Genomic DNA, 57,671 nt, shown 5'->3' on the forward strand with positions numbered 1-57,671 from the left:
GGCTTCAGCTTCCTGAATAACCTGAAGCTTAAATTCAGGGCTAAATACTCTTTTTTTACCAGACACTTGCTGCCTCCTTACATAGATAGTGTCTTATTTTTTTGTCCTATGCAAGGGGTGCACTCCCCAGTGATTTTAGGATATGATTTAAAGAAAGATTCTGAAGAAGATGTAAAAAAACCTTTTAAGATAGATCAATCAAGGATATACCCTTCAATTGAAAACATATTCTCCCAAAAGGATAAACTCATCATATTCACCCAGATAAAGAAAAAAGAAGGTTATGAGGAGAATGTAAAATTAGTGCTTAAGATAGAAAACTCTGAGAAGATCCTGTGGAGAAAAGATGTAGACATCTCGGATACACCTTCTCTTTTAAACATATTTGAATCACTCTCCCTTGAGAAATTCTCACCCGGAAAATACAAATTAAGTGTTTCTCTTCTTAAAGGCAAGAATCAGATTGATTCAAAGGAAAAAGAGTTTTCAATTCAAAAAGAACCTGTTCCAAGACAGTGGATTCTTTCAAAGATATGGAAATAAATCTTCAGTCTTTAAATCTTTGATTAATTTAAAAGCCTCCTCCTGATTTTTCCCACCCAGGCTGATGTGCTTTTCAAGGAAGAATATAGCTTTATCATTTTCATCTCTATCATAGTAAATCTTACCTAAATCAAAGTAAGCTTCAGGGTTGTTAGGCTCAAGTTCAATTGCTTCCTCAAGCTCTTCTATAGCCTTAGATATTTTGTCTTTTTTTATGTAGAGGGAGGAAAGGGAAATATGGGCTCTGTAGGATATAGATTCTTTGTGGACAATCAAAGATACACTCAGTCCTTCCTCTATGAATTTTTCTTTCATTTCTTTTTTTGAGATTTTGGGTAAATCATACTCTATCGCTTTTCTCCATTCCTCCTCTGATTTATCAAACTCATTTAGAGCAAAGTATGCACATCCTAAGTTATAATGGGCCAGGGGATCTTTCTCAGAGATCTCAACTGTTTTTCTATACTCCTCTTCTGATTTAGAGAAATTTCCCTCTCTAAAGTATATGTTTCCTAAAAGGTCATGGGCCTCAAAGAAATCCTTTTTAGTTTCAATTGCAATTAAAGCATAATTTTTAGCTTTGAGGAGTTGATTCTTCATAAAATGCAACTGACCTAGGTTGTAGTTTATGTAAAAACATCCTCTATCAATTTGAGTTGAATAGGTTAAAATCTTTATAGCCTCATCTATTTTTCCCTCTCTTACTTTAAGTATTGCTCTTTCATTTAGTAAAGGGAGGAGCATAGAAGGTTTGATGTTGTAGTGTTTTAAGTTATCTAAATCTATTCCATGCTGTAGAAGTCTTTCAAAGTCTATCTCATAAATTGTTCCAAATTTTATTTTTGACTCTAAACCAATGAAAAAAAGAGGAATTTTTTTAGGGGAGTAATCTTTTGGAGAAATCTTTATTCCTAATTTCTCAAACTCCTCTTTTGCTCTATCTACTTTTCCAAGGTGAAAGTATGCTCTTCCCATGTTTCTCTTTGAATCTAAATCATCTGGAGAAATCTTTAGAGCTTCTTCCCATGTATTTATAGATTTTTCATAATCACCTTTGTTATAAAGTATACATCCTTCATTTTTCTTTGCTTCTAAAAAATTAGGGTTTATCTTCAAAGCATCATGGAGAGAATCCAATGCTTCTTTTTCTTTTTCTGAGTAATAAAGAAGATAGCCTTCTATAAAATAATCTATTTCGTCCTTTTCTTTTTTAATTGAAGAAATTCTTTTAAAGTTTTCATAAGCTTTTTTATAATCCTTGATATATACATATATATCAAGAAGAAGATACCTTGTATCCAATTCATTGTATCCAGCTTTTAATGCTGATAAGAGTTTTTTCTCTGCTGTTTTGTAATCTCCTTTCTTCCTTAGTGTTAATCCTCTTCCCATGTAGAGAAGAGAAATATTTTTATCAGATAAATGAAATCTTCTCTTTCTTAATTGAGGAAAACTTTCTACCCAGGATCTTCCTTCTTTATCAACATATATAGGACCTCTTAATCTTTTCTCAAGCTCAATTTCATCTTCAATCTTAAGAAACTCTTTAAAAGCTGATTCGAAATCTTTTTTCAGATAAAATGAAATTCCTAAAAAAAGGTCAATATCATAATTCATTGGAAAAGAATCTTTTAATTTTTTTAAAATATCTATTGCTTCATCGACCATTCCAAGGTTTAGATATCCATTCACAAGGTCTAAAAGGAAATCGACATTACCTGATTCATATTTAATTCTTTGGGCACTTACAAAATCACTTATTATAATAATTAAAAAGATGATAAAAAATAATCTTTTAATCACTTTCAAATTTTCCCTTTTTATTTTAATTATAAAAATTTTTTATATAAATTAAAAATTTTTTATTATTGATTCTCTTCAAGAAAAAAATATTCCTTTTTAAAATTATCAAGAATAAATTTGAACTAGCTTTTCCATCAATTTTATTAATTTAACCTGATCTTCTTGGATACTATGAGGACCATCAATAAACAATATGACTCCTTTAGGATCAATAAAAAATTTTAAAGGACTCCTTCTTATCTTAAATTGTTTAAATAAATCAGGTTTTTTAATAATAGGAAAGTCTATTTTAAATTCTTGCTTAAAAAGTTTCAGTTCTTCCATATTATCAGTATGTGAAATCCCAATAACTTTTATAAATTTGTATTTCCTGTGGATTTTCTCCCATACTGAGGCTTCTTCCAAACAGGCTGGACAATCTTTTAATGTGAAAAAAATTACAAAGAGAAATTTTGAATTGGATGAGTTTGAATTTTCTTCTAATGTATCTTTTGGAAAAGATGTGCCAAGAAATTCAATTGTACTGATATCAATAGAAAATGAGTTAAATATATCATGAGAAATTATAATCACATTATAGAGAATGGAGTATTTTTTTATATTATTCCTAAGTTCTTTATTTTTTATTAAAAGATTTATGTTTAAAATTATAAAAATTACTGAAAGAAAATAAATTATTTTTTTGAAGCTTGGGTATTTCAATTTGTTCTCTTTTATTTTTTTAACAAAATTTTATATTTTCCAATTTCATATTTTCTCTCATCCCTATTTGAAAATTGGTTTGAATGAAAATATAAGTTATCTTCTGTATCCTTACTCATAAGCCTATGGGAAGTCAGAATATTCTGTGCAATAAGTTTTCCATCTTTGTCAAAAATATCGATTGAATATTTTCTTTTATCATAGAGAATAAAAGAGATTATTAATATTTTGTTTTTCAGTACTAAAATATTGTCTATGTAGCTCCATTTTTTATACCACTCTCTCATTATTGATGGAAATCTTGAATACTCAGGAAGTTTATCTGGAGGAAAAATATATTTACTGTTAGGATTTTTTATTACATTTTGTAATTTCCCATCAGCATTGAATTTATAAATTTCATAAGTTATCGCTAACGCCGCGAATATATTTTCTTCTTTATCAAAATCAAAAAATGCATCTGCCAGTCTCATATTAAGTTTATAAAATTTTTCATTAGGGGATAAGAATGAGTTTATTAATATTCCATTATGATTGAATTTTCTTATGAAAAAACCTTCTTTTTCTTTTATATAGTGAAACCCCGCAATAAAAATTTCATTCTTAGAATTTACCTTTATATCTCTACAACTTCCTATATAAAAGCTTCTTATAAGTTTTTTATTGTTTCGGTTAAATTTTTTAACAACCCTAAGACCTAAATCGCACACATATACATAATTCTTATCTACATAAATTCCTATAGGAAATTCAAATTCTTCAGGACCTTTTCCTCTTCTACCGAATGAGTCAGTTAAATTTCCTTTCTTGTCAAATTTTTTTATGTTTCTATTTCTAGCATCTATTATCCAAATATTATCAGATTCATCTATTCTCAATTTTACTATTGAACTTAATTGAATTTCTCTATTCTGTTGTAAATTTATAATTTCAACTTTTTTAAAAAAATTCTTAAATAATTTATTATTGCTTTTTATATCTTTGATATTTAGAAATAATAAAAATAATAAAGAAATTAGAACTTTTATCACTTTCATATTTTGAAAAAAATAAGGTGGCCTACTAACTTTTGAATTTAACACTCAAGAGCTGGATCGTAATCCGGACAACAATCGTTTCCTCCTTCAAAACAATAACACCAGCAGGTGAGCTGGTCAGGCGGACCATAATAATAACATTCCCAATGTCCTGTAGGTTGTAAATTTGGGTCTCCTCCGCACGGCATCAGAGGAACAACTTGAGCAGAAGCTGATTTTGAACTGTTAGTGTTAAATAAAATAGAAAGATTCAATATCATCAAAGAAAAAATTGTAATCATTATTAATTGTTTTAAAAGTTTTGTCATTTTCTTCCCTCCTTTCAATTCTTAATTTTTCTTGGCCACCTTATTTTTCATATTTATTTTTTTAGCATTAAAAAAAGATAAAGTCAAGTCATCTAAGGCTCTATGTCAAATTTTGTGATATACATAATAAGGAGACAATTGGTAGAAAAGAAACGGGAAATTATCTTTTCTTAACAGAAATCTTGTGTTATATAAAATAACATATCATCATGGAGAGGAAAGGATGGGGAAGAAAATAGAGAATAATTACAATCAAGTTGAATTTGTAAAAGGATTGGGAGTGGTGGATGCTACAAACATTGTTATAGGGTCAATGATTGGCTCTGGAATATTTATCGCTCCATCTTTAATGGCAGGGTACATACAAACACCAGGAATTCTTATTTTCTTGTGGTTGATCGGAGGTATCCTTACTGTATTTGGTGCCTTAAGCTATGGCGAACTGGCATCATCATTTCCAAGAGCTGGAGGCCAGTATGTATTTTTAAAAGAGGCATATTCTCCTATATGGGGGTTTCTTTATGGATGGACCCTTTTTCTTGTAATACAGAGCGGATTTATAGCAGCTGTTGCAATTGCTTTTTCAAAATTTCTTGGAGTATTTTTACCTTTTATCGGTGAAGAAAAAGCTATTTTTACTTTATCTCTTTTTGGTCAGAATTTTATTTTTTCTTCTGCCCAATTAGCCTCAATAATCTGTATTGGAATATTAACTTATTTAAATATTCTTGGAGTTAAATCTGGAGCTTTGATTCAGAATGTTTTTACATTCTCAAAAGTTGGAGCAATATTACTCCTAATTTTATCAGCTTTTTTAATAGGAAAAGGTTCTTTTCAGAACTTTATTCCATTGGTGAAACCTGTTCTGCCAGGTTCAATTTCAATGGGACTTTTTGCAGCATTAGCAGTCGCCATGAGCAAAGCTCTTTTTGCCTATGATGCCTGGTATACTGTTACCTTTGTTGCTGAGGAAGTCAGGAATCCTCATAAAAATATACCACTTTCCATGTTCTTTGGTACTGGAGCAGTTACTTTAATATATACACTCACAACAATGGCATATCTTTTTATCATCCCGATAGATAAAATGGCTATCGTTCCTGAGAACAGAATAGGAGCATCTGTAGCAGAATCAATTTTGGCTCAACCTGGCCTTGTGTTTATAACAATTGCTATCCTTATATCTACTTTTGGATGTGTGAATGGACTTATACTTGCTGGGCCGAGATTATACTACGCAATGGCCAGGGATGGATTATTTTTTAAAAAAGCTTCATTCCTCCATAGAGAGTATAAAACTCCTCATGTATCATTAATTTATCAGGGGATATGGTCTTCCATTCTTTCCATTTCAGGCACATACAACGACCTTCTTACTTATACAGCATTCGCCTCCCTTCTTTTTAATTCCATGACAGTGGGAGGGCTCATAATCCTGAGATATAGAAGACCAGATCTCCAGAGACCATACAAAGTATTATTCTACCCATTCCTCCCTCTTATTTATATTGCAATTGCCCTATTTTTTATTGTGTATATAATCATTGGCGATCCTCTAAACTCTATAAAAGGACTTCTACTAATAGGAATTGGAATCCCGGCTTATCTCTATTGGAGGACTCGAGGAATTAAAAACCTAAAGGGAAATTATAGACAAATATAAATAATAAGGATTAAGTCTCCTTCTCCCTTCTCTTCCATACCTTCCAGACGAGGATAGAAACGACAATAATAAATATCGCAATCATCCCCCTGGCTCCCCAGAGATAGGACTTTCTTAAAGGATCCTCACCAATCATAAAGAATTTTTTATAGGCCTCTTGATAGGTCCATGCTCCCAAGAGAATAAGAAGATAGAGGGGTGTAATATATTTCATTATAAAGTAGAAAAATCTGGGAATGCGGATATCTGCTCCTTTGTGAATCTCATTCCATGCCTTATCCATTCCAAAGATCCAGGCAAAGATGATGATCTCTGTAACAGAAAATACCACTAAACCAAAGGTTCCTGCCCAGAAGTCCAGCTCATCTAAGAATCCATATTTGAAAAAGAAGATAACGCAAAGGGTGGAAACAAATAATACAGACATGGCTACAATCACAGCCTTGGATCTTTTCCATTTTAGCTCATCCTGGAGAAAGGCTATGGCAGGTTGGGTCAAAGCCACTGAGGAGGTGATTCCAGCAATGAAAAGGAGAAAGAACCAGAGAGCACCAAAGAGTTGGCCCAAGGGGATCTTCTGGAATATGACAGGAAGGGATTGGAATCCAAGATCAAAGGCTCCACCCTGGGCGATGATCTGGGTCTCTGCTAGTCCAAAAAAGGCTACTGCTGCAGGAATGGCAATGGTTCCTCCACAGACTATCTCTGCAAATTCATTGGTGGAGGATGTGGCCAATCCTGAAAGCACAATATCATCCTGCTCTCTGATATAACTGGCATAGGTATGGATGAGCCCCGCACCAAGACTTAAGGTGAAGAATATCTGACCTGCTGCCACTAACCATATATTGGCCTCTGTCAGTCTGGAAAAACCAGGGTTCCAGATGAATCCCATTCCATTGGCAATGTTCCAGTCAGGGTGCTCAGGATTGGGGGTTCCTAAGGTAAGAACCCTTATAACAAGGATAAGAGCTAAAATGAACAATAAGGGCATCCCTATCTTGGCCAAAACCTCAATACCTTTGGAAATTCCTCTGTAGAGGAAGTAGAAATTTATGGCAAAGGTGATAATGAAAAATATCAGAGCAGGAAAAAGACTTGTAAAAAATTGATTCTGCTCAATACCCTGATATCCTCTTAGAAACTGGCCCATGAGTTCTCTGGTTTGATTTCCGAAGTATTTTCCAGTGGCTGAAAAATATGCAAAGCCTAAGGTCCAGGATTCAATGAAGACATAATAGATTACAATAGTAAAAGGAAGAATCACACCCAAGACGCCCAGATATTTGGAGATGGGGTTTCTCCATAGAACATGGAACATTCCTGGAGCTGTTCCATGGCCATGCTTTCCGCCATAACGGCCAATCCCCCATTCAACCCACATAAGGGGAATACCTAAAAGAAGGAAGGCTGTAAAGTAGGGGATCATGAAGGCTCCTCCACCATTGGCTGCTGCCTTTACAGGAAATCTCAAGAAATTTCCCAGTCCTATGGCATTTCCAGCCATGGCCAGTATCAATCCAATCCTCGTTCCCCACCTTTCTCTTTCCATTGTTCTCTCCTTTCTATTTGACTTTTTTGCCTTTTCTCAGGACATTGAAAAATGAATAGATAGATAGGAAGATTGCAATCCCCCACCCAAAGATTAAGAATATCCATCCTCCAGCAGTAAGTCCCTTCTCCATACATCCTCCTTTCTGTCTTTAAGATTATAAGAATTTAATTAACCCAGCTAAGATGATCTTCTTTTTTTCCCTCTATTCTCATTCTCCCTTTAGCTACGAGCATAAAAGTGTAATCTCAAATATCCATGTTGTCAATATTTCGATTTTCTTCAAAAATAATCTACCCGAAAGAAGATAGTTTGAAGTGCAGCTTTACTTTGATCAGCAGCAATAGTAAATATAATGTTTGACTCTAAACATTCAAGGAGAAATATTACCCTACCTGAATTCATCATAGAGAGATAAACCGTTTTCAGCCAAATAAGCAACCATGGGTATATATCCTCTAAATCCATGATAGGTTCTCTCTGCTTCTTACTTTTCTGCTTCAATTGCAACAGACGGAGTTCTCTTTTGTTTAGAGAATTTCTCTCGCGGGAATAGGGAGCCAGGTGTACCTTGACAATTAAAAAAATAAATATTATATTATAAATGATATTTTCACTATTAAATGGATTTAATCGAAAAAATTAAAGCGATATCCGATATAGTTGAAATAGCATCTAATTACACAACCCTAAAAAGAAGTGGAAGGAGATATGTAGGTCTTTGTCCATTTCACTCAGAAAAAACTCCTTCTTTTACAGTAGATCAGGAAAAATCTCTTTACCATTGCTTTGGATGCGGAGCAGGAGGAGATGTTTTTACTCTTATCGTTGAAAAGGAAAAACTAAGCTTTACTGAAGCTGTAGAATTTCTTGCAAAAAAATACAATATTCCATTAGAAAAAAAAGCTGGATATTCGGGTTTGAAAAAATTAGAAGATGATATCTTAAAAATAAATTCTCAGGCACTGAAACTTTTCCAAAATACCCTTTTCAACTCAGCTGAAGGAAAAGAAGCCCTTAAATATCTTGAAAAAAGAGGTATATCAAAAAACACTATAGAAGAATTTCAGATTGGATACGCTTCAAAGAATCCTTATTTCCTGGTAAATATCTTCAAAAAAATGTCCACTCCTATGGATCTCCTTCTAAAATCAGGACTTATAGTTCCTGCGTCTAATGATTATATGGATAGGTTCAAAGGGAGGATAATATTCCCGATTAAAAATGAAATAGGAAATGTAGTAGGATTCGGAGGAAGGGCAATCTCTGAAGAAAATCCAAAATACCTTAACTCTCCAGAAACACCTCTTTACTCAAAAAGAAGAAACCTTTTCAGGTTGGATTTAGCAAAAAAAGCTATAAAAGAGAAGGAATATGTAATATTGGTGGAAGGATATTTTGATTTAATATCGATTTACAGTAATGGATTTAAAAATGCCCTTGCATCTCTTGGAACAAGTCTTACACCTGAACAGGTTTCCTTGATAAAAAGGTTTACAGATAAGATTTATGTATGCTATGATAGGGATGAAGCCGGGGTTCAGGCGACGATAAGGGCCCTTCCGATAATATTTGAAATTGGTTTAATCCCAAGAATAATCCTAATAGAGGAAGGCACAGACCCAGATAAATTTATAAATAAATACGGAGCTGGAGAATTTAAAAAAGCCATCGAGAATTCAGTTTCATCCATAGAATTTCTGATGAAGCATTCCTTTAATTATAAAAATTCAGATTCTCTCGAAAAAAGAATTTCAATAATAAGGAAAGTCTTAGAGATAATAGAAAAAATCCCGGATTGGTTATTGAGGGGAGAGTACATTAAAGAGCTTAGTTCTTATTCCTCAATAGATGAAGAAACGCTTATGATGTATTTCAAGGAAAAAAGAAATCGAGATTCTGTATTAAAAAAGCAGGATGAAATTACTTACGCGGAAAAAATAATTATTTCCACAGCTATTTTGAATAAGGATAATTCAGGCGAGATTATCAAGAAAATTTCTGAAATGAACTTAGACAATTTCAAAAGTAAAGAAATATTAAAAGCAATAATTTCTGTGTTTGAGAAAAATCGGACTTTGGATATTTCTCAAATCAACGAGTTGTTGGACAAAGATAGCAAAGATATTCTTTATAACCTTCTTCTTTCAGAGGACAAAATCGAACAGTCTGAAAATATAAATGAATGTTTTTTAATTCTCCAAAGAATGATTTTAGAAAACAATCTAAAAGAAATCCAGCGAAAAATCAAAGAATGCGAGCTGAGAAAAGATAAAAATTCATTGCTTAGCTTATTAAATTTGAAACAAGAAATAACTAAAAAAATTATAAACCTATCAAATAAAAAAGAGGTGAATCATTAATACATGGAACATAAGTATGAAGATGAAATAAAACAGCTGATAGAATTAGGCAAAGAAAAAGGCTATCTTCTCTATGATGATATGAGCCATATACTTCCTTCAGAGTTCGATTCTCAGGAAGATATAGATAGCTTAATAAGCATGATAGATTCTTACGGGATCAAGGTTTATGAAACTGAAGAGAAGTTCAGAGAATTAGAGCAGGAATCAACCGAAGAAATCCAGGAAGAACATCCAAAAGAATTTAAAAAAACTGGAGAACCTGAAGCATTGGAAAAAGTAAGTGATCCTGTAAGGCTTTATCTTAAGGAAATGGGTGGAGTTCCTTTATTAACAAGGGAGGGAGAAGTAGAAATCGCAAAAAAAATTGAAAAGGGAGAAAAGTCAGTAATAAAAGCTCTCTCAAGGACCCCGATAATTCTAAAGGAAGTCATTAATCTTCTTGAGAAAATTACTTTAAAAAACTCACCAATAGATGAAGTAATCGATTTAAATGGAGAAGAAATTACAGAATACAAGTTGAATCAAATAAAGAATGATATTCGATCTAAACTTAAACGGTTGAAACACCTATGGAAAGGAATCCAGGCTTTAAAGGGCAAAAAAAAGAAATTTACAGTTGGAAGACTTCTTGTTACCATTACAGATATAATAAAAGAGATTGATTTTCTGCCAGAATACAAAGATTTATTCATTGAAAAATTAAGAGATGTGGAACGAGATTTTAAAAAGATTGAAGAAAAAAAACAAAAATTAATTGAAAAAGCAGATGCTACCAGAAATAGAACAGAAAAAGATAAATTAAAAAAAGAAATAAAAAAAATAGAAAACCAGATTAAGAAAAAAGAGAAAGAAATCGGGTTGAAAGCCAATGAACTTCGAAAAGTTATAAGAGATATAGAAAGGGGGAAGCATGTAGTAGATGAGTCAAAGAAACAATTGGTCGAATCCAACTTAAGACTTGTGGTATCAATAGCAAAAAAATACACAAATAGAGGACTCCAATTTCTTGATTTAATTCAGGAAGGAAACTTCGGATTGATGAAAGCAGTGGAAAAATTTGAATACAAAAGAGGGTACAAATTCTCAACCTATGCAACCTGGTGGATCAGACAGGCAATAACAAGAGCTATCGCTGACCAAGCAAGAACTATTAGAATACCAGTCCATATGATAGAGACAATAAATAAACTTGTGAGAGTTTCAAGGAACCTTGTTCAGGAATTAGGAAGGGAACCCTCCTGTGAAGAAATTGCAAAAAAAATGGATCTGCCCGTTAGCAAGGTAAGAAAAATTTTAAAAATTGCCCAGGAGCCCATATCTTTAGAGACTCCAATTGGAGAGGAGGAGGACAGTCATTTAAGTGATTTTATAGAAGATCAGGCCATTCCTTCTCCTCCAGAGGCAGTAATCCAGATGAGCTTAAAAGAGCAAATAGAGCATGTTTTAAAAACTCTAACTCCAAGAGAGGCAACGGTTTTAAAAATGAGGTTTGGATTGGGAGATGGAAACGAGCACACCTTAGAAGAAGTTGGTCAAATATTTAAAGTTACGAGAGAAAGAATAAGACAGATTGAAGCAAAGGCTCTTAGAAAAATAAGACATCCTGCCAGGGCAAAAAAACTTATTTCATTCTTAGAGAGTTCAAAAGAGTAGTGAGAGAATATAAAATGAAAATAACAAGGAGGTCTTTTTTTAAATTAGTCGCCGGAGGGATAACAGCCACTTATTCCAGTCCTTTAATGATAAATAACAATATTTCTTTCTTCTTTCCCCCAAAATCTTCGTCGATTAAAAAATTTGAGAATATACCCCATCTTAAATTTGGCTTTTATCCCACCCCAATTGAAGAATTAAAAAACTTAAGAGAAGAGCTTAAATCTCCAGTAAAATTGTTCATAAAAAGGGATGATTATACTGGGATGACGATAAGTGGAAATAAAGTAAGAAAGTTAGAATACTTAATGTACGATGTCTTAAAGAAAAAAGCTGATACTGTAATTACCATAGGTCCTTTGCAATCAAATCATGCAAGAGCCACTGCTATGTTCTGTGCTAAACTCGGGTTGAAATGTATTTTGGTATTAAATGGAAAGCCCCAGGAAAAACCAACTGCAAATGCATTATTAAATAATATGCTGGGAGCTGAAATTCATTATGTAGATACAAGGCCTGAAAGACCAGTAAAAATGAAAGAAATTGCAGAAGAACTCCAGAGCAGAGGTAAAAATGTATATCAAATTCCCCTCGGGGGATCGATTCCTGTTGGATCATTGGGATATGTAAAAGCAATGGGAGAGTTGGCTCACCAATTAAGAAAAATGGATTTAAAAATAGACTATATATTTTTTTCCTCCTCCTCTGGAGGGACCCATGCAGGAATGGAAGTTGGAAAATGTCTTTATAAGCTAAATAACATAAAACTGATTGGAGTTAGCCCGGATGACCCTGCAGATGAAATCAAAAGATATATAATAGATGTGGCAAATCCACTTTTTGAAGAGCTCAACATGAAACAAAAAATTTCCTCTGAAGATATTACAATTCTTGAGGAATACATAGGAGAGGGGTACGAAATTCCGACACCTGAATCAAACGAAGCTCTTTCGCTTCTTGCAAAAAAAGAAGGAATATTTCTTGACCCGGTATACACGAGCAAGGCAATGGCTGCTGTAATAGACTTGATAAGAAAAGGAAAATTTAAATCAAACGAAAACATCCTCTTCTGGCATACTGGAGGCACTATTGCATTGTTTGCTTGAGATTTAAGGAAGATTGGCCTTAACCTTAAAATATTCGTTGACGATTTTTTCTATAACCTCCGAAACAGAGAGAATGCTGTCTATCATCCCAGCTGCCTGACCTGCTTCTATCTCATCCCCCTTTAATTATCGGGAATCTAATGCCAAAAAGCCCAGTTATTCGAGTCAGAATAGTAATTTCACTCACAGTTAAAGATTATACCACACCTCCTTGACACATTCTTTAAAAGAATTAAAATATTAAGAGACCAAAAGATGGAAAACTTTTATAAGTATAAAAATAAATTGATGTTTCCACTTGTTTATTCAGAAAAATATTGGGCAGACATCGGCTCCCATGTTTTTCCTGTTCAAAAATTTAAAATGATAAAAGAGAGGCTTATCAAAGAAGATTTAGTAAAAATCGATAATTTTATTGAGCCAGATCTGCCTTTTGATGAAGATATTCTTTTAGCTCATACTTCAGAATGGCTGAATAAATTAAAAAATGGACTGTTAACTGTAAATGATATCATAAGATTAGAACTTCCATATGATAAATCTCTATCCGATTGGTTCTTATATACATCTGGAGGCACGATTTTAACATCAAAATTAGCTTTAAAAAATAGAGTTGGTTTTCATATAGGAGGAGGATTCCACCATGCTTTTGCTGACCACGGTGAAGGTTTTTGTGCTTTAAATGACATTGCAATTGCTCTTCTTAAATTAAAAAAAGAAGGGTTAATCAAAAAAGGAATGGTTGTTGATTGCGATGTTCATCAGGGAAATGGAACTGCAGCCATTTTTAAAAAAGACGTAGACATTTTCACTTTTTCAATCCATCAGGGTGACAACTACCCAGCCATCAAAGAAAAAAGCGACATCGATGTTGAACTATATTCAGGGGAAGGTGATGAAAAATATTTAAACATACTCAGAAATTATTTTCCAAAACTTTATAAAGAATTAATGCCAGAAATAATAATCTATGTTGCAGGTGCAGATCCTTACAAAGAAGATCAGCTGGGCGGATTGGAACTCACAAAGGAAGGGCTCATGGAAAGAGACAGGCTTGTAATAGGAGAGGCTTTAAAATTGAATATTCCTGTTGCTGTAGTTCTGGGAGGTGGATATGCTTTCAAAGTTGAAGATACTGTTGAAATCCATATAAATACTATAAAAATCTGTAATGAATCGATGGAAAAATTAAAAAACTAAATCACCTCATCAATCCATTTTAAATAATCTTTATTCCCTTTTTCTATTTTAAAAGAAATTATTTCCGGGATACTGTAAGTGTGAAGTTGTTTTATTTTGTTTTCGAGCTTTTCATACAATGAATTCTTTGTTTTAATGAAAAGAATGAATTCTTCATCTTCAGTGATATTTTTCTCCCACCAGTAAAAAGACTTGCATGATGAGGAAATTGTTACACAAGCAGCTAATTTACTTTCCACTATTGCTTTACTTAACCTCTCTCCCAGCTCTCTATCAGGAACAGTAGTAATTACAAATATGTATTCCATCAAATTTACTCCTGAAGAAAAAGGTGGGCATAGACCTTTGAATCTCCGACCATATTATCTAAAATACAATATTCATTCGGCTGATGGGCCATCTCTTCCATCTTTGACCATACAGCAACATAATGCCCTGCTTTTCTAAAATAGGCAGCAACAGTTCCACCTCCTATACCTACAGGAAATGCATCCTTTCCATACACATCTTTTATAGCTTTTTTTAGGGCCTGAACCACAGGAGCATCTAAAGGAGTTGGTGGAGCAGATGGCAATCTATGGACGCTGGAAAAGCTTATCTTTACTCCAAACTTTTTCTCGATTTCCTCACAATATTCCTGGACTTTCTTTTCAACATCCTCAAGGCTGAACTCAGGTAGAATTCTACAATCAAAATAAAATGCATCTTCACCAGGAATGGTGTTTACGTTAGGAACATTGGGCTCTTTCTTTGTGGGCTCAAATGTTGATACAGGTGGATCAAAAATTGGATTATTGAGTCCGAATTCTCCGTACAAATTATCCAATTTAACGATCAGGTTGGCTCCTGCTTTAAAACTGTTTATTCCAGTATGGGGTCTGCTACCATGAGTTTGTTTTCCAATTACTTTGAATTTCAACCATAAAATACTTTTTTCAGCCACTTCAATCATTGTTCCATCTGGGTTTCCAGCATCAGGAACTATTATCAGATCATCTCTTTTGAATATATCGGGAGAAGTTTTAAGCACATATATGATTCCCTTCTCGCTACCGGTTTCTTCATCGGAAACCAAAACTGCTCCCACATTACAATTTGGAGTAATTTTTTCTTCCTTAAGAGCTTTTATTGCAAAAAGGGAAGCTATCATTTCTTGTTGATTATCCTCCACTCCCCTCCCAAATATCTTACCATTCTCTATCCATGCTTTATAAGGATTCTGTGTCCATAAAGAAAGCTCTCCAGGAGGAACGATATCCATGTGCGTCATAATCCATATGGTTTTTTTGCTGCTTTTTCCCCTATACAAAGCAACGAGGTTTGGCCTTATCCCTCCATAAGCCTCAGGATCAGGAGCATTTATTTCTTTAATTTCATCAAACCCTATTTCTTTCAGGAAATTTTTTAAAAATTCTGCCTTCCTATACTCTCCTTCTCCTCCATTTGATGGAGAAAGAGCAGGAATAGCTGTTAATTTTATTTGCATATCAATCATCAATTCTTTGAATGAATCAATTCTTTTTTTTAATTTTTCAAAATCATTCATTTTGTCCTCCAGATGTTAAATTATTTTAATATTCATAGTCTTCTTGAAAATTCGGGATTTTCTTTTTTTCCTTTTCTCTTCCCATCCAGAAACCTAAAAAAAATGTCGAAGAGACAAGTAGAAAAAGTAACAAAGATTTGCCGATGTTTTTCATGTGTTTTAGCCTCCTATTTATCTATTTTATAACCATACAAAAGTCAATCATTTATAAGAATTAATTATATCAAATATTATAATTAGAGATAAAATTATTTCCTGTAGAATTTTTTGCTTTTTTAAGAGTACGTATTGACAGGGAAGAATTTTTATAATATCTTTTACAAAAAATGATTAGCAAACATCGATGGAGAGATAACAATGAATAATGAAGAAAATTTATATTACAAGTCTATAAGGATTGAAAATAAGAAATTTATCTTTAATCTAAAAGAAAATCATCGGGGAAAATTTTTAAAAATAATAGAATTTTCAGGAGGAAAATCTTCAATAATAATCCCATTAAGCGGGATTGAAATGTTTCAATTAGCCCTCAATGAAATAGCTCAAAAGTTAAGTTAACCCTTCATACATAAATGTATCAAGACATTATAAATTACCTAAAAAATGAGGATTTATCTTTTTCAAAACTGATAAAAAAAATTGAAAAAAATAGAAAATTTAAGGAACTTTCATACAAAAGAAAACGCGTCTTATTACGAAAAACCTTAAGGGAGATGATAAAAAATAAGGTAGTCTCTGTTTCAAGAAAAAACATTAGATTAACTGGAAAACAGAAAACTCAAAAGGGGATTTTCCTGAGTACAAACCATGGATATGGCTTTGTATCAATTGAAGACTCAAAAGAAGAAGTTTTTATTCCCAGAAAACATACAGGAAATGCTATCCATGGAGACCTGGTGGAAATATCTGTTACTAAAGGAAAAAATGGTAGTTTTGAAGGAAAAGTCATCAAGACAATTAAAAGGAAGAAAACTTCAATCCATGGGTATGTAGAAAAAATGGCTGATTCTTTCTATCTTTTTCCCATCGATAAAAAATTCCCCCCTCTCAAACTTGTTAATAAATCCATAAAAGATAATTCCTCGTTAGTTGAAGCTGAAATCATTTCAAATGAATCAGCTAAAATTAAAAGAATTATAAACATTGAAGAAAAGCAAAAAGATGTTGAAGTTGTTGTAAATGAATTTAATTTACATAAAGAGCTCAGTGAATCTGCTCTTAAAGAGCTCGATGGCATTAATTGTGAAATAAGCGATGAAGACAAGAGACAAAGGGTTGACCTGAGGGAAAAAATTATATTTACAATTGATGGGGATGATGCCAAGGATTTTGATGATGCAGTCTCTTTGGAAAAACTTAAGGATGGAAATTATCTCCTGGGCGTTCATATTGCTGATGTTTCTCATTATGTAAAAAAAGGAACTTTTTTAGACAAAGAAGCTTTAGAGCGAGGCGTGAGCGTCTATTTCCCGGAAAAGGTGATACCCATGTTACCACCAAAACTATCCGAAAATGTCTGTAGCTTAAATCCAAATGAAGATAAATTAGCTCTATCCATTTTTTTAGAATTTAATGAAGAAGGCAAACTCCTGAAAACGAAGTTTTTCCAATCAATTATAAAAAGTAAATTCCGAATGACCTATAAAAATGTTGAAAAAATTTTGCAGGGTGATAAAAATCTCATAAAAAAATATTCAAAAATTTATAAAACAATCATATGGATGCATGAATTGGCTGAAAAATTATGGAACAGGAGAAAGGAAGATGGGAGTCTTGATTTTGACCTTCCTGAGCCGGGCTTTTACTTAGACAATGCTGGAAAAATATTTAAAATTGACATAAATTATAGGTTGAGCAGTGAAAGAATAATTGAAGAATTTATGCTTACTGCAAATGCAACAGTTGCAACTCATCTTTCAAAAATGCAAGTCCCGATGATATATAGAATCCATGAGGAACCAGATGCTAAAAAATTAGAAAATTTGAATAATTATCTAAAGCATTTTGGAATTCCTATCATAAAAAACGGAAAACAAAGTTATGAGTTCCAGAAAGCCCTTAAAAAAGTTACTGAATGTGAGAACAGCTTGTTTTTACAATTGATGATTTTGAAGTCTTTAAAGCTTGCAAAATATTCCCATGAAAATTACGGGCACTATGGACTTGCAAAACAATATTACACGCATTTCACCTCTCCCATAAGAAGATATCCGGATTTAATAATGCACAGGGTTTTAAAAAATTTCTTAATTTCAGAACAACAGGAATACACGCCTGAGGAATTAAAATCTATTTCCAACCTGTCTTCTTTTAACGAAAGAAATGGGGATGATGCAGAAAATTTTCTTACTAAGTGGAGAATCTTAAGATATTTAAAATCTAAACTCGGGGAAAGATTTTCTGGAACTATTTCCAAGTTTAATTCAAGGGGAATTGAGGTTATACTTGATGAAAATTTTATTGAGGGTAAAATACCCTATTCTGATATTGATAGAGACTATTACATAATTTCAAAAAGCAAACTTACTATAAAAGGAAAGAGGAGTGGTAGAACTTTCAAAGTGGGGCAGAAGCTGGATTTAACATTATCTTCCGTAGATCTTAAAAAAATGGAAATTCTTTTATCTTTGAATTAAAAATGGAAGAAAAAATAAACATAGACATAAAATTCTGCCTTACAAACCACATAGGAAATTCAGGCTTATCCATTAATGAAATAAAAGAAAAATATAATGTTCATAGAAAAAAAATAAAAAACCTTATAAAAAATATAGAAGAAATTAAGTTTTTAGATTTCTCTTTCCTGGAGAATGAGGCAAAAAAAATCTGGGATTTTTCTCAGAGAAAAGCAAAAAAATACAACGACTTTGTTTTAGTGGGAATTGGAGGTTCTTCTTTAGGAACGGAAACAATCTTTCATGCCTTAAAACCTGCTTTCTACAACCTTCTTTCCAAAAAAGAAAGAAACCGCTATCCTCGATTCTTTATTCTTGATAATCCAGATCCAGATTATTTAAATTCTCTTTTAGATACAATAGATATCAAAAATACATTCTTCAATTTTGTGTCAAAATCAGGAAAAACTTTAGAGACAATTTCTAACTTTCTGGTTTTAATGGAGAAAATTATTAAAAAGTTTCCAGGCAAAAGCTATAGTAAAAATATTTCAATAACCTCCTGTCCCTCAGACGGGGTTCTTTTAAAAATAGCAAAAAAAGAAAAAATTTCTCTTTTTGAAATTCCTAAATGGATTCCTGGAAGATTTTCAGTTCTTTCATCTGCTAGTCTTTTGCCTGCTTCTTTCATAGGAATTAACCCCTATGAAATTATAAATGGCGCAAGATATATATTTCCCTCCCTTATTTCTGAAAATATGAATGAAAACCTTTCGCTTCTTTCGGCAATAATCTTAATTCTATTTTATGAAAAAAATAAATTTATCCATGTGATAATGCCCTATTCAAATTCGCTGTTTTATTTAGCTGATTGGTACTCACAATTATGGGCGGAAAGCCTCGGGAAGGAGAAAAATACCAAGGGAGATATAATTAACTGGGGACAGACCCCATTAAAAGCAAAGGGGCCGCAAGATCAGCATTCGCTTCTTCAATTGTTTATCGAAGGACCTAAGGATAAAATATTCACTTTTTTAGAAATTGAAAAATTCAAAACTGATTTCAGGTTACCAGATACCTTTACGGAAGAATATTCTGAGATAGACTATTTACAAAATAAGTTTTTGTCAGAAATAATCAAAAACGAAAAAATAGGCACAGAAATTTCCTTAAAGGAAAACCTTGTTCCATCTTTTTCGATAAGAATTCCTTGTGTTACACCTTTTTATTTAGGTCAGCTTTTTATTCTCTTCGAATTACAGACAATTTATGCTGCCGAAATACTGGAAGTTAACCCTTTTGATCAACCTGCTGTGGAATTGGGGAAAAAAATTACACAAAAACTTCTAACAAAGTAGTTCTAAATAAGAAACCCATGATTTTTGACTCTGTTATTTTAAATGATTTTGACAAAATTGAATTTTTTTTCAAAAAAAATATACCCATCCAATTAGAAATTTCTGAAATTAAATTTAAAAGACATGCAAATATAAGAATAATCGATAAAGCAAACCCAATTCTGATTCGGATAAAAGTCAATAAGAAAATCAATGTTAAGTGGGGGGATGAGATCAATATTTTTTTGAATAATAATGTATTAAGAATAAAAGTATTAAATGTAAATTCAAATTTCATAAAAGGCAGCCTGAAAAAGAAATACATAAATTTTCTGAGAAGCATTTTAAACGCTGATGAAGAAACTTTAATCTCTTGCTTATGTGAATATAAAAAAATTCATGGTGTATCTCAAAATGAAATCAGGTCTTTTTTAAGAATAAATGAAAAAGAATTGGAAAAATTATTGACGAATTTAGAACGAAAGGGTGTAATCAAAATAATTTCTTTTTCCCCTTTTTTCATATTAAAAAATGAAGGCATAGATTTTATAAAAGAAAAGATATTCGAAAAAGTAACGAAGCTCACAAAAAAAGATTTCCATGATTTTAAAATTGCAAGGGATGTACTGAGAAAAAAAATAAGTCCAAGTATAAATGATATTATTTTAGACCTTGCATTAAAGAAACTGGAGAAAGAAAAAAGAATATTTCTTTCAAAAGATTTTGTCCATTCAAAAATTTCAGAAATTCCTCTTTTGGAACATGAAAAAAAATTAATAGAGAAATTAGAAAAATACATCCAGGAAGGCAAAATATCCGATTTAAATAATTTGGAAGAAAAGTTTAACCTTCCCAGAAAAACAATTTTCAAATTAATTTATTTCCTTATAGAAGAAAAAAAGATTTTTAATATAAAAAAAGAGTACTTTTTAAGTTTACAATGGGTTGAAGAGATACTGAAAAAAATAAAATTAGAAGATAAAAAAATATTAACCATTGCAGACTTTAAAAAAATAACCGGGCTTTCAAGAAAATATCTGATACCTTTTCTTGAATTTCTCGATATGGCTGGAATCACAAAACGAATTGGCAATAAAAGAGAAATACTAATAAAATAAATCCGCTATTTTTCTTTTTTTGATAATATTTTATCGAGTTTATTGCCTAAAATGCTTATCTTTGTATAGTCTTTAGCAGGTTTTACCACTTCCTGATCCATTCCTTTTTTAATTTCTTTAGATTGGGAAATCTCCTCTTGTGTTTTTACATAATAATCCAATTCCTTTTCCTTTTCTTCAAGTTCTATTTTTTCTTCAATAATTCTCCTCATCCCTTTCCTCCCTCTAAAATCTCTATCAAACTTTCTGGCTTTCCTCTTCTCTTCTATTTTTTTTAACTCTTCAAGTTCTTTCAAATAAGCACCTTTTTTCCCCTCATCTTCCTTCTTCTCTTCGAGTTCTGCATATGTTTCCGGTTCTTTCCCCTCTCTCATTGTAAATATTTTTTCCTCCTCTTCTGGCTTTTCCAACTTTGATAAATCCAGGTAAAAATAACCTTTTTCTTCCTCTGAGGGGAAAAATTCTGGATTTCCGAATAAAACCAAATTTATTTTTTCTTTAGATGTTTTCCTTAACAAATCACAGATATGATAACACTTTAAAATGTGTAATTTATAATTTTCGCTTTCTATACCAAACTTTTTAAACAAAAAATACATTAAATCTAACAGGTTATCCATCTTATCAACTTCTTTATAACATTCCTCTAAATGCTCTAATTCATCTTCTAAAAAAATTAATTTATTTACTTCTGCATGACTCTCTATTATTTCACTGGAGACTTTAAAACTCTGAGTTTGAGCATCATAATAAACTTTTTTTGATGTTAAAATCTTTTTTGATTTTCGAAATGAAAAAGAAAATTTATTTTTTGCCTCTTTTTCTAAAAATAGCAATGCTCCCTGAAATGGTGAATGCTCTTCGTAAGCTTGAGAAAGCCCTAAAATAAAATTATCCTCTGGATAATAAAAAACTTTATAACTTTTATTCTTATCTTTATCTAAAAAAATCAATTCCCTTTCATTTTCAAAAATAAAGGATAAATCCTTAGGTATACCAAGTCCTCCCGAAATAATTTCTCTCCAGGTCAGATAAAATCTAAAATGGGAAGCATTTTCTTTAGATTTTAATGCGGTGTAAAACCTCTTTTTTTCATTTAGAGCCTCTATCTTTGGTATTTTCAGTATTATTTTGTCAAATTCTTTTACTGCTAAAGGTATGTCTTGTTTTAATCGATTAAAATAATCTAAAGTGTTCCATTTTCCCCATCCTTCTGAAGAAACTCTAACAATTCTATTTTTTCCTTTTGATTCAAGAAATTTGTACAAAGAGATACAATAGGAAGTGAATTTTTTATCATTTGGATTAATTTTTAATATCTTTTCAACTAAAATGTCTGTATTTTCTGACTCACCTTTCTTGTTTAAATAGTTTTCTATTTTATCGATGACATTATCAGGAATTCCTTCTATGAGCTCTTCTAAATACAGATTATTCCCGCAGGAGATGAAAACCTCTGATTTTTTGATTTTGTTTTCCAGCTCCTTCTTTAGTCTAATTAAATATTTTTTGTCCAGAGAGGGCTCCTGGACTCTTGGGTCATCTTCTTCTTTCAAATATTCAACAGGTTCAGACCTTCCTGAAAATCCACAGGGGATTAAAATCTGGGCATTGGTTTTTCTCATGTAGTCAAAATGCTGTTTAAACAACCCTCCTCCATCATACCATACTTCTATCAACTGGCATTTATATTCGGAACTATAAAATTTTCCAATAACTTGTAAAATAACGCCGCCCTGAAAATGTTCAACCTTTTCTTTTCCAACCTTTAATTTTTCATCATAATATTTATAAATGAAATCACCAATTTCATAATCAATCTCTGGATTGAAGATCTTAACTCTTTTCCCTCTTATTAGGGACATCTTTCTATAAGCCAATTGAGATACGGCCTCTTCTAAAGGAAGAGGTGCTCCATTTTGTTTTATAAGAGATTCTACCCAATGGAGATCTTCATCTTTTAGTTGTAACTCATCTTGAATTGCACTCATCCTTTAAAACTAACCTCTCAATAATAAATACATTATTGCTTTCTGAACATGCAACCTGTTTTCAGCCTGATCAAACACAATTGAATTTTTCGAATCTATAACCTCATCGGTTACTTCCTCTCCTCTGTGGGCTGGAAGGCAATGCATAAAATAGGCAGATTTTTTTGCCCTTTTAAATAGACCAGAATTTACTTGATAAGGACGAAAAATTCTTTGTCTTGTTTCCTTTTCTTTTTCCTGGCCCATTGAAATCCAGGTATCCGTGTAAACTATATCTGCATTCTCTATTGCATTCATCGGATCATTTGTAATTTCAATCTTTAAATTTTTCTTTTTTGTTTCTTTGCTTGAAATTTGAACTATTTCTTTTTTGGGTTCATAACCTTTTGGAGTAGCAATTGACATGTTAACTCCAATTTTAACAGCTCCTAAAAGCAATGAATGACACACGTTATTACCATCACCAATATAAGCTAATTTAATATCATCAAAAGTTTTCATTTTTTCTTTAATAGTAAAATAGTCTGTCAAAGCTTGACATGGATGCAATAAATCACTCAATCCATTAATAACCGGGACATCAGCAAATTTTGCAAGATCTACAACATTTTGATGGTCGAAGGTTCTAATCATTATCAGATCTGCCCATCTCTCCAAGTTTTTTGCCACATCGTAGATCGATTCCCTCCTTTTTAACTGAATCTCATCTGGACCTAAATAAATTCCATGCCCCCCCATCTGAAATATACCCGTATCAAACGTGAATCTTGTTCTGAGAGAAGGTTTCTCAAATATCATGGCAAGAATCTTATCTTTTAATGCATCTCGATATTTTCCAGGATTCTTTTTTACATCTTCACTAATCATAAATATTTTCTCTATATCTTCTTCCGATAAATCCCCAATAGAAATCAGATCCTTATCTTTCATCTTTTTATCACCTTCATTGAATAATTCTCGTTCCTGCTCTGTTGATTAAGGAGGCTCGAAGTTTATTTGCAGATGTAATCAAAACTTCCTTACCTCCACCTTCTATAAATTGAATCGCAGCCCTTATTTTTGGGCCCATCGAGCCCTCTGGAAATTGCCCTTCTTCAAGATACTTCTTGGCTTCGGAGACCCTCATTATATCAATTTCTCTCTGGGTCTCCTTCCCATAATCGAGAAAAACTTGATCGATTGAAGTTAAAATAATAAATAAATGAACTCCTACTTCTCTCGCAAGAAGAGATGCCGCATAATCTTTGTCAATCACAGCCTCCACTCCTTCAAGCATTCCCCTTTTGTTTATGAAAACCGGTATTCCTCCTCCGCCGGCAGAAATAACAATTCTTCCCTCTAAAATAAGACCTCTTATTATTCTATGGGGTATTACATCTATTGGCATTGGTGAAGGAACTACTTTTCTCCAGCCTCTCCCTGAATCTTCTACCATAATCCACCTTTTTTCCCTCGCCAGAATCTGCGCTCTATAGTGAGTATAGAAAGGGCCTATTGGTTTCGTAGGATTCTTAAAAGCTTCATCATCTCTATCTACTACAACCTGGGTGAGCACTGTTACCACTTCCTTATCTATAGATTGTCTTCTCAGCTCGTTTATCAAAGCCTTCTCCAGCATATATCCCATGCTCCCTTCTGTCATTGCACCACAGAGATCCAGAGTAAAAGGTGGGATTTTATTTGATGCTTCTTCCATCTGGATTAGAATATTCCCGACCTGAGGTCCATTCCCATGAACTATAATAAGTTCATATCCTTTCTTTACTATTTCAATCATAAGCTTTGCTGCTTTAGTCGAATTTCTCATCTGCTCAATCTGTAATCCTCTCTGGTGAGATGGTAATATAGCATTTCCTCCAAAAGCAATTAAGGCAATTTTTTGTTTAATCTTCATCAAAAATCTTTAAGGATTTCTTCAAGAGTCGGGTATCCTATTTCCTGAAGCTCATAATAAACTCTCATACTCGGCTTATTTATTTTAATAACTTTCCTTAGATCTATAGGAGTGGCTATTATTACTAAATCTGCCTCGGCGTTATTTATTGTTTCTTCCAGTTCAGAAATCTGTTTTTCTCCATATCCCATTGCTGGAATCAGATTAGTTATATGGGGATAATTTATAAAAACATCTTTTATCGAACCTGTTGCAAATGGTCTGGGGTCCACTATCTCTTTAGCTCCATATTTCATAGAAGCCACTATGCCAGCTCCATACCCCATCTCTCCGTGAGTTAATGTGGGACCATCTTCTACTACAATGACTCTTTTATTTTTTATTTCTCCATTTCCCTCAACAAAAATAGGAGAGGCAGCTTCAACTATTATAGCTTCAGGGTTTATTTTTCTAATATTTTCTCTTAGAAGCATTACATTCTCGTTCAGAGCTGTATCAACTTTATTTATAATTATGACATCTGCTCTTCTAAAATTTGTTTCTCCCGGATGGTATTTTAATTCATGTCCAACTCTGTGAGGATCGCATACAACAATTTCTAAATCACTTTTCAAAAATGGAAAGTCATTGTTACCCCCCTCCCAGAGAATAATCTCTGCTTCTTTTTCCGCTTCTCTTAATATTTTTTGATAGTCCACACCAGCAAACACAACTGCTCCATTTCTCAAATGAGGCTCATATTCCTCCCTTTCTTCAATTGTACATTTATACCTGTCAAGATCCTCAAAACTGGAATATCTCTGAAATTCCTGGTCAGACAAATTACCATAAGGCATAGGATGTCTCATTACTACAAGGTTTCTTCCTTTATCCCTGAGAATCTTGCTGATTCTTCTCGATGTCTGGCTTTTACCACATCCAGTTCTAACCGCACATACTGAAATTACAGGGACTTTACTTTGAAGAGATGTAAACTTTGGCCCAAGAAAACAAAAATTTGATCCTGCTGCCAAAACTTCAGATGCTTTATGCATTACATACTCATGAGAGACATCGCTGTAAGAAAAATAAACTTGATCTATATCATATTCTCGAATGAGAGAAACTAAGTGTGACTCAGAGTAAATTGGAATTCCGTCCGGATACATCTTTCCAGCTAGTTCGGGGGGATATTTTCTTCCCTCTATATCAGGGATTTGAGTTGCGGTGAATGCTACAACTCTGTATTCTGGATTATCTCTGAAATAAACATTAAAATTATGGAAATCTCTTCCAGCAGCGCCCATTATCAGAACTTTTTTCATTTTACATCGCCTTCGATATAGACTCTTCGATAATATCCAGAGCGTAATCGAGTTCCTCTCTTTTAACAATTATAGGTGGTATGAATCTAAGAACATTTCCAAAAGTCCCACATCTTATCATCAATAAACCTCTTTCCATGCATTTCTGGAGCAATTTTGTTAATACTTCTGGATTTGGTCTTTTCCCATCCATAACAAATTCTATCCCAATCATCAAACCCAATCCTCTTATATCTCCTATTACATCATACTTTTGTTGCAAGTCGTAAAACCTCTGCTTTGCTATATCTCCCATTGCAATAGCATGATCAAGCAAATTTTCCTCTTGAATGGTTTCAATCGTAGCTAAAGCTGCAGCACATGAAACTGGGTTTCCTCCAAACGTTGTTCCATGAGCTCCAGGAGGCCATTTATCCATAATGTCTCTTGGTGCTCCCAACACTGAGAGAGGAAATCCTGATGCTATTGCCTTAGCAATGGTTATTATATCGGGAACTACTTCAAAATGTTCGGAAGCAAACCACTTGCCAGTTCTACCAACACCTGTCTGGATCTCATCAAAGATTAACATTATTCCATGCTTTGATGTTAATTCTCTTAATTCTTTCATAAATTTTTTAGGTGGGATTATGTATCCACCTTCTCCTTGAATTGGCTCGATAAGAATGGCGGCGACTTCATCAGGTGGGATTTGATGAAAGAATAATTCTTCAATCGAATTTATAGAATATCTTATGCATCCTTCTTCATCGGAAAAAGGAGACCTAAAGCAATAAGGATAGGGCACTACAAAAACAGAGGGGAGCATTGGAAAATAATGTCTTCTATATTTAATGTTAGAAGTTGTAAAGCTTACTGCTCCCATTGTCCTTCCATGAAAAGCTCCCTGAAAAACTATGATTCCATGCCTTTTTGTAACATATCTTGCCAACTTAACTGCTCCCTCTATAACCTCTGTTCCTGCGTTGCTGAAAAAAAATGTATCAATTTTACCAGGAGTTATTTTTCCCAATTCTTCCGCAAGTTTAATGATGGGCTTATAGTAATAATTCCCGCCAGAATGGATAAGATTATCTATCTGTCTTTTAGCAGCTTCAACTACTTTAGGTGGCCTGTGTCCAATGTTAAGCACTGCAGTTCCAGAAGTAAAATCAAGATATTTTCTATCTTCAGAATCCCACACAAAAACTCCCTCTCCTTTAGTTACACAGATATCGTAATCCCAGGTTAAAGCAGGAGTTAAAAATCTCTTCCCCTTTTCTATGATGTCGTTCATTTATAATTCCTCCTTAGGAGTAAAAAATTAAGTATATTATGAGTATATATTTTAGTCAATAAAGGCAAAATCCCATTTGCTTGACATAATATTTTTTTTTATTTATTTTAAAAATGGAGTGATAAAAAAAATATTTATTGTGTTGATTACTATTCCTATCTTCGGTTGCGTTTATGCAAACAATAGAATTGGTGAAAACGTAAAATTTGGAACAAAGGCAGCTCTCACTAATCTATGGAAAGAAGCTGAGTTCAGATGGCGAATGGCTTTAGAAGAAGACCCTAACAATTTTAAAGCTATGAATAACTTGGCCGTTGCTTACGAAAGACTGGGAAAGCTGGAATTTGCAAAAGAAACCTACGAAAAAGCTTTAAAAATTTCAAAAAACAATCCTTATGTAAAAAAAAATTATGATAGTTTTTTATTATACTATAAAAAACAGAAAAATGAAAAAAATAGATAAGCTTTTTCCTCTACTGTTAATATTAGCTTCAATTTCATGCGTTGAGACCGCAAAAATTGAAATAGAAATTCCCTCAAAACCCAAATATGACATTCCAAAATTTAATCATTTGTGGTTTGGTGATTTTCGTGTAAACGAGACGATTGAAAATCATAATTTAAGTGAAGAGATTACAAGCTATATGCAAAATGAAATAAAAAGCAGGTTTTCAATAGACTCAAAAAAAGGAAATAAAATCGATTGGGAGAAGGAGAAAAACCTGTTTGAAAATGATAATTTCTGGAGAAAGTATGTCCAGGATAAAGAGGATATTCTAATAATAACTGGCTCTGCTTCTTTAAAGTTGGAAAACAGGAATATTATTCAAGATGTTTCTCCGTATATCTCTCCTACTTCCCAGGAAAAAAGGTTAGTTCCGATGAAATTTCTTATTCTAAATTTAGATTTATACATTATAAACCCAAAAACTGGAGAAATTATATACAGAAATAATTTTAAAGAAGAAAAGGGATTCTCTGAAAAAACCCAAAGTCCTTTATTTGGATTTTTTGATATCATGGAAAAAATCACAGAAAAATTTTTTAGTGATATATTTGAAAAAAAGATAAAAAAAGAGAGAATTCTATTCCAGTAAAAAAGGAGAAAGCTATGAAAATGATGAAAAAAATTTTCTATATTATTTTTGTTTTATCTGTAAACATTTCCTTACTTAATTCTCAAACTTTCTTTTATGGAAAGAACAAAATCATCTCGAAAAAGTTTAACTGGAAATCCTATACAACAGAGCATTTCAACATATACTTTTATAAAGATGACATCGAATATTTAAAGCATATAATTACATTATCAGAAAAAGCTTACGATAAAATTAGCAGCATGTTGAAACATCCGATAGAAGAAAAAATCCCGATAATTTTTTATGAAGATCATGATGATTTTGAACAAACAAATCTATTTCCAGGTATTGTTCCTGAAGAAGTAATGGCTTTTGCCGAGCCAGTATTGCATAGAATAGTTCTGCCAGGAAACTTTTCTCCCGATGAACTCGACAATTTAATTACCCATGAGTTAGCCCACATCTTTGAATATTCAATTCTGTACAAGGATATCAGTGGATCGGTCTATGACTTAAATGCCCCTCCTTTATGGGTAATGGAAGGTTTTGCAGAGTATACAACTGAAAGCTGGGACCCTATATCTTTTATGATCGTTAAAGATTCTGTTTTAAACGATAAAATTCCTGAATTGAATAACAATGGAGAAATGAGTGGAGCTTATACCTTTGCAAGAGCTCCTTATGATTACGGCCATCTAATTTTTGAATTCCTTGAACATAAACAAGGGAAAATGGGAATAAGACAGTTCTGGTGGCAAATGAAAAAATCATCGATTCTGGGTAAAAAAATACATTTTAGAGAAACTTTTAAAATAGAGCCAAAAGAATTTAATTATGAATTAAAAAAATGGGTAAGAGAAAAATTCAAACCTTATCTGTCAAAAGAAAATCCTGAAGATTACAGTCGACAGTACAGCCCAGACATGCCATTTTCTCATGTTTTCTCCCATGAAATATCGCCATCAGGAGAAACCGCCGCAATAATTTCAGCCCACATGCTCGACGAAGATTTAGACATATTAATTGTTTCTCTTCTCGATGGAAAAGTCCTAAAAAATCTTACCAGAGGTTATTCATCAAGATATGAATATGTAAAGGTAAACTTTGACCCGTCCCAGGGAAAGAGCATTTCATGGAATTCAAAAGGCGATGCACTGGCCTTTTTTGCAAGAAAAGGTCAAAAAACTTATCTCTTTTTAATAAAAGCGTTAACCGGCGAGGAAATAGACCGAATTTCTCTGCCGATTGTTCAGCCATCATCTCCTTCTTTTTCGCCAGATAGTAAAAAAATAATATTCACGGGCTTTAAAAATGGAACTCCTGACATATTCCTTTTGAATTTAGAAAATAAAAATTTAGAAAATCTTACAAACGATAACCTGTTTGAAAAATCTCCATCATTTTCTCCAGATGGTAAAAAAGTCACATACTCAATCAAAGTCGATGGAAAGGATAAAATCTTCATCTCTGATTTTGATAATTTCTCTATAAAAACTCAACTAACCTTTCTAAAGGGAAATGACATAAACCCATATTTTTCAAAAGATTCAAAAGAAATTTTCTTTTCTTCTGATGAAAAAGGAGCTTTCAATTTATACTCTATAAATCTGGAAACAGGAGAGCTTAAAAGATATACAGATGTAAGCACAGGAAACTTCTATCCTACTCCTTTCCCTGATAAACCAAGAAAAATATTGTTTTCTTCTTTTTACAAAGGGAAATTTAATCTTTACCAGAAAGAATTTTCCACTCCATTGGAAGTATTTCATTCAACACCGACTAAAGTTGCGGTAGAAGAACTTAAAACAAAAATCGAATTTAAAGAGATTCCAATCGATGAGAAAAAAATAGTCCCATATAAAGGAATAGGGAAGCTCTATTTAATGGCAAGGCCCCCTGTAAATGTAGGATTGTTCGATGATGGAACTATTTTAGGAGGAACCTCTATAGCTCTTTCAGATATTTTTGCAGATCACCAGTTCTTCCTCGATGCTATTTCTTTAAGAGATTTCAGGTCTTATTTTTTAGGGTATATAAACCTGAAGAACCGTCTTCAATATATGGTTAGAGGGTTTGATTTCGCCGTGTTCTATTATCCCGACTACTACTATTTTGCTCCAGAGCTTCAACCTTATTATTCGCCAAGAGATGCTATGGCTATAAGAGAGATACTCGGTTTAGATGTTATAGGAATGTACCCAATGAGCAAATTTGAAAGAATAGAGTTTTCTCTCGGTTTCTATAGATATAAGGAAAAGTTTAGATATTTTACTTTTGATCGACCTGTTTTCCCATTCCTAATCGGGAATATGCTCATAACTTCATTTTCTTTGGTAGGAGAAACAACAAGATTTAAATATTTTGGTCCTCTTTATGGATCGACTCATCGTTTTTCCGTTTCTCAGACATTACCGATAAAGAATTTTCTTTCATCTACAACTTACGAAACGGAGTTCCGAAAGTACTTTAAAGTAGGTTCTGAAACTCTGTTTGCTTTCAGATCGTATGGCTTTCTCAGTACAGGGAAAGACCCTCTTTTAAATTATTTTGGAGGAATTAACGAAATAAGATCTATTGATTATGCGTCAATGGTTGGGAATAGGGGGTTTTTCATGAATTTTGAATTCAGGTTTCCAATAGTTAAAGCTCTTGTAACTTCAATGGGAAATTTTGGCCCTATAAGAGGAACCTTTTTCTTTGATTGGGGAGGAGCTCAATTGAAAGGCTGGCCATTTAAATTACTCTCAAAGGAAGGTGGCTTACATATGGTAGACACAATCGGTTCTTATGGCTGGGGTATTCAGCTTTTCATTTTAGGCTATCCTCTTCATATAGATTTTGTAAAACCAACAGATTTACAATGGTCTGGAAAAAGAAGAGTAATGGTGTGGATCGGATATGATTTTTAAGTTTCTAATTATTTTCTTGAAAAAAATTTTTTATGGTAGTATCATACCTCAACCATGATTAAATTTATCTGGTTTAATAATTTTTGGTTATTAACTTTTCCACAGCTGTGGAAAAAAATGTGGAAATCTTTTCTATATGTTACAGACAGGAAAAAGAGTTAAAATAAAATGACGAACTGGGAAAGAATAAAAGACTTTTTGAGATTAAATACAGATGAGTTAACTTACAATACATGGTTCAGTCCATTGAGTTTTATCGGCAGAGATGAAAATACAATTTATATCAAAGTTCCAAACATAGAATTCAAAAATGCACTAGTTAAACACTTTTTAACTTCCATAAGAGAAGCTGTCTTTGAAATTTTAAAGGAGAATTTGAACTTGAAGTTTCTTTACGAAGAAGAGCTGCCCATAAAAAAACCAGGGGGTTCTCAAGAAATTTCCTTTAACCACAGGACAAACTTGAACCCAAAATATACCTTTGAATCATTCGTTGTTGGTCCGTGTAACCAATTTGCTCATGCAGCTTCGACTGCAGTAGCTGAAAATCCTGGAAAAGCATATAATCCCCTCTATATTTATGGTGGAGTTGGTCTCGGAAAGACCCACCTGATGAGTGCAATAGGTCATCATATTTTGAAAAAAAATTCCAGGACAAAACTATTTTACGTTACAACTGAAAATTTTATGAATGAGCTCATAAACTATCTTCACTATGGAAAAATAATTGAATTTAGAAAAAAGTACAGAAGTGTTGATGTGCTATTGATTGATGACATTCAATTCCTTTCTGGAAAAGACAGAACTAAAGAAGAGTTTTTTCATACTTTCAATTATCTTTATGATGCCCAGAAACAAGTTGTTATTTCATCAGATTGTCCTCCAAAAGAAATTCCTCACCTTGAGGAGAGACTTCATTCAAGATTCGAATGGGGTTTGATAGCTGATTTAAAACCACCTGAGTTAGAAATGAAAGTAGCTATATTACAAAAAAAAGCAGGTGAAGAGAGTGTAACATTACCTGAAAATGTTGCTCTTTTTATTGCAAGTAAAATCCAATCAAATATAAGGGAATTGGAAGGATGTCTAAAAAGGATAATCGCATTTTCATCTTTAAAGGGGGTTGAAATAGACCTCTTGTTAGCCAAAGAAGCTTTAAAAAATTTGATAGATGTATCAGAAAAAAAGATTACATCTGAAGCAATTCAAAAATTTGTTGCTGAAAAATTTAATATAAAAATTGTTGATTTAAAATCTAAGAATAATTCCCCAAAAGTTTCGTTTCCAAGACAGATCGCGATGTACCTTATAAAAGAATTAACAGAGTATTCTCTGCCTGAAATTGGAAGAAGTTTTGGTGATAAACATCACACAACGGTTTTGTATTCTATAAAGAAAATAGAGGGATATAGAAAGAGAGATCAAGAATTCAACAGGCTAATCGCAAGTTTTGTAGACTACTTCAGACAATGAAAGTTATTCACATTCTTTCATCAATCTTTTTCACATTTAGTATTATTAATTTCAATAAATATTTTAAGTATTCAACAATATTATATAGCTATTATTATTATTTAAATAAAATTTAATATATAAATAATTAGGAAGGAAAAAAATGAAATTTAAGACTGAAAAAGATGTAATATTTGATGAGTTAAACATACTCCAAGACATTGTTGAGAAAAGAAATACAATGCCGATATTATCAAATATTCTCCTATTAACGAGGAACGGGTCTATTGAAATGATAGCAACAGATCTTGAAGTGGGATTGATAACAAAGTTCAATGCAGATGTCGAAAAAGAAGGTTCTGTTGCGCTTCCAGGAAAGAAATTTTTTGAAATTATAAAATCTTTACCAGAAGGCGAAGAAATTTATATAAAAGAAATGGAAAACAATAAAATTGAGATCAAAAGTGCAATGACTCGTTTTGTGATGCTAAGTTCCATTGCTGAAGATTTTCCAAAAATATCCCTGCCCGATAAAAAAGAAAAAATTGAAATTCCATTTAAACCTTTCATTGAAATGGTCAATAAAACTTTATATGTGTTAGCTTCAGAACAGAGATACACTCTAAACGGAGCTTTATTTATCTTAAAAGAAAATTCCATGGAGTTAGTTGCAACCGATGGTCATCGGCTCTCCTATAATAAGAGTAAAGTTGAAACGAAAATGGAAGGAAACGAACAGAGAATTATAATTTCAAAAAAGACATTACAAGAGATAAAAAGAATGGATGGAATAGATAAATTCAATTTTTATTTAAACGAGAACAACTTATTTTTTGAAATGGATAATCGAATTTTGATATCAAGAAAAATGGATTTTTCTTTTCCTCCTTATGAAAAGGTAATTCCTTTTGATAATGAAAACAGAGCCACAATAAACAGAGAAGATTTCATTAACGCTATAAAGAGAGTTTTTATATTTTCCTCAGAGAGAAGCAGAGGAATAAAGTTCACATTTGAGGGTGATAAGGTATTTTTATTTACATCCAATCCAGAACTTGGCGAGGCATCGGATTCAGTGGATATTGGTTATGTAGGAAATGAATTAGAAATTAGTTTTAATGCCCATTACATTTTAGATTTTCTTAACAGCCTTGATGATGAGAAAATTATAGTTGAAATGCGGGATAGCGAGAAAGCAGTTCTTTTTAAGCCGGAAGAAACAAATAATTACACATATCTGTATGTGCTGATGCCGATGAAGATATAGAATTTCCTTGTCTTTTTCTTTATCAATCTGTCTTTTTTTGATATAATTTAATTTAATAACAACATGAGCAAGCAAGAAACACCAGATATCCAAATAATTGTCGATGAAAATGATGAGTATTCAGCTGAAAGCATTAAGGTACTAAAAGGTCTGGAGGCTGTCCGATTAAGACCTGCAATGTATATAGGTTCCACAGGACAGTCAGGTCTTCATCATTTGGTTTATGAATTAGTTGATAACAGCATTGATGAAGCTTTAGCTGGATATTGTAATTTAATAACAGTTATCATTCATGTAGATAATTCTGTTACCGTGATCGACAATGGAAGGGGTATCCCTATAGATTTTCATGAAGAGGAAGGAAAATCTGCTGCAGAGGTTGTTCTAACTACCCTTCATTCAGGTGGGAAATTTGATAAAAAGATTTATAAAGTTTCAGGAGGGTTACACGGGGTTGGAATCTCAGTGGTTAATGCTCTTTCTAAACGATTAGAACTTGAGGTCTGGAGAGACTCAGGTGTATGGGTTCAGTTCTATGAAAGAGGAAAGGCTGTTAACCAAATAAGGAAAACGGGCAAAACCAGTAAAAGGGGAACTAAGATTACTTTCTGGCCCGACCCAGGAATATTTGAAGACATTGATTTTAATTTTGAAATATTGTCCCAGAGATTAAGAGAGCTTGCGTTTTTAAATAATGGGGTATCCATTTTACTGGAAGATGAGAGAACTGATAAAAAACATGTGTTTCAGTATGAGGGAGGAATAGTTTCATTTGTTGAATATTTAAACAAAAACAAAAATGTTCTTCATGATAAACCAATCTATTTTAATGGTGAAAAAGATGGTATAAAAGTGGAAGTTGCAATTCAATATAACAATACTTATTCGGAAACAATTTATTCTTTTGTGAACAGCATTAACACGGCGGAAGGAGGAACGCACTTGGTAGGGTTCAAGTCAGGCCTGACAAGAGTAATAAATAATTATACTTCCTCTCAGAATTTTTTGAAGGACTCCATAAAAAATTTACAGGGTGAAGACATAAGAGAAGGCTTATGTTCCGTTATAAGCTTAAAAGTTCCTGATCCCCAGTTCGAGGGACAGACAAAAACAAAACTTGGAAATAGCGAGATAAAAGGAATTGTTGAGACAATCGTAAACAGCAAATTGACCTCCTATATGGAAGAAAATCCTGCAGTTACAAAGAAAATACTTACCAAGATTATCGAAGCCGCAAGAGCGCGGGAAGCAGCAAGAAAAGCAAGAGAGATTTCCAGAAAGAAAAGTTTATTAGAGTTAACTGACCTTCCAGGAAAGTTAGCAGACTGCCAGGAAAAAGATCCATCTAAGAGCGAGATATTTATCGTTGAGGGAGACTCAGCTGGTGGCTCAGCAAAACAGGCCAGAGATAGAAGATTTCAAGCTGTTTTACCTTTGAAAGGAAAAATTTTAAATGTAGAAAAAGCTCGATGGGATAAAATTCTGGCGAACGATGAAATAAGAACAATTATTCAAGCAATAGGTACTGGTATTGGAAATGAAGATTTTAAAATAGAGAACTTACGGTACCACAAAATAATTCTCATGACCGATGCAGATGTGGATGGCTCCCATATAAAAACCCTTTTAATGACATTTTTTTACAGGCAAATGACAAAAATTATCGAAAATGGTTATCTGTATATAGCCCAGCCTCCTCTTTTTAAAATAAAAAAGGGAAAGGAAGAAATATATTTAAAAAATGAAAAGGAATTTGAGAATTTCCTAATCCATAAAATATGCGAAGAAAAAGAAGTAATCTCTAAAGATTTCGTTTTAAGGGGAGGCGAATTAAAAAATATTTTAAATAAACTTGTTCATAAAAGAAATTATTACAAAATTTTTGAAAGAAAAAATTATCCCGTTCCATTATTAGATGTTATTTTAAAAGAAAAACTGTCAGAAGAAATTTTGAAGGACAAGGTTCAATTAGAAAGGATAAAAAATAGAATTAAAAATTTAGGGCTCGACACAGAAATTGTTGAGGACGAAGAACATGGAGTATATTCACTTCTGATTTCGTTTTCATCAAATGGTATTTCAAAAAGAGTAGAGATAAACTGGAATTTAATGAATTTGCCTGAATATAAAGTGTTAACTAGTATTCAGAAATCGATTGAAAAGCTCGGAAATCCACCTTTCTATTTTCAGGATGGAAAAGAACGTGTAAAAGTTATAGCAGACATAGAATTATTAAATTCGTTATTAGAATCAGGAAAGAAAGGATTATCAATTCAAAGATACAAGGGGCTGGGAGAGATGAACCCTGAACAGTTATGGGAAACAACTATGGACACAGAAAAAAGAACATTGTTGAAGGTCTCGATTCAGGATGCCATTGAGGCTGAATACATTTTCTCTCTTTTAATGGGAGACGAAGTAGAACCAAGAAGAAATTTTATTCAGGAAAATGCTTTAGAAGCAAAGAACATTGATATATAAAAATGGAAGAAAAAAAATCAGAATCCATCACAGTTTCATTAGAAGATGAAATGAGACGCTCATACCTGGATTATGCAATGAGCGTTATAATCGGAAGAGCTCTTCCCGATGCTTCAGACGGATTAAAACCTGTCCATCGTAGAAATTTATGGTCAATGTGGGAGTCGAGCAATACATGGGATAAACCTTTTAAAAAGTCAGCAAGAATTGTAGGAGATGTAATGGGAAAATATCATCCCCATGGAGAAGCGGCGATTTACGATACCCTTGTCAGGATGGCACAAGATTTTACTCTGAGATACCCATTAATCGAAGGACAGGGAAATTTCGGCTCGATTGATGGAGATCCTCCTGCTGCAATGAGATACACAGAGGTCAGACTTAATAGAATTTCTAAAGAATTGATGGGAGAAATCGAAAAAGATACTGTTCCTTTTAACTCTAATTATGATGGATCATTAAAAGAGCCTGCTGTTCTTCCTGCAAGATTTCCAAACCTTTTAATCAATGGCTCTTCCGGCATTGCAGTAGGCATGGCTACAAATATCCCACCTCATAATATGAATGAAATAATAGATGGTTTAATCTATCTGATAAACAAGGAAAATCCTTCTATGGAAGATTTAATAGATATTATAAAAGGACCTGATTTTCCCACAGGGGGTTTTATATTAGGGAAAAAGGGAATTCGAGAGGCTTACTTAAAAGGAAAAGGGCTGATTACAATCAGAGCAAAAGCAGCTGTAGAAAAAAAAGCAAAAGATAGTATTATTATAACTGAAATACCTTATCAGGTAAACAAGGCAAGGATATTAGAAAAAATAGGCGAACTCATAAGAGAAAGAAATATAGAGGGGGTTGCAGAATTTAGAGATGAATCTGATAAAGATGGCCTTAGGATTGTCCTTGATTTAAAAAAAGATGCATCTCCTCAGGTAATTTTAAACAATCTTTATAAACACACTGCCCTTCAAACAACTTATGGAATAATATTTTTAGCCTTAGCAGATAATCAACCAAAAATGTTAAATCTGATGGAAATGTTGAACCATTTCCTTAATTTCAGAAGAGAAGTCGTAAGAAAAAGAACCGAGTTTGAACTCAGACAATCCGAGAAAAGAGAGCATGTATTAGAGGGTTTAAGAATAGCTCTGAATAATATAGAAAAAGTTGTGCAGATAATAAAAAAGTCAAAAAAGACAGAAGAGGCAATTTTTAGTTTGATGAAGGAATTTCCACTTTCTAAATTGCAAGCTCAGTCAATTTTAGACATGCAGTTAGGAAGGTTGACAGGATTGGAAAGAGAGAAGATTGAAGAGGAGCTAAACAATCTGAAGTCTTTAATCTTAAAACTTAAAGAGACATTGGCTGATCCAAAAAAAATAATGGAAATTGTCAAAAAAGAATTGATTGATGTAAAAAATGAATATGGCGATGAAAGAAGAACCTCAATTTTAGAAGATTCAGATTTTGAAATTGATGTTGAGGATACAATCCCAGAGGAAGAAATGGTTATTACCCATACAAGCTCTGGGTATGTAAAAAGATCTCCTCTCTCATCTTACAGGTTTCAGGGAAGGGGCGGAAAAGGAAAAATAGGAATTAAAATGAAAGATGAGGATGAGGTACAAGATATTTTTGTCTCAACTTCCCATAGTTATCTGCTGGTATTCACAAATAAGGGAAGAATGCACTGGATTAAAGTGCTTGATATACCGGATGTAAGCCTTAGTGGAAGAGGGAGATCTATCATAAATTTAATAAATATTAAAGAAGATGAAAAAGTAAAAGCGATTGTCTCCTTGAGAGATTTCAGGGAAAAAGGCTTCATTGTAATGATGTCAAATAATGGCTTAATCAAAAAAACATCCATCTCCTTTTTTAAAAAGCCCAGAATCAATGGCATTATCGCAATGAGCATAGAAAAAAAAGATGAGCTTTTATTTGCAGAAAAAACTGATGGGAAAAGAGAGGTTGTTATTGGTACACATTACGGCAAGATAATAAGATTCAATGAAAAATCTATCAGGCCTATGGGAAGAAATGCGAGAGGGGTAAAAAGTATAAAAATTGTTGGAACGGATAAGATTGTAGGAATGAGCACCATCTCAGAGAATGATAGGTATATATTTACAGTTACAGAGAAAGGGTATGGAAAGAAAACAATAATCGAAGAATATAAATCCCAAAATAGAGGGGGGGTTGGAATAAAAAATATAAAAACTACCAATAGAGTTGGAATGGTCTGCGGGATATCCACTTTAAAAGAAAAGGATACAATCCTCCTTGTATCTTCAAAGGGAAAAGTAATAAGGATTAAGACCGAAGAAATAAGACCCATGAGTAGGTATGCCCAGGGGGTGAAGCTTATCAATCTTGATGAAGATGACAGGTTGGTTTCATTGGCTAAAGTAAAAGAAGAGCTATAAAAAAAATTTATATATTTATTAAGGAGGAACATTGATTTCAATAATAAACGATATTTTTATGAATACTACAGAGAATTATTTAAAAGAAGATTTCATTAAGTATAAAAAAGATGGGAAATATGTAAATATTTCTACGGAAGATTATAAAAATCTTGTTAGAGCAGTATCGCTGGGACTTCTGTCTTTAGGATTGAGAAAAGGAGAAAAGGTCGTAATCCTCTCAGAAAATAGACCTGAATGGATTATATCTGATATGGCTATAATATTAGCAGAAGGTGTTGCGGTTCCTATCTATTCAACGCTGGTCCCCACTCAGATTCAATATATAATAGAAGATTCAGATGCAAAAATTGTATTCTTTTCTGATGAAATTCAGTGGGAAAAACTAAAAAAAATAAAACATGAATTGAAGCAAGTCCAGTATTTTATAACGTTTTTAATGTCTTCACCATGGGAAGGGATTATTTCGTTTGATGATTTAATGAAGAAAGGTGAAAAACTCCATCAAGAAAACCCAGGTTTATTCAATGAAAAATTAAAAAGTTCTAATCCCGAAGATTTAGTTACTATAATATACACTTCTGGAACCACTGGAGTTCCAAAAGGAGCGATGCTCTCTCATAATAATTTTGTTAGCAACATTCTTGCAATTGATGAAATATTAAAATTTTCAGATAAGGATGTAGCACTTTCTTTTTTGCCATTATCTCATGTTCTGGAAAGAATGGTATCTTTCACATATTTATATAAAGGAATAACCGTAGGGTTTGCAGAAAACATTGAAAAGGTCGGAGAAAATCTTCTGGAGATAAAACCTACAGTTGTAGTATCAGTTCCCAGGCTATTTGAAAAAATTTATGCGAGGGTAATGGATAACGTTCTTTCTTCTTCTAACCTTAAAAAGAAGATATTCTTCTGGGCTATCAATACAGGAAAAAAATACAGTAAGAAAATTTTAGAAAAGCCTCGCATTTCTTTTCCTCTAAAATTTAAATATTCGATGGCTAATAAATTGGTTTTCTCTAAAATCAAAGAAAAAACCGGTGGACGAATAAGATTTTTTGTTTCAGGGGGTGCACCTCTATCAAAAGAGATAGGAGAATTTTTCTTCTCAATGGGAATTAAAATCTTGGAAGGATATGGTCTAACCGAGACATCTCCAGTTATATCTGTAAACAGAGAAGAAAATTTTAAGTTTGGGACAGTTGGCCCACCAATTCCAGGAGTTGAAGTAAAAATTGCTGAAGATGGAGAAATCCTTGTAAAGGGACCAAATGTAATGAAAGGTTATTATAAAAAAGAAGCAGAAACTCGGGAAGCCTTTGAAGGAGGATGGTTTCATACAGGGGATCTCGGCAGAATAGATGAAGATGGATTTCTTATAATAACAGACAGAAAAAAGGATTTGATAATTACCTCCAGCGGAAAAAACATTGCTCCCCAAATGGTAGAGAATATAATTAAAACATCTCCTTATGTTTCAAATGTTGTTTGTGTCGGGGATAAGAGAAGTTACATTTCTGCGTTGATCGTTCCTAATTTCGATAAATTAAAGGAAGTTGCAAAGGATAAAGGGTTTTCATTTTCATCTTTATCGGAATTAGTAAAAGATGAATACATAATTAATTTTATGATGGGTGAGATTGACAGGGTATGTGTAGATCTTGCTCCTTTTGAAAAAGTAAAAAAGATAGCTTTATTGGAAAGAGATTTTTTGCTGGAAGAAAACGAAATAACCCCAACTCTTAAGGTTAAAAGAAATATAATAGAGAAAAAATATGAGGATTTAATCGATAGTCTTTATTTAGAATCCCATTAGTGTCATGTCACTTAAATCTCTTTTGTTATTCTTTTGTGACATGGCACTTTCCCTATGGGAGAAAGATCTCCTTAGACGCTTCGCTCCCCAGGCTGGGGAAGTTACTTCCCCATATCCCTTCAGTGTTCTTTATGAGAAATTCTTTGTTTGTGAAGATATTTATTGGCCAGCCCATTAGTTAATTTGAGAGAGAAAGAATACTTAGAGATAAAAAAAACTTTTCATAAACAAGGGGTTAAGTATTTCAGTTTTTTCTGCGAAGAATCAAGATATACAGCATTTGAGTTTTTTAGTGACAACTCAATTAATTTTTTAACCAAATTTATTTCAGGTCTCGGGATTACCCTTTTCCAAGACAACAGATTGGCTCATAGAGCTTATTCCAAAGATAAATTATACTTATTAGAAAGAGAATTGGGGATAAAAGAGGATTTGTTTTTTTTCGAGGGAAAAAGGGAACAGGAGGAGAAACAGGATTCATTAGATAAATATATAGATTCAGTTGGAATAGAAAAAAATAAAAGAATTAGAAATATCCGAATTTTGAAAAGGAAATTGGATCAGCAGGTCTGGGCAGGCAATATTTATGGAAATTTTGGTCATGAGAAAAGAGTATGGGTTCAGTACAAGGTTCAAGCTTTCGTTAAATATAAAGATGATATTATTGAATTAGAGAGAGGAGGAGGGTTTAGCAAAGATAATGAATTTCATTTAAAACATTATCTTGAAGATTTAATAAAAATTTCAGATGGGGTTATTAGTAATGCTAAAGAAATAAATTTTGGTGGCGAGATCCCAATTATTTTATCGTCTGGAGAGGGAAATGTTTTATTTCACGAAGTCCTTGGTCATCCTCTTGAAAGCGATTATGTAATTCATAACATTTCGCCAATAAAAATGAAAATGCTCAATCAAAAAATTGCTCCAGATTTTTTAACAGTTTTTGATTTGGGCTCCATAGATCAAGAGAGGAGTTGTTTTAAACTCGATGACGAAGGCTTTATTACAAAGAGCAAAATTTTAATAGAGAATGGCGTTCTGAGAAATTTTATAACGGATGGAATCAGTCTGCTAATTTATCAATCAGGTTCCGGAGGTAATAGTAGAAGAGAATCTTTTTTGTACCCACCTTTACCAAGAGTTTCTTCTTTAAGTATTAGGGAAGGAAAATATGACGAGCAGGAAATGATTGAGTCAATAAAAAAAGGAATTTTTATAAATAAATTAGGGAATGGTGAGATTAAAATACAGAACGGATATTTTTCTTTTCAAATTAAAGAGTCATTTTTTATTGAAAATGGAAAATTAAAATTTCCTTTGGTAGGTGGATACATAAAAGGAAATCTGTGGAGTTTACTGGAAAATATAGAAATGATAGGTAAAAATAAAAAATTTGATTCTGGGCTTGGATATTGTAGGAAGAAAGGGCAAAATCTTATTGTAAGAGTTTCAGGTCCTTCCATTAAAATAAAAAAATTATTTTATTATTCTAAAAAATGGAGTTAATCTTTTTCAAACATTTTTTGATAAGGAGGGGAATTCCAGTATAGAATTCTGTCACAATTTTCACATGTGATGACAGATATACTCTTTTTAAGCTCATTTATGACCTGAGGTCTTATCCTCATATGACATACAGAACAGAATTCATCGTACACAGGAGATAGCACAATGCCATCCCTTTTCTTTGCGATTCTTAGATATAGATTCAAATATTGGGAGGATATTTTTGATAGAACCCCTTCTCTGATTATCACAATTTCTTTTTGTTTTTTTTCTAAATCGGTTTTTTTTCTTTCAATCTTAGTTTTTTCCTCTTTTGCTTTTTTTTCAACCTGAGAAAGAACTTTTTCGCTTTCCCTAATTTCCTTTTCTATTTCATCAGCTAAAAGCATTTCTTCCAATATTAAATCTTCTATTTCTTCTATTTTTTCCTGATTTAATTCTATATCTTCTTTCAGGGCAAGATATTGTTCATTTGTCAATTTTTTCTTATGCTGCTGGGTCTTTAAATTGACAATTTCATTTTTAATCGCTATAGTTTGAGATTCAAGCTCTTTACGTCTTTTCTGATTTTCATCCATTTTTGCCTCAATGAAAGAAACTTTCTGCCTTTCTTCTTCCACTGATTTATCAATTTCAGATAAGAGAACAGGTATGATATTTAATTCTTTTTCAATGTTTTTTAAATCTATATCTATCGCTTGAAGTTCAATAAGGGATTTTAAATCTATCTTATCTTCTACCATTCCTGCCAGTTTGGTAACTGGGCCTACCAGGATTCGAACCTGGGACCGACCGGTTATGAGCCGGCAGCTCTACCGCTGAGCTATAGGCCCACAAGCATATTAACAAAATTGTTTTTATTAGTCAATCAGACGATTTAATCCAGCGGCACGTAAAGTTTATAGGTTGTTGACAACAAAAAAAATATAATTTTATATTAATGTATAGATGATATGAAGGAAGAATTTAAAAGAAAACAGTTATTTTCCATTTTGTTGTTCCTGACATGGATAGTAATTTTCATCTTGATAGGTTGAAGTATACAGAAAAGATTTTAATTGTAGTTTTAGGGCCCACAGCGGTTGGAAAGAGTGAAATTGGCATTCAGATTGCAAAAGAGTTAAATGGTGAAATAATAAACTTTGATTCGATGCAGGTATACAAAGGATTTGATATTGGGACTGCAAAAGTACCTCCTGAGAAGCGTGAGAATATCCCTCATCATCTGATTGACATTTTGGATAAATGTGAGCAATTCTCAGCAGCAGATTTTGCAAAGCATGCTTATTCAATTTTGAAAGAAATAATCGAAAGGAATAAAATTCCAATATTAGTCGGAGGAACTGGATTGTATCTAAGAGCACTTTTAAATGGAATTTTTCCTGGGCCTGGAAGAGATGAAGATGTGAGAGAAGAGATCATGAGGGAGATCGAGGAGTTTGGAACAGAAAAGATGTGGGAGAATCTTAATAAAGTTGACTCCGAGTATGCAAAAAGAATTGATAAAAATGATAAAATAAGAATTATAAGAGGACTGGAAATATTCAGACTTACAGGAATTCCAATTTCTGCCCATTTCAAAAATACTCGTTCATTAGTAGAAGATTGGAAAAAGATTAAAGTTGGGGTTATTATGAAAAAGAAAAAGCTTTATCAAAAAATAAACGAACGAAGCGAAAAGATGTTTTTTTCTGGATTACTTGAAGAGATAAAGAAATTAATGCTAAAGGGCATTGATGAAAATTGTCCCCTATTTCAAGCTCTTGGTTACAAATGGGCTTTAAAATCTTTAAAAGGAGAAATTTCTGTGGAAGAAGCAGTCAGGTTGACCCAGAGGGATACAAGACACTATGCTAAGAGGCAATTAACCTGGTTTAAAAAAGAAAAGGGAGTGCACTGGTTTTTACCAGAAGATAAAGAGAAAATAATTGAGTTTATCAAGAAGGAGATAGAATGGAGAAAGCAATCTTAGTAGGAATTTACAATCCTGCTAAAGAAAAAAGATTAGATTTCGAATCTTTAGAAGAACTCTATTTATTAGCCCGGAGCGCAGGTGCAATTCCTGTTGCTAAAATAATCCAAAAAAAAGAGAAAATAAGCCCAGATTTTTTTATCGGGAAGGGAAAAGTCTCAGAAATTACAGATATGGCCAAAGGGGAAAAAGTAGACCTTATTATTTTTAATGAGAATCTTTCTGGTTCTCAGATAAGAAATTTAGAAACAGAAATTAACTGCCGAGTAATCGACAGAACACAGTTGATTCTTGATATTTTTGCTCAAAGAGCTAAATCAAAAGAGGGTAAACTGCAGGTAGAGTTGGCTCAGTATTCTTATCTCCTTCCCAGATTAACTGGAAAGGGCGTTTTGCTATCAAGATTAGGGGGAGGCATTGGGACAAGAGGTCCTGGAGAGGCAAAGTTGGAGATGGATCGAAGAATTATCAGGAAAAAAATTCATAAGATAAAAAAGGAAATCGAAAATTTAAAGAGAAGAAGAAGAATCCAGAGAAAAAGGAGAAGAACAGGTTTAAACTTAACTGTTTCTCTTGTCGGGTATACAAGCACTGGAAAGACCACTCTCTTTAATAGAATAACTCTTGAGAAAGGTACAATTTCTCCATTGTTTTTTACTACTTTAGATCCAGTTTTGAGGAGAGTTAATTTTTCTGATGGACTTTATTTCTGGCTATCTGATACAGTTGGATTTATTAAAAAATTACCTTTAGAACTGATAGAGGCTTTTAAAGCAACACTGGAAGAAGTGGTTGAATCTAGCTTGATTTTACATATGGTTGACTTAACAAACAAAGATTATTTAGGTCAAATGGAAGCGGTTGAAGAAATAACAGATGAACTGGGAATTCCAAGGGAAAGAATAATAAGAGTAATGAATAAAATAGACCTTTTAGAACAGAAAGAGGAATTGCTAAGAAGGAATAGCTTAAACAAGCAAGCTGTCTTTATTTCGTCTAAAACAGGCGAGGGCGTTGATTTTTTACTGAAGATGATAAGAGAGACACTGTTTCCAAATTTTTTAGTCCATAATTTAGAGATACCAAAAGAGAGAAATGACATATTAAGATATATTTTTGTTAATGGAGTGGTTTTAAATAAGTACGAAAACGGTGATTTTATGAAGATAAAGTGTGGAATATCAAAAGAAGCCTTATATCCAATTAAAGAATTTTTACAGACAGAAGGAGTTTTATGAAAGCTAAGAGCTTGGTCTTTTTTCTCATTATCATTGTTGGATGCGTTACTAAGACCTCAAGAGTGATATTGATTGAAAAAATTCCACCTGTATTATTGGAGGAATTCAAAAAGGTTGAAAAAGAAGAGTTTGAAAGAGCCTGGTCATTATTAGAAAAAGGCTATGGAAGAAAGGCATATTTAAAATTGAAAAGGTTTGATGTAAATAAACCTTCTGTTTTAGTAGCTATTGGTTATTCATATCTTCTCAGAGGAAATGTAAAGAAGAGTGAAGGCTATTTTATAAGAGCATTAGAAATTAATAATGCAATTTGTTCATCTCATGTGGGATTGGCTCAACTGTATGAAATGGAAGGCAAAAATAGGGAAGCCTTTTTAGAGTGGAAAAAAACAATTGAATTAAATCCAGAAAATAACGTAGCAAAAGAAAGAATGGAATTGATAAAGAAAGAACAGACAAAGAAATATATTGGAGAAGGTAAATATCTGGTAAAGAAAGGAGATGTTGAAAATGCCCGCAAGCTTTTTATAATGGCTCTTTTTTTTACTCCAGAAAGCTACGAAGCTCATTATGAACTATTTAATATATACAAGCTGAAAAAAGATAGAAAAGGAATGATTGAAGAATTAAAAAAATTGACTCAGTTAGAACCTGAAAATTATGATTTAAAAAAACAGCTCGGAGGAATACTTTTTGAAGATAAACAATACAAAGAAGCTTTAGAGATTTACAGAGAATTGTTCAGGAGTTTTCCCGATGATATTTCTATAAGAGAAAAGCTTGAATTAGTTGAAAAAGAATGGCAAGCCCTTACACTTCCAGCTGAATGGAGAAAAATCCCGGAAAAATCAGTAATTACGAGAGGAGAGTTGGCTTCGATAATATCAAATAAGTTTAATTATTATTTTAGCCACCTCGACAAGAAACCTCCAATTATTACAGATATTTCTGGAACATGGTATTATTCATTTATCCTTGAAATTACCTCTTTAGGGATAATGGATGTATATCCGAATCATGCTTTTTATCCGGGAGAAATGGTTAAAAGACAGGATTTAGCAGAGATTATAGGTAGACTGATAGAATTATTTGAAAAACTTAAGCTCGGCAAGAAAAAAGAATTTATTTCTAGAAAAATGGAGATAAGGGATGTTTCCTCTGAGCACTGGCATTGGGAATCGATAAGGAAAGCAGTCTCTTATGGGTTTATGTCGCTGTTTCCCGATGGAACATTCAGACCAAACAACTTTGTCTCAGGGAAAGAAACATTGGAGGTTTTCAACAGAATAACAGAAATTTATCGATAGATTTTTTAATTTGAAAAACTTGAAAAGAAGGAAATTTTTTTGATTTAATTAATTAAAAGAAGGAGGAGCTTATGAAAAAAATTATTTTCTCAATTTTGATTGGGGTGATTGTACTATCTTTCTCTTTAAATTTAGAATCTGCATCCAAGAGGAAAAGAGTGGCTGTTTTCGATTTTGATTTTGCAGCAGTTCAAAAATGGTGGGAAGGAAACTGGGACATCGGGAAAGGGATAGCCGATATTCTGGTCACAAATTTAGTGGAAGATGGCACGTATTCCGTTATCGAAAGAAAAGCTTTGGAAAAGATTTTAGCTGAACAGGATTTTTCGACTTCAGATAGGGCAGATGCAACAACTGCTGCGAAAGTAGGAAAAGTACTGGGGGTTGAATACATAATCATAGGTTCCATTACTACTTTTGGTACTGATACTCAAAAAGTTGGAGTAGGTGGTGGAGGCTGGGGTCTGAAAAAATTCGGAATAGGAGGAATTGGAACCAAGAAAACAAAAGCTAAGGTGGTCATAAATGCAAGAATGATAGATGTGAATACGGGAGAAATTGTGGCAGTGGCAAAGGGGACAGGAGAATCAAAGAGAACAGGTCTGCTCTTAGGTGTAGGTGGTGGAGGCGCAGGAGGTGGGGGTGGCGTAGGCATTGATATGTCAAGTTCTGATTTCAGAGAAACGATTCTCGGTGAAGCAACAGAAGCTGCCGTAACTCAGGTAAAGGATAAGCTTGTTCAGGTGTATTCAAAATTAGAATAGGAGTCTAAAAACCAACATATTTATTTGATTAATATAAGATAATAAAGTTTTATAAATAAAATGAAAATTACGCTCGCCACAAAAATTACAATTCTCAGAATACTGATATTGCCATTTTTGATTGTTTCTCTTATCAATCAGAAGAGCGGAATGGCCTTGTTTCTTTTTGTTTTAGCCGGGGTAACAGATGGACTTGATGGTTTTATTGCAAGGAAGTTAAACCAGAGGTCAGACCTGGGAATGGTTTTAGATCCTTTAGCAGATAAATTTTTGGTAAATTCCACATTTATACTTTTAACATTTTCATCTCTGGAGTTTGTTAACAGGGTTCCTTTATACTTAGGTTTAACAGTTTTAATAAGGGATGCTTCTCTTCTGTTAGGTGCCTTATTAATTAAAATATCATTCGGCAAAAAGAGGTTCTTTCCTTCGATACTGGGAAAAATATCCACATCATCTCAGATATTGACATTATTCTTGGTTTTATTGGGTAATCATTTCCAGCAGAATTTTGGATATCTTAGATACCTTTTTTTAATTACTTTTATTTTTACCCTAATTTCTGGGCTTGATTATTTCTATAAAAGTTTTATTTCTCTGGTTAAAACATCAAGTGCAGGATAAAAACATTCCATATATTTTAGTAGCTATTATTTTTTCATTAATCTTTTTAATCTATTTTCTATATCATATACAGATTTTATCAATACCTTTTTTAATCTCTATATTTTTGGTTTATTTTTTAGACCCTTTAGTTTCGAGAGCCTCAAGAAGAATTTTATCAAGGGGTTTGGCTTCTTTAATTTTTCTCATCCTTTTTTTTCTCTTGATCGGTTTTATTTTATACTTGTTTATTCCTAAATTGATAATCCAGTTTCAATCGTTATTAAATGGGCTACCCTCTTACTTTGATTATTTATTTTCTAAATTAAAAGATTTCGTCTCAAAATTAAAAATTCAAAATCCAAAGCTTGTGGAAGAAATAGAGAATCAGCTCCTAACGGACATGAAAGCAAATTTACCGCTTTTCATAAATAAATTATCACCATTTTTATCATATTTTTTTGAAAATATTTATAATTTTTTCGTAGGTCTTTCTTATATAATTTTAATTCCAATTTTCTCTTTTTATTTGTTAAAAGATTTTGTAAATATAAAGACAAAAATTAAAAATTTAATACCTGTAAAATTTAGAGATGACACTATAAAATATTTGAAAGAAATTGATCTGGTAATTAGTTCATTTATAAGGGGTCAAATTACAGTGAGTATTATCCTTTCAATTCTTTTCAGTGTTAGCCTTACAATTCTTGGTGTCCCTTTCTCAATTTTTATAGGTTTTTTGAGCGGTTTTGGAGATATAATTCCTTATTTTGGTACTTTTTTAGGAATAGCTTTGTCTTTGATAGTTTCTTTCTCCAGTGGAGTCTCTCTGAAAATCATCTTGGGAATTTTTTTGGTGTATGCTTTAATAAAGGGATTTGAACATTTCTTTTTATCACCGAAAATATTCGGCAAAGAAATAAAAGTGCATCCAGTCATCATCATTATTTCCATTATAATATTCGGAAAATTAATGGGGATATTTGGTATGCTTATTGCAGTTCCATTGACAGCTGTAATTAAAGTGATCTTGAAAAATTTGTATAGCCTTTATATAAATTCTGAAGTCTTTGCCCAGAAATAAATTTCTTTAATTTATTTAATATCGTTGCTAAACGAATAATTTTTTTATATAATATAATAAAAAATAAATCGGAGAAAAAAATGAGAAAATTAATAAGACCAAATTTAGCTGAGATAAAGGAGCAAATGGCAGCAAAACAGCCGAGAAAAAAAACGCCACCTCCTTATGAAACCCATGCAGAAAATTATTATTATTTAAAACAGATGAACACAAAAACTCCAATGGTAGTTGTATTAAATAACGGTGAGGTTATAAGAGGGGTAATCGAGTGGTATGATAAGGAATGTATAAAAATCAATAGAGTTGATGCGCCAAATTTATTGGTTTACAAACATTCAATTCATTATATTCATAAAGACATCAAAAAGACTCAAGAGGCATAAAATTGCTCCCAAAGGTTCCTTTTATAGGAATTACCCTTGGGGATCCAGCTGGAATTGGAAAAGAGATAATATTGAAGTCCATGTCAAAATTTGTCGGAAAATATAATTTTTTAATCATTGGATCTTCAGATGTAATTGAGAACGAGAGAAAAAAATTAAAATTAGAAATTCCACTAAAACTAATTGAAAATTTTAATAGCCCAGTTAAAAATGGATTTTATGTATTCGATGTTTTTCCAAAATATAAAATAGAAAATGGAGTTCCATCAAAAAAAAGCGGACTTCTTTCATTTATGTACTTAAAAGAGGCTACTTCATTAATATCCAAGGGAAAAATCGACGTGCTCGTTACAGCTCCGATAAGCAAAAAAGCATGGGAAATGAATGACATTAAATACAGAGGACACACAGAGTATTTCAAGGATTATTTCAAAAAAGATAAGATAATTATGAGTTTTTGGTCAACAAATCTTAAGGTCGCTCTTTTTACAGACCATGTAGCCTTAAAAGATATATTTAGAATGGTAAAGAAAGACCTTATACTCGAATCCCTTTTATTCCTTGATGATGAGTTAAAAAAGTTGGGATTTTCTCTTAAAATTTTTGTTTGTGCCTTAAACCCCCATGCAGGAGAAAATGGTTTTCTCGGGAACGAAGAGATAGAAGAGATAATCCCAGCTGTGCAGCTTGCGAGAAAAAAGGGAGTTAATGTAGAAGGGCCCTTTTCTTCTGATTCTCTGTTTTTTTTATTAAAGAACAGGAGAGATGTTATAGTTTTCTCTTTCTATCATGATCAGGCTTTGGCACCGTTTAAATTAATTTCATTTCGAAGCGGAGTTAATCTTACCTTAGGATTACCTTTCATCAGAACATCTCCTGTCCATGGGACTGCGTTTGATATTGCTGGAAGAGGAATTGCGGATCCAACCAGTATGGAAATGGCGATAAAATTTGGGGCAAAATTATCTTTTAATAAATGCGTATCTAAGAATAAAAATAACTCCCAATAGATAAACAAGCCAGCTTACTTCTTTGCCTTTTCCACTTAGAAGTTTTACAAGGGGATAGGAGATGAAACCAAAGGCAAGTCCATCAGCAATACTAAAGGAAAATGGTATGCCCACAAGGGTGAGGAACGCAGGGATTCCCTCTGTGAAGTCCTCCCATTTGATATTCTTTATAGTCTGAAGCATCAATGCTCCCACTATAATAAGAGCTGGAGCGGTGAATGGGTATAGGAATACACCTTCTGAGATCTCATATCCCCCTCCTATCATCCTGACAATGGGGTAGAAAGGAATGGATAGAAAAAAGAGAAATGCTATTACCACAGAGGCAAAACCTGTTCTTCCACCCTGGGAAACCCCTGTTGTGCTTTCAATATAGGCTGTTACCGTGGATGTTCCAAGGAGAGCTCCAATGGATGTTCCTACTGCATCAGCCATCAATGCTCTGCTTGCCCTTGGAAGCCTTCCATCCTTCAAAAAGCCAGCTATCCCAGCAACACCTATCAATGTTCCAATGGTGTCGAACATTACCATGAAGAGAAAGACAATAGTAACAGTTATAAAGTCTAATCCAAGTGCTCCCTTTATATCCAATTTGAGGAATGTGGAGGAAATGGAAGGAGGAAGGGAAAGGAGTCTTCCTGGATAATGAGCTATTCCCAGTAAAACACCTAACATGGTTGAAAGAAGAATCCCTCCGAGTATAGCTCCTGTTATCCTTCTTGCCATCAGGATAGCCAAAACTAATAAGCCAAATATAGAAACTAAAACTGCTTTATTTTTTAGATCTCCCAAACTTACAACCCCACCTGGGCTCTTGACTATAATCCCTGCTTGAATAAGACCAATAAAAGCAATGAAGACGCCTATGCCACCTGCAATAGAATCCTTGAGAGACCGTGGAACTGCATCAATTACCATCTCCCTTATCTTGAATGCGGTAAGAAGGATGAATAAAACACCTGAAAGAAATACCGCTCCGAGAGCCTTCTGCCATGGAAAACCCATCATAAGAACCACTGTAAAGGTGAAGAAGAAGTTCTCTCCCATACCAGGTGCAACCCCAATAGGATAATTGGCATAAAGACCCATTATAAGAGTTGCGATGATGGATGAGATACAGGTTGCCATCATGACAGCACCAAAATCCATCCCTGCTTGAGATAGAACAGATGGCTGCACAAAAATTATGTATGCCATTGTCATAAATGTGGTAGTACCTGCTACTATCTCAGTTTTTAAATTTGTTCCCATCTCTTTAAATTTGAAAAATTTTTCAATCATCTTCACTCCTTTTAATTATTTTTAATCAAAATTAAAAAAATTTCAAAATTTGGAAGAAGTAAATTAAATAATCTTGACATAAGTTTTAAATGGATTGATATTATAAGTGATGATTAGATTTGACGATATTGTGGAAAAAATTCAAGCTTATGCTCCAGATTTTAATCTTGATATATTAAGAAAAGCGTATGTTTTTGCTGCAAAGGCTCATAAAGGTCAGATAAGACGGTCTGGGGAGGCGTATTTAAGTCATCCTCTTGAGGTACTGAATGTATTAGTTGACTGGAAATTGGATGAAGTAACTCTGACTGCGGGTATTCTTCATGATATTTTAGAGGATACAGATACTACTGTTGATGAACTTAAGGAATATTTTGGAGAAGAAATTTCAAGCATTGTTGATAGCCTTTCGAAGATAAGTTCAATTTCTTTATCAGATTCTGAATTACAGGGAGAAAATATAAGGCGTATCTTTATGGCTATGATGAAAGATATCAGAGTCATATTTGTGAAATTAGCTGATAGATTGCACAATATGAGAACTTTAAATTTTCTATCTGAGGATCTGCAAAAAAAAATTGCATCAGAGACTTTAGAAATATATGCTCCATTGGCTGACAGGCTTGGAATGGGAAAAACGAGAGAGGAGCTTGAGGATTTAGCTTTCAGATATTTAGAGCCAGAGACATATTTTAAATTAGCAGCAAAGGTTGAGGATAAAAGATCATGGGCGGAAGAAAAATTGAAGAATATGAAAGAAGAAATTCAAAAATTGTTGGATTATCAGGGTATTAAAGCTGAAATTCAATACAGGTTAAAGAGAATTTACAGTATCTGGAGAAAAATGCAGAGAAATGACATAGACTTTGATAGAGTTTTTGACTTAATGGCCTTAAGAATAATTACAGAATCAACGGAAGATTGTTATGCCGTATTGGGGTGGATCTCTCAGAAATGGACGCCAATTGCTTCAAGATACAGGGATTACATTGCAGTCCCGAAACAGAACAAATATCAATCTCTTCATACAACAGTAATCACAAAAGGAGGGTTAACTTTTGAAATACAAATTAGAACAAAAGAAATGCATTGGATTGCAGAGAATGGATATGCTGCCCATCGGAAATACAAGGACAGAATTACAGACGTTCAGGATGATTTAAAGAAAAGTTTTTCTGAATTCTTGGAATTCCAGATGGATACAAGGGATCCAAAAAGATTTCTGGAAAGCTTAAGAAGAGATTTAAAAGCTAACATGGTTTATCCATTAACTCCAAAAGGAAAAGTAATACCTCTTCCTGAAAGTTCTACTGTAGTTGATTTTGCATATCAAATCCACACTGAGATAGGAAATAAATGTAAAGGGGCTAAAGTAAATGGAAGGGATGTTTCTCTTAGATATCAGGTAAAAACATGGGATATAGTAGAGATTGAAACTTCTCAAGATGCTTCACCAAGCAGAGACTGGCTTGGTTTCATAAAAACTCCAAGGGCAAGGAAAAAAATTAAAGAATGGTTTATTCAGCATGAGAGAGAAAGCAGTATTATAATGGGAAAAAGACTATTTGAAAAAGAGATAAAAAAATTAAAAAAACCAATCAGGCAATACCTTCAAGGAGAAAACCTCGAGAATGCTGTTGGGAAATTGGGTTATTCAAAAATTGAAGATTTTTATTCAGCTATTGGGTTCGGCAAGATTGTTTTAAATAGAAATTTTTTTGAAAGAGCCCTTCCAAGTGATGTATTTGAGCCAAAGGTAGAGACTTTCGCTCAAAAATTTCTGGATAAAATAATTAAAAAACCAGACTACGGGGTTGTTGTAGATGGATTTGATAACATCCTGATCCATCCAGCTAAATGCTGTAATCCAATAAAAGGAGAAAAAATAGTTGGTTATATCACAAAAGGAAAAGGAATTTCTGTTCATTCTGCCTCTTGCCCTAACATTATCAATGAGATTTTAGAAAAGAACAGATTAATAGATGCGAAGTGGGATGGAAACATAAAAATATCATATGATGTGAAAATTGCAATCATTTCAGAAGACAGACCTGGTATTTTAGCTAAAATCACTTCTGTTGTCTCTGGAGAAAAGAGTAATATAAAGAAAGCAGAAGCAGTGGCTTTTCCAGATAAAACTGCTAAGATTAACTTTATCGTGGAAGTAAAGGATATAACCCAGCTTGAGAAATTGATTAAGAATATAATGAATGTTAAGGGGGTGATTTCTGTTAAAAGAGAATGAAAAGAAAAAATTTTCTGCTCTTTATTTATTCTTTTTTAATTTTTCCAAAATCCATAATGAGGAGGTTATTTTTGAAAGAAGAAATAAAATCTTTAAATGCTCCTCAGGCAATCGGACCTTATTCTCAAGGAATAAAATCCAATGGGTTTATATTTTTGTCAGGCCAGATTCCGATAGATCCAAAAACAGGTGAAATTAGAGGAGAGACAATAGAACAACAGACTGACCAAGTATTTGAAAACATTAAATCCATACTGGAAGATTCAGGAAGCTCGCTGGATAAAGTTGTAAAATCAACTGTTTTTATGACAGATCTTAATGAATTTGCTAAGATGAATGATATATATGCTAAAAAGTTTAAGAAACCGTATCCAGCTCGATCAACGGTTGAGGTTAAAAGATTGCCAAGGAATTCAAGAATTGAAATAGAAGTGATTGCCGAGATAGAAGCGATTTCTAAATTGTAGATTTATATATTTTTTGTACTTTACCCGATTTTAGACATTCAGTACAAATCCTAAGTCTTCTTGATGAACCATTTATTTTCACTTTAACTCTCTGCAAATTTGGATTCCATCTACGGGATGTAAGGCGGTGAGAATGGCTTACATTATGCCCAAAAATCGGCTCTTTTCCACATATCTCGCATCTTTTAGCCATTTTCTTCTCCTGGAAAAATCTATATATATCAAAAAATTCAAGGATTTTCAAATTGATTGAAAATCACAAATGATTTATATAAAATTAGTCATTCTTTTTTATTATCTTATAAAGGAGGTTAATAATTGAATAATAATAAAGAAGTAAATATTCCAAGGAGATCATTTATTGATTATTTATTAGGAGGAAGCATACTCGCTCTCATAGCTTCTGTACTGTATCCGACCATTAAATTTATAATGCCTCCAAAGGTACCAGAAGCCTCCCAGAGCAGTGTCAAAGCAGCAAAAGTAGGAGAGTTAGCGCCGAATTCATACAAGATATTTAGAATGGGAACAAAACCAGGTATTTTGATTCACACAGAGGATGGAAAATTTATAGCGATGTCAGCAGTATGCACTCATTTAGGCTGTATAATTCAGTACAGACCCGACATGCAGCATGTTTGGTGCGCTTGCCATAATGGTCATTTTGATTTAAATGGAAAGGTTATTTCAGGTCCCCCGCCCCTTCCCTTGGAGGTTTTTCAAGTTAATATAGTGGGTGATGAAATAATTGTTTCCAAGAAAGGATAGGCAATGGAGAAAAACTTTCTGTATGAGTGGTTTTCAAAAAGAATACCTTTAAAAAATATGATTGAATTTGGAAAAAAGAAGACAGTACCAGTTCATAAATATTCTGTTTGGTATTATTTTGGAGGCATCTGTCTTTTTCTTTTTGTAGTTCAGGTTTTAACTGGAATAATGCTTCTCCTTTACTACAGGCCAACCGCTGAATCGGCTTTTGAAAGCGTCCAGTTTATAGTTACCCAAGTCAAATTTGGATGGCTTGTAAGGTCAATTCATAGCTGGGCTGCAAATATCCTAATAGCAGCATCTTTCATTCATATGTTCAGTGTTTATTTAATGAAATCTTATAGACCGCCAAGGGAGATGACCTGGCTTACAGGTTTTTTTCTGCTTTTAATTTTTTTAGCGTTTGGATTTAGCGGGTATCTACTTCCATGGAATGAGCTGGCATTTTTTGCTACCCAGGTGGGAACGAACATGGCTGGGGCAATCCCTTTAGTAGGAGGCTACATAAAAACATTTTTAAGGGGAGGAGAAGAAGTAACAGGTGCAACCCTTATAAGATTCTTTGGATTCCATGTAGCAGTTCTACCAGGAATCACTACTGTGTTACTTGCAATTCATATCTATCTCGTTCAGGTTCATGGTATGAGTGCTCCGATTGGAATTGAAAAGAATAAAATTAAAGAAGAGCCATTTTTCCCAAATTTTATTTTAAAAGATATGGTTGGATGGTCTTTGGTCTTAACTTTATTGGTATTTCTTTCTGTTTTCTTCCCCTGGGAGATCGGTGTCAAAGCAGACCCCTTTGCCTCTGCGCCTGTTGGAATAAAGCCTGAATGGTATTTTATGTTTATGTTCATAACATTGAAATTTATTCCGGGAAAAGTACTCTTTTTTGAAGGTGAAGTCTTGGGTATTTTTGGGTTTATCTTTGCTGGTATCATCTGGATGTTGCTGCCTTTCTTTGATAAAAAAGCAGCTCAAGAAAAAAGAAGCACCTTTTTTACATTGATAGGAGTTTTTGTTATCTTATATATTTCTGTAATAACTATTGTAGGATATATGTTGCCTGGAAAATGATTAGAATATTCTTAGGAGAATGAAATGGTTATAAATAAAATAAAATATTTTCTGATTTTTTTTATCTCTTTTTTTCTAATTTTTATCAATCCCATTCTTCCACAAAAAAAAGATAGTTGTGTAGATTGCCATTCTCAGTTAGAAAGGAACCTCTCTTTACCTGTAAAAGAGATGGAAGCTGATATACATAGAGAAAGGGGCTTTTCATGTTTTACCTGTCATGGAGGAGATCCTGCATTAGATGATGAATCTTCAATGGATGAAAAAAAGGGGTTCTTGGGAAAACTTAACAAAAAAAAGATTTTAAGTTTATGCTCAGGATGTCATTCAAACCCAGATTTTATGAAAAAGTTTAACCCTTCTCTTAGAGTTGACCAGGCAGAACTCTATGCCTCCAGTCAGCACGGTAAATTGTTAGCTTCAGACGATGATAAAGTAGCTGTTTGTTCTGATTGCCATAAGCCCCATGGAATTTTACCTTCAAACAACCCAAAATCTTCCATATTTCCTGTTAACGTTCCAGAAACATGCGGAATATGTCATTCTAACTCCAAATACATGGAAGAATATAAAATTCCTGTTGACCAACTTGATACATTCAGAAAATCAGTTCATGGAGTGGCATTATTCGAAAAGAGAGATTTAGGAGCCCCTGCTTGTAATGACTGCCATGGAAATCATGGCTCAACCCCTCCTCAGGTTACTTCAGTCGCTAATGTTTGCAGGCAATGCCATGGAAGCGCTGGAGAACTTTTTTCTGAAAGCCCTCATAAGAAGGCATTTGATGAAATGGGTCTTTCTGAATGTGAAGCTTGTCATGGCAACCATGAAATATCCAAGCCTACAGATGAGATGTTGGGGACTGGAGAAGGAGCTGTATGCGTAAAATGTCATGAAGTAAATTCAAGGGGATACAATGTAGCGTTTAAAATGAAACAGTCCATTGATGAATTGAAGAATAAAGAGAGAAAGGCAAAAGAAATTTTAAGAAAAGCCGAAAAAGCGGGGGTTGAGGTGGGTGAAGCTATTTTTTCATTAAATGATGTAAATACTTCGATTACAAAGGCCAGAAATTTAATCCACGGTTTGGATATGACAAGAATTGAAGAAACAATTAAAGATGGAAGCGCCATAGCTGACAAAGCTTATAAGGATGGAGAAAAAGCTATCGAAGAAGCAAGCTTCAGGAGAAAAGGGCTTGGAGTCTCTTTAATATTTATCATTCTATTCATAGTTTCATTGTTGTATAAAATAAGACAGATCGAGAAAAGAAAGATTCAAAGGGGAAAATGAATCAAAAATGAAAGAAAAAAGGAGAAACTTTCTTGAAATATTAACAAAAGGTTTTATTACCCTCTGGAGCATGGGAATAATTTGGATTTTATTTTCATACATTAAACCACCGAAAAGAAAGTTTGAAGAAAATTTAATAAAAATAGAAGATATTTCTACTATTCCTATTAACGGTTCTTCTATCTATCATTATAAAGATAAATCTGTTATATTAATCAGAAAA

49 protein-coding genes and 1 tRNA gene (1 of these 50 running past the window's edge) are annotated in these 57,671 nt (G+C 33.1%); 33 read left to right on the forward strand and 17 right to left on the reverse strand.

Annotation, left to right across the window (positions count from 1 at the left end; all coding sequences use genetic code 11):
* Window positions 1-543: hypothetical protein (locus tag AB1410_04510; GenBank protein ID MEW6455961.1), on the forward strand; the 543-nt coding region annotated here is incomplete at its 5' end.
* On the opposite strand, the gene AB1410_04515 is transcribed toward AB1410_04510, so the two are convergent.
* The 4 genes from AB1410_04515 to AB1410_04530 form a co-directional block, all read right to left on the reverse strand.
* Window positions 526-2,346 carry a tetratricopeptide repeat protein gene (locus AB1410_04515; protein MEW6455962.1) on the reverse strand — a complete coding sequence of 607 codons (1,821 nt, stop codon included), beginning with the start codon at window positions 2,344-2,346 and terminating at the stop codon, window positions 526-528. The two genes, AB1410_04510 and AB1410_04515, sit on opposite strands and share 18 nt — an antisense overlap.
* Before the next feature lie 105 nt (window positions 2,347-2,451).
* A complete protein-coding gene (locus AB1410_04520; protein ID MEW6455963.1) occupies window positions 2,452-3,048 on the reverse strand; it encodes a TlpA disulfide reductase family protein in 597 nt (198 codons plus the stop codon).
* An 11-nt stretch (window positions 3,049-3,059) separates the two neighbouring features.
* A complete protein-coding gene (locus AB1410_04525) occupies window positions 3,060-4,079 on the reverse strand; it encodes a 6-bladed beta-propeller (GenBank protein MEW6455964.1) in 1,020 nt (339 codons plus the stop codon).
* A gap of 44 nt (window positions 4,080-4,123) precedes the next feature.
* Window positions 4,124-4,393 carry a hypothetical protein gene (locus AB1410_04530; protein MEW6455965.1) on the reverse strand — a complete coding sequence of 90 codons (270 nt, stop codon included), beginning with the start codon at window positions 4,391-4,393 and terminating at the stop codon, window positions 4,124-4,126.
* A 223-nt stretch (window positions 4,394-4,616) separates the two neighbouring features.
* On the opposite strand from AB1410_04530, the gene AB1410_04535 reads away from it, so the two are divergent.
* A complete protein-coding gene (locus tag AB1410_04535; protein ID MEW6455966.1) occupies window positions 4,617-6,056 on the forward strand; it encodes an amino acid permease in 1,440 nt (479 codons plus the stop codon).
* Window positions 6,057-6,066: 10 nt separating this feature from the next.
* On the opposite strand, the gene AB1410_04540 is transcribed toward AB1410_04535, so the two are convergent.
* On the reverse strand, window positions 6,067-7,608 hold the full coding sequence (locus AB1410_04540; protein MEW6455967.1) for a sodium-dependent transporter: 1,542 nt from the start codon (window positions 7,606-7,608) through the stop codon (window positions 6,067-6,069).
* 623 nt (window positions 7,609-8,231) lie between these two features.
* On the opposite strand from AB1410_04540, the gene dnaG reads away from it, so the two are divergent.
* The 4 genes from dnaG to AB1410_04560 all read left to right on the forward strand — a co-directional run bounded on the left by dnaG (window position 8,232) and on the right by AB1410_04560 (window position 13,933).
* Window positions 8,232-9,971, forward strand: coding sequence for a DNA primase (dnaG, locus tag AB1410_04545; GenBank protein ID MEW6455968.1), 1,740 nt, complete (start codon window positions 8,232-8,234; stop codon window positions 9,969-9,971).
* Window positions 9,972-9,974: 3 nt separating this feature from the next.
* Window positions 9,975-11,627, forward strand: coding sequence for an RNA polymerase sigma factor RpoD (gene rpoD / locus AB1410_04550; GenBank protein MEW6455969.1), 1,653 nt, complete (start codon window positions 9,975-9,977; stop codon window positions 11,625-11,627).
* A 14-nt stretch (window positions 11,628-11,641) separates the two neighbouring features.
* The gene (locus AB1410_04555; protein MEW6455970.1) at window positions 11,642-12,733 is read left to right on the forward strand and encodes a D-cysteine desulfhydrase family protein; all 1,092 of its coding nucleotides are present in this window, start codon (window positions 11,642-11,644) and stop codon (window positions 12,731-12,733) included.
* Window positions 12,734-12,988: 255 nt separating this feature from the next.
* On the forward strand, window positions 12,989-13,933 hold the full coding sequence (locus tag AB1410_04560; protein MEW6455971.1) for a histone deacetylase: 945 nt from the start codon (window positions 12,989-12,991) through the stop codon (window positions 13,931-13,933).
* On the opposite strand, the gene cutA is transcribed toward AB1410_04560, so the two are convergent.
* Genes cutA through AB1410_04575 form a run of 3 tightly spaced genes read right to left on the reverse strand, consistent with a single transcriptional unit; the run spans window position 13,930 to window position 15,633 of the window.
* Window positions 13,930-14,241 (reverse strand): divalent-cation tolerance protein CutA, encoded by a 312-nt coding sequence (gene cutA, locus AB1410_04565; protein ID MEW6455972.1) that lies wholly within the window; start codon window positions 14,239-14,241, stop codon window positions 13,930-13,932. The genes AB1410_04560 and cutA overlap by 4 nt on opposite strands.
* A gap of 5 nt (window positions 14,242-14,246) precedes the next feature.
* Window positions 14,247-15,479 carry a M20 family metallo-hydrolase gene (locus AB1410_04570; protein ID MEW6455973.1) on the reverse strand — a complete coding sequence of 411 codons (1,233 nt, stop codon included), beginning with the start codon at window positions 15,477-15,479 and terminating at the stop codon, window positions 14,247-14,249.
* 25 nt (window positions 15,480-15,504) lie between these two features.
* The gene (locus AB1410_04575) at window positions 15,505-15,633 is read right to left on the reverse strand and encodes a hypothetical protein (protein MEW6455974.1); all 129 of its coding nucleotides are present in this window, start codon (window positions 15,631-15,633) and stop codon (window positions 15,505-15,507) included.
* A 203-nt stretch (window positions 15,634-15,836) separates the two neighbouring features.
* Here AB1410_04575 and AB1410_04580 point away from each other — a divergent pair, with 203 nt between their 5' ends.
* From AB1410_04580 to AB1410_04595, 4 genes are read left to right on the forward strand one after another with little or no spacing between them, the layout of a single operon-like run.
* The gene (locus tag AB1410_04580; protein MEW6455975.1) at window positions 15,837-16,037 is read left to right on the forward strand and encodes a DNA-binding protein; all 201 of its coding nucleotides are present in this window, start codon (window positions 15,837-15,839) and stop codon (window positions 16,035-16,037) included.
* 14 nt (window positions 16,038-16,051) lie between these two features.
* Window positions 16,052-18,115 carry a ribonuclease R gene (gene rnr / locus AB1410_04585; GenBank protein ID MEW6455976.1) on the forward strand — a complete coding sequence of 688 codons (2,064 nt, stop codon included), beginning with the start codon at window positions 16,052-16,054 and terminating at the stop codon, window positions 18,113-18,115.
* A 2-nt stretch (window positions 18,116-18,117) separates the two neighbouring features.
* The gene (locus tag AB1410_04590; GenBank protein MEW6455977.1) at window positions 18,118-19,452 is read left to right on the forward strand and encodes a glucose-6-phosphate isomerase; all 1,335 of its coding nucleotides are present in this window, start codon (window positions 18,118-18,120) and stop codon (window positions 19,450-19,452) included.
* Between the two features lie 17 nt (window positions 19,453-19,469).
* Window positions 19,470-20,549, forward strand: coding sequence for a SelB C-terminal domain-containing protein (locus tag AB1410_04595; protein ID MEW6455978.1), 1,080 nt, complete (start codon window positions 19,470-19,472; stop codon window positions 20,547-20,549).
* Window positions 20,550-20,554: 5 nt separating this feature from the next.
* Here the strand turns inward: AB1410_04595 and AB1410_04600 are convergent, their stop codons facing one another.
* From AB1410_04600 to AB1410_04620, 5 genes are read right to left on the reverse strand one after another with little or no spacing between them, the layout of a single operon-like run.
* Window positions 20,555-22,540: a hypothetical protein gene (locus AB1410_04600; protein ID MEW6455979.1), complete on the reverse strand. Its 1,986-nt coding sequence runs from the start codon at window positions 22,538-22,540 to the stop codon at window positions 20,555-20,557.
* Between the two features lie 9 nt (window positions 22,541-22,549).
* The gene (gene argF / locus AB1410_04605) at window positions 22,550-23,470 is read right to left on the reverse strand and encodes an ornithine carbamoyltransferase (protein MEW6455980.1); all 921 of its coding nucleotides are present in this window, start codon (window positions 23,468-23,470) and stop codon (window positions 22,550-22,552) included.
* Between the two features lie 13 nt (window positions 23,471-23,483).
* The gene (gene arcC / locus AB1410_04610) at window positions 23,484-24,434 is read right to left on the reverse strand and encodes a carbamate kinase (GenBank protein ID MEW6455981.1); all 951 of its coding nucleotides are present in this window, start codon (window positions 24,432-24,434) and stop codon (window positions 23,484-23,486) included.
* Window positions 24,434-25,738, reverse strand: coding sequence for a cyclic 2,3-diphosphoglycerate synthase (locus tag AB1410_04615; protein ID MEW6455982.1), 1,305 nt, complete (start codon window positions 25,736-25,738; stop codon window positions 24,434-24,436). The genes arcC and AB1410_04615 overlap by 1 nt, the downstream gene beginning before the upstream one ends.
* A 1-nt stretch (window position 25,739) precedes the next feature.
* Window positions 25,740-27,014 carry an aspartate aminotransferase family protein gene (locus AB1410_04620; GenBank protein ID MEW6455983.1) on the reverse strand — a complete coding sequence of 425 codons (1,275 nt, stop codon included), beginning with the start codon at window positions 27,012-27,014 and terminating at the stop codon, window positions 25,740-25,742.
* Between the two features lie 118 nt (window positions 27,015-27,132).
* On the opposite strand from AB1410_04620, the gene AB1410_04625 reads away from it, so the two are divergent.
* The 9 genes from AB1410_04625 to AB1410_04665 all read left to right on the forward strand — a co-directional run bounded on the left by AB1410_04625 (window position 27,133) and on the right by AB1410_04665 (window position 41,956).
* On the forward strand, window positions 27,133-27,477 hold the full coding sequence (locus tag AB1410_04625; GenBank protein ID MEW6455984.1) for a tetratricopeptide repeat protein: 345 nt from the start codon (window positions 27,133-27,135) through the stop codon (window positions 27,475-27,477).
* Window positions 27,461-28,111 (forward strand): hypothetical protein, encoded by a 651-nt coding sequence (locus tag AB1410_04630; GenBank protein MEW6455985.1) that lies wholly within the window; start codon window positions 27,461-27,463, stop codon window positions 28,109-28,111. The genes AB1410_04625 and AB1410_04630 overlap by 17 nt, the downstream gene beginning before the upstream one ends.
* 20 nt (window positions 28,112-28,131) lie before the next feature.
* Window positions 28,132-31,002: a hypothetical protein gene (locus AB1410_04635; protein ID MEW6455986.1), complete on the forward strand. Its 2,871-nt coding sequence runs from the start codon at window positions 28,132-28,134 to the stop codon at window positions 31,000-31,002.
* A gap of 168 nt (window positions 31,003-31,170) precedes the next feature.
* On the forward strand, window positions 31,171-32,475 hold the full coding sequence (dnaA, locus tag AB1410_04640; protein MEW6455987.1) for a chromosomal replication initiator protein DnaA: 1,305 nt from the start codon (window positions 31,171-31,173) through the stop codon (window positions 32,473-32,475).
* Window positions 32,476-32,617: 142 nt separating this feature from the next.
* Window positions 32,618-33,721 carry a DNA polymerase III subunit beta gene (gene dnaN, locus AB1410_04645; protein ID MEW6455988.1) on the forward strand — a complete coding sequence of 368 codons (1,104 nt, stop codon included), beginning with the start codon at window positions 32,618-32,620 and terminating at the stop codon, window positions 33,719-33,721.
* A gap of 63 nt (window positions 33,722-33,784) precedes the next feature.
* On the forward strand, window positions 33,785-36,202 hold the full coding sequence (gene gyrB / locus AB1410_04650; protein MEW6455989.1) for a DNA topoisomerase (ATP-hydrolyzing) subunit B: 2,418 nt from the start codon (window positions 33,785-33,787) through the stop codon (window positions 36,200-36,202).
* 2 nt (window positions 36,203-36,204) lie between these two features.
* Window positions 36,205-38,631 (forward strand): DNA gyrase subunit A, encoded by a 2,427-nt coding sequence (gyrA, locus tag AB1410_04655; GenBank protein MEW6455990.1) that lies wholly within the window; start codon window positions 36,205-36,207, stop codon window positions 38,629-38,631.
* A 31-nt stretch (window positions 38,632-38,662) separates the two neighbouring features.
* Window positions 38,663-40,450, forward strand: a complete 1,788-nt coding sequence (locus AB1410_04660; protein MEW6455991.1) for a long-chain fatty acid--CoA ligase — start codon at window positions 38,663-38,665, stop codon at window positions 40,448-40,450.
* A gap of 162 nt (window positions 40,451-40,612) precedes the next feature.
* Window positions 40,613-41,956: a TldD/PmbA family protein gene (locus AB1410_04665; protein MEW6455992.1), complete on the forward strand. Its 1,344-nt coding sequence runs from the start codon at window positions 40,613-40,615 to the stop codon at window positions 41,954-41,956.
* Here the strand turns inward: AB1410_04665 and AB1410_04670 are convergent.
* Window positions 41,953-42,699, reverse strand: a complete 747-nt coding sequence (locus AB1410_04670) for a C4-type zinc ribbon domain-containing protein (GenBank protein ID MEW6455993.1) — start codon at window positions 42,697-42,699, stop codon at window positions 41,953-41,955. The two genes, AB1410_04665 and AB1410_04670, sit on opposite strands and share 4 nt — an antisense overlap.
* An 18-nt stretch (window positions 42,700-42,717) precedes the next feature.
* A tRNA-Ile gene (locus AB1410_04675) sits at window positions 42,718-42,789 on the reverse strand.
* 173 nt (window positions 42,790-42,962) lie between these two features.
* On the opposite strand from AB1410_04675, the gene miaA reads away from it, so the two are divergent.
* The 8 genes from miaA to pdxA all read left to right on the forward strand — a co-directional run bounded on the left by miaA (window position 42,963) and on the right by pdxA (window position 50,317).
* On the forward strand, window positions 42,963-43,928 hold the full coding sequence (gene miaA / locus AB1410_04680; GenBank protein MEW6455994.1) for a tRNA (adenosine(37)-N6)-dimethylallyltransferase MiaA: 966 nt from the start codon (window positions 42,963-42,965) through the stop codon (window positions 43,926-43,928).
* Window positions 43,910-45,166, forward strand: coding sequence for a GTPase HflX (gene hflX, locus AB1410_04685; GenBank protein MEW6455995.1), 1,257 nt, complete (start codon window positions 43,910-43,912; stop codon window positions 45,164-45,166). The genes miaA and hflX overlap by 19 nt, the downstream gene beginning before the upstream one ends.
* Window positions 45,163-46,473, forward strand: coding sequence for an S-layer homology domain-containing protein (locus tag AB1410_04690; protein MEW6455996.1), 1,311 nt, complete (start codon window positions 45,163-45,165; stop codon window positions 46,471-46,473). The genes hflX and AB1410_04690 overlap by 4 nt, the downstream gene beginning before the upstream one ends.
* A gap of 71 nt (window positions 46,474-46,544) precedes the next feature.
* Window positions 46,545-47,237: a CsgG/HfaB family protein gene (locus AB1410_04695; protein ID MEW6455997.1), complete on the forward strand. Its 693-nt coding sequence runs from the start codon at window positions 46,545-46,547 to the stop codon at window positions 47,235-47,237.
* 60 nt (window positions 47,238-47,297) lie between these two features.
* The gene (locus AB1410_04700; GenBank protein MEW6455998.1) at window positions 47,298-47,861 is read left to right on the forward strand and encodes a CDP-alcohol phosphatidyltransferase family protein; all 564 of its coding nucleotides are present in this window, start codon (window positions 47,298-47,300) and stop codon (window positions 47,859-47,861) included.
* Entirely contained in the window at window positions 47,851-48,924 is a 1,074-nt protein-coding gene (locus tag AB1410_04705) for an AI-2E family transporter (protein ID MEW6455999.1), read from the forward strand. The genes AB1410_04700 and AB1410_04705 overlap by 11 nt, the downstream gene beginning before the upstream one ends.
* Before the next feature lie 80 nt (window positions 48,925-49,004).
* Entirely contained in the window at window positions 49,005-49,307 is a 303-nt protein-coding gene (locus AB1410_04710) for an RNA chaperone Hfq (protein MEW6456000.1), read from the forward strand.
* Window positions 49,308-49,309: 2 nt separating this feature from the next.
* Window positions 49,310-50,317, forward strand: a complete 1,008-nt coding sequence (pdxA, locus tag AB1410_04715) for a 4-hydroxythreonine-4-phosphate dehydrogenase PdxA (protein ID MEW6456001.1) — start codon at window positions 49,310-49,312, stop codon at window positions 50,315-50,317.
* Here pdxA and AB1410_04720 read toward each other — a convergent pair.
* Window positions 50,270-51,598: an NCS2 family permease gene (locus tag AB1410_04720; GenBank protein ID MEW6456002.1), complete on the reverse strand. Its 1,329-nt coding sequence runs from the start codon at window positions 51,596-51,598 to the stop codon at window positions 50,270-50,272. The two genes, pdxA and AB1410_04720, sit on opposite strands and share 48 nt — an antisense overlap.
* 109 nt (window positions 51,599-51,707) lie before the next feature.
* Here AB1410_04720 and AB1410_04725 point away from each other — a divergent pair, with 109 nt between their 5' ends.
* Window positions 51,708-53,843 carry a bifunctional (p)ppGpp synthetase/guanosine-3',5'-bis(diphosphate) 3'-pyrophosphohydrolase gene (locus AB1410_04725; GenBank protein MEW6456003.1) on the forward strand — a complete coding sequence of 712 codons (2,136 nt, stop codon included), beginning with the start codon at window positions 51,708-51,710 and terminating at the stop codon, window positions 53,841-53,843.
* Window positions 53,844-53,914: 71 nt separating this feature from the next.
* Window positions 53,915-54,310, forward strand: a complete 396-nt coding sequence (locus AB1410_04730; GenBank protein MEW6456004.1) for a RidA family protein — start codon at window positions 53,915-53,917, stop codon at window positions 54,308-54,310.
* Here AB1410_04730 and rpmB read toward each other — a convergent pair.
* Window positions 54,300-54,503, reverse strand: coding sequence for a 50S ribosomal protein L28 (rpmB, locus tag AB1410_04735; protein ID MEW6456005.1), 204 nt, complete (start codon window positions 54,501-54,503; stop codon window positions 54,300-54,302). The two genes, AB1410_04730 and rpmB, sit on opposite strands and share 11 nt — an antisense overlap.
* A gap of 125 nt (window positions 54,504-54,628) precedes the next feature.
* Here rpmB and AB1410_04740 point away from each other — a divergent pair, with 125 nt between their 5' ends.
* The 4 genes in view from AB1410_04740 to AB1410_04755 are tightly spaced (at most 24 nt apart) and all read left to right on the forward strand, a layout consistent with a single transcriptional unit that may run on beyond the window.
* Window positions 54,629-55,078, forward strand: a complete 450-nt coding sequence (locus tag AB1410_04740; protein ID MEW6456006.1) for a Rieske 2Fe-2S domain-containing protein — start codon at window positions 54,629-54,631, stop codon at window positions 55,076-55,078.
* Window positions 55,079-55,081: 3 nt separating this feature from the next.
* Complete coding sequence (locus tag AB1410_04745; GenBank protein ID MEW6456007.1) at window positions 55,082-56,155, forward strand: cytochrome bc complex cytochrome b subunit; 1,074 nt, start codon at window positions 55,082-55,084, stop codon at window positions 56,153-56,155.
* Between the two features lie 24 nt (window positions 56,156-56,179).
* On the forward strand, window positions 56,180-57,448 hold the full coding sequence (locus AB1410_04750) for a cytochrome c3 family protein (protein ID MEW6456008.1): 1,269 nt from the start codon (window positions 56,180-56,182) through the stop codon (window positions 57,446-57,448).
* Between the two features lie 7 nt (window positions 57,449-57,455).
* Window positions 57,456-57,671, forward strand: partial view of a Rieske (2Fe-2S) protein gene (locus tag AB1410_04755; protein ID MEW6456009.1) — the 5' portion only. Its footprint extends 210 nt past the window's final position; 216 of the gene's 426 nt are visible here — the first part of the coding sequence; the start codon lies at window positions 57,456-57,458; its stop codon lies beyond the right edge, outside the window.

The sequence above is a fragment of the Acidobacteriota bacterium genome, from assembly GCA_040756905.1.
Classification (GTDB): domain Bacteria; phylum Acidobacteriota; class Aminicenantia; order JBFLYD01; family JBFLYD01; genus JBFLYD01.

Coding starts and splice junctions, on each gene's coding strand:
- AB1410_04700 (MEW6455998.1), top strand. CDS start 47,298: ATGAAAATTACGCTCGCCACAAAAATTACAATTCTCAGAATACTGATA.
- AB1410_04560 (MEW6455971.1), top strand. CDS start 12,989: ATGGAAAACTTTTATAAGTATAAAAATAAATTGATGTTTCCACTTGTT.
- dnaA (MEW6455987.1), top strand. CDS start 31,171: ATGACGAACTGGGAAAGAATAAAAGACTTTTTGAGATTAAATACAGAT.
- AB1410_04615 (MEW6455982.1), bottom strand. CDS start 25,738: ATGAAAAAAGTTCTGATAATGGGCGCTGCTGGAAGAGATTTCCATAAT.
- AB1410_04555 (MEW6455970.1), top strand. CDS start 11,642: ATGAAAATAACAAGGAGGTCTTTTTTTAAATTAGTCGCCGGAGGGATA.
- gyrA (MEW6455990.1), top strand. CDS start 36,205: ATGGAAGAAAAAAAATCAGAATCCATCACAGTTTCATTAGAAGATGAA.
- AB1410_04630 (MEW6455985.1), top strand. CDS start 27,461: ATGAAAAAAATAGATAAGCTTTTTCCTCTACTGTTAATATTAGCTTCA.
- AB1410_04750 (MEW6456008.1), top strand. CDS start 56,180: ATGGTTATAAATAAAATAAAATATTTTCTGATTTTTTTTATCTCTTTT.
- AB1410_04535 (MEW6455966.1), top strand. CDS start 4,617: ATGGGGAAGAAAATAGAGAATAATTACAATCAAGTTGAATTTGTAAAA.
- AB1410_04600 (MEW6455979.1), bottom strand. CDS start 22,540: ATGAGTGCAATTCAAGATGAGTTACAACTAAAAGATGAAGATCTCCAT.
- AB1410_04720 (MEW6456002.1), bottom strand. CDS start 51,598: ATGATTGAAAAATTTTTCAAATTTAAAGAGATGGGAACAAATTTAAAA.
- AB1410_04540 (MEW6455967.1), bottom strand. CDS start 7,608: ATGGAAAGAGAAAGGTGGGGAACGAGGATTGGATTGATACTGGCCATG.
- arcC (MEW6455981.1), bottom strand. CDS start 24,434: ATGAAGATTAAACAAAAAATTGCCTTAATTGCTTTTGGAGGAAATGCT.
- rpoD (MEW6455969.1), top strand. CDS start 9,975: ATGGAACATAAGTATGAAGATGAAATAAAACAGCTGATAGAATTAGGC.
- AB1410_04690 (MEW6455996.1), top strand. CDS start 45,163: ATGAAAGCTAAGAGCTTGGTCTTTTTTCTCATTATCATTGTTGGATGC.
- AB1410_04695 (MEW6455997.1), top strand. CDS start 46,545: ATGAAAAAAATTATTTTCTCAATTTTGATTGGGGTGATTGTACTATCT.
- AB1410_04725 (MEW6456003.1), top strand. CDS start 51,708: ATGATTAGATTTGACGATATTGTGGAAAAAATTCAAGCTTATGCTCCA.
- rnr (MEW6455976.1), top strand. CDS start 16,052: ATGTATCAAGACATTATAAATTACCTAAAAAATGAGGATTTATCTTTT.
- rpmB (MEW6456005.1), bottom strand. CDS start 54,503: ATGGCTAAAAGATGCGAGATATGTGGAAAAGAGCCGATTTTTGGGCAT.
- miaA (MEW6455994.1), top strand. CDS start 42,963: ATGGATAGTAATTTTCATCTTGATAGGTTGAAGTATACAGAAAAGATT.
- cutA (MEW6455972.1), bottom strand. CDS start 14,241: ATGGAATACATATTTGTAATTACTACTGTTCCTGATAGAGAGCTGGGA.
- AB1410_04530 (MEW6455965.1), bottom strand. CDS start 4,393: ATGACAAAACTTTTAAAACAATTAATAATGATTACAATTTTTTCTTTG.
- AB1410_04570 (MEW6455973.1), bottom strand. CDS start 15,479: ATGAATGATTTTGAAAAATTAAAAAAAAGAATTGATTCATTCAAAGAA.
- AB1410_04670 (MEW6455993.1), bottom strand. CDS start 42,699: ATGGTAGAAGATAAGATAGATTTAAAATCCCTTATTGAACTTCAAGCG.
- AB1410_04710 (MEW6456000.1), top strand. CDS start 49,005: ATGAGAAAATTAATAAGACCAAATTTAGCTGAGATAAAGGAGCAAATG.
- AB1410_04590 (MEW6455977.1), top strand. CDS start 18,118: ATGGAAGAAAAAATAAACATAGACATAAAATTCTGCCTTACAAACCAC.
- dnaN (MEW6455988.1), top strand. CDS start 32,618: ATGAAATTTAAGACTGAAAAAGATGTAATATTTGATGAGTTAAACATA.
- AB1410_04745 (MEW6456007.1), top strand. CDS start 55,082: ATGGAGAAAAACTTTCTGTATGAGTGGTTTTCAAAAAGAATACCTTTA.
- dnaG (MEW6455968.1), top strand. CDS start 8,232: ATGGATTTAATCGAAAAAATTAAAGCGATATCCGATATAGTTGAAATA.
- hflX (MEW6455995.1), top strand. CDS start 43,910: ATGGAGAAAGCAATCTTAGTAGGAATTTACAATCCTGCTAAAGAAAAA.
- AB1410_04620 (MEW6455983.1), bottom strand. CDS start 27,014: ATGAACGACATCATAGAAAAGGGGAAGAGATTTTTAACTCCTGCTTTA.
- argF (MEW6455980.1), bottom strand. CDS start 23,470: ATGAAAGATAAGGATCTGATTTCTATTGGGGATTTATCGGAAGAAGAT.
- AB1410_04575 (MEW6455974.1), bottom strand. CDS start 15,633: ATGAAAAACATCGGCAAATCTTTGTTACTTTTTCTACTTGTCTCTTCG.
- gyrB (MEW6455989.1), top strand. CDS start 33,785: ATGAGCAAGCAAGAAACACCAGATATCCAAATAATTGTCGATGAAAAT.
- AB1410_04580 (MEW6455975.1), top strand. CDS start 15,837: ATGAATAATGAAGAAAATTTATATTACAAGTCTATAAGGATTGAAAAT.
- AB1410_04595 (MEW6455978.1), top strand. CDS start 19,470: ATGATTTTTGACTCTGTTATTTTAAATGATTTTGACAAAATTGAATTT.
- AB1410_04635 (MEW6455986.1), top strand. CDS start 28,132: ATGATGAAAAAAATTTTCTATATTATTTTTGTTTTATCTGTAAACATT.